This is a genomic window from Sessilibacter sp. MAH1, from assembly GCF_054658315.1.
The window spans coordinates 1-57,671 of record NZ_BAAGIC010000013.1 but is presented as its reverse complement, the minus strand read 5'-3'; the positions used below and the strand labels follow the sequence as shown (position 1 = coordinate 57,671).

Genomic DNA, 57,671 nt, shown 5'->3' with positions numbered 1-57,671 from the left:
GTGACGCTCTGCACCACTTGCATTTAAGCTGATCTGAAAAGTTCCTGTAGTTAACAAGGGCCCGTTAAAAGACCCATTAGACGGAGGAGCATAATCATAATCCACAGATACTCTACGATCCGCACTATCGCTGCTGCAGTATGTGCCATTGCAAGCGATAACATCATAGTACCAGTCACCTTCAGTTCTACCTGATTCTGAATAACTTAAGGCTGCACCAGAATAAATGGTTTGCCAGCTACCAGCCCCCAATTTACGTCTTAACTGATACAAAGTTGGTGCAGTACCTGAAGGCTTAACCCAAGAAACCGTAAAATAAGGAATGTTAGATGTGCTAGGCGCGGTTGGAGCAGCGGGTGTTCCCGGGCGAGGGTCAATAACCGTTACCAATGTATCAGCACTATAAGCACTGCACGCCGTGCCCGCACAAGCAGAAACACTGTAATACCAGCTACCAGGTGCTCTACCAGAATCGTCAAAATATAAATTACTGCCAGAATAAATTTGTGACCAAGAACCGCTACCTAATCGACGACGTAATTTATATGAGGTAGCAGAAGCACCGCCGGGTTTCGTCCAATTTATTCTGTAACTGGTATTTGTGGTACTGCCAACAGATGTTGGCTTAGCCGGAGTGTTCGGTGATTGAGGAACAATAGAAACGTTAACAGTATAAGAGCCTAATTTTTTAAAGATGTAACTCGGTTCTAGCTTACTAAAATCTAAGGCGTATCCCCAAATATCATATCTATAAGTACCGTTTCCCTTACCAGTAACATTGTATTCACTAGCAGATAATCGATCAGCTTTGATAACTCCATTCTCATAAACCCTGTATGTACCTTTTTCGCCACTGGAAGGAGTCCAAGCAACCTTATAGATTCCGTCAGTATCTGGATTGGTCGCAGTAGAACCAGAAAAGCTTATCGCATGCGCTTTGAGAGCAACAGAAAAAACTAGAAAAAGAAATATTTTTAAGAAACGGTAGTTTTTCATAAAGGCTTATAAACGGTATATTTACGGGAGAATAACCGCTCAATGCTAAATAAAAATGTGACGCTCTGTAAAACGCTATTTAACCGAATAAGCAAAACTTTACATAAAAACTAAAATAGTATTAATTAAAATAAACTAAAGCATTAGCCTACTAAAAAGAAAATTATTAAAAGTTTCCGATAAACTCATTACGTAAAATATTTTATAAAAACTAGCTACACCTTTAACACTCTAAAAAACACCAATCAAAATCATTTAGAAAACTTCAAAACAACGCAAGCTCCACCCTCTTCTCTATTTTGCACTAAGATTTCTCCTCCATGCGCTTCTATGATTTCGCGTACTAGAGCTAAACCCAAGCCATTGCCAGTTCTTTTGGTGGAGTAAAACGGCAGTTGTATTTGGTTGATTATTGTTTCGTCGATACCATCACCTTGGTCACATACTGTTAATGACCAATTTTTTTCGTTATTAATGTAAGATATTTTTATATTCTCTAAAGTCGAATTAGCCTCTAGCGAATTTTTTACTAGGTTAATCAACACCTGTTCTATTTGGATTGGATCAAATTCTACTGTGTTTTTTTCGCTCAACAATTCATAATTGCATCCCAAAGCGTCGCTAATATTTTCTAGGTATTTTTCAATATCCATTGATTTTTTGTTAGGCTCTGGCAACTTTGCAAAACGGGCATAATTACGAATAAATTCGTTTAGGTGTTTAGCGCGATCTTCTATGGTATTAAAAACTTTGTTCAAAGCATTTAAGTATTGTTCTTGAACATCAACACGGTCTAAAACCTGCTTGCCAGAATGTGCCAGTGATGAGATGGGAGCCAATGAATTGTTAATTTCATGGCTCATTATGCGAATGATTTTTTTCCACACGAAAACTTCTTGCCGATTAAGTTCTTTTGTAATTTGACGAATCATCAGTAAATCGTGTTTTTGCCCATTTAATACAAACTGTGACTTAGATACATGATAGGACTCTTTAATAACTTCTTTTAGAGATTTACCAACATTAAGCTCTAAATCAATAACAACCTCTTGTTCTATTGTGCATATCGAATCACCAATTTTCTGCATAGATTCTTGCAGTTTAATAGGCAAATTTTTAATGACATCCGAAAACAGTAAACCATCTAACTTGGCACCTTGTGCAAACCATTGGCTAGCGGCAACATTTGCTAAAATAATATGACCCGATGAATCCGATAAAACAACAGCAATTGGGCTATTTTGAATAACGGTCTGTAATAATAATTCGCGCTGAACTAACGACTGCCTTTCTTGGCGAAGTAAATTGCCTACCTGATTTAGTTCTTCGGTTAAATCAGCCAGCTCTTGCACATTGGGTTTATGAATAGAAATACCAAACTCGTTATCTCGCCAACTTGCTACCATACTAGAAAGCGCACGTACCTGCTGCCTAAACGGGCTCTTAGTAATAAAGCCGAAGATAACATTAACAATCAAAAGCCAAATAAACGACAAACACCAAAAAATAATGCCACTTGTATTCGCCTGAATAATGTAAAAGCCCAAGGTTGTAACAACAAGTAAAATAAATCTAATAGTAAAATAATGCATTTACTTTTTCCGCAAACCAAAGCGATCCATTCTTCGGTATAAAGATTGACGAGACAAACCTAATTGTTCCGCTGCGTTAGCAACCACACCGTGATTCGCTTTCAACGCAGATTCTATATCTTCTTTTGAAGGTTCATATTTCGGCGTATACGAGTTTTTAACAACAGAATTTTCTTGAACTTCAATCTGAGAATCAGAAGCAACTTTTATTTTCTTTTCCTCATTGAGATCAACATTATTTTTAGTGCTTTGTGGACTAGTTATTTTTAAGGCTAAATCTTCTATTCGAATGGTTTCGTTTTTACACAGTAATTCTGCGCGTTTTATAGTATTTCTTAGTTCGCGCACGTTTCCTGGCCACGCATATTCCAACAAGTATTTTTGCGCATCAGAAGAGATTGTTTTTTCTTCCGATAAAAAGAAATAAGCTAATGGTAAAATATCTTGTGGGCGATCTATTAACGCAGGTAAATTTAATTCAATAACGTTTAAACGATAATACAAGTCCTCGCGAAACTCACCTGCTGCAACCATTGCCGATAAATCGGCATTGGTAGCCGAAACAACTCGAACATTCACTTTTATGGTTTTAGTAGAACCTAATCGTTCGAATTGCTGTGTTTCTAAAACACGTAACAGTTTTACTTGACCTTCAAGTGGCAGATTGCCAATTTCGTCTAAAAATAAGGTGCCACCATCGGCCGCTTCAAAACGGCCTACCCGCAATTTGTTGGCACCCGTGTAGGCCCCAGCCTGAGCGCCAAACAATTCTGCTTCAATTAAATCTTTAGGTAATGCCCCGCAATTAACGGCAACAAAAGAGCTTTCTGGATTAGTTGAGTTTGCATGAATTAACTCTGCAATTCGTTCTTTACCAGATCCATTAGGGCCGGAAATAAGAACGGGAATATCGGATTTTGCCACTTGGCAAGCTAGATGAATAACATTTTCTGTTGCCGGATCATGACAGACGATATTATTAAGTTGGTATTGAGAAAATAATGCACTACGGCTACGCTGATGCTGCTCTTTTATTTTTTTGAGCTGTTTGTGGGTTCCACCAAGTTCCAATAAATTACGCACAGTTGTAAGCAGTTTTTTATCATCCCATGGCTTTGCTAGATAATCTGCCGCACCGCCGCGAACGAGCTCTACAGCGGTTTCTAAATGAGTCCAGGCGGTGAGTAGAATAATCGGTAAATCTGGGTATAAATCACGAATGTTGTAAAAGAGTTCAATGCCTTCTTCGCCAGATGTTTTATCTGCCTTGAAGTTCATATCTTGTACAACAAGATCAACTTCGTGATTACTTAATTCAGTAAGGGCCGCTTTCACTGAATTGGCAATTACAACAGACCAGCCTTCTAGTTCGAGAAGTAGCTCTAACGCCGTTATCACGGCGTCGTTGTCGTCTACCACTAAAATCGTTTTATCGCCCATTTTATTGCGTGTCTTTTATATATTTTTAAAATTAACGGTTTCAACTCTATAAGAAACTCTGGTTTATAAGAAACTCCGATTAAATTCGAATTTCTTATACGCTGCGCGTAGCAATAGCAGGTGCAATGTTTGCAGCTCGAATAGCAGGACCAAAAACCGCAATAACACCCATAACCAGTACCAACAACGCACCCAATATTAGGTAAACGATGGGTAAACGTGCTAACTCAAACGCGGTAATTAACCAATTATTCAAAGCCATTGCTAAAATAAGACCAATTATAACACCAATGCTGCTAATGATTAGATTCTCGGTTATAAAATACCGTAGTATATCGACTTTGGTTGCACCTAATGCTCGACGAGTACCTATTTGTTTAGTTCGTTGCGTTACCCAAAAGCTGACTAAACCGATAATGCCCAACGCATTAATCACCAGTAATAAAACAATAACCGCAGAAAGCATGGTTGCCATGGCATTATCGTTACGGTAAAAATCTTTTCTGATTTCGGTAAAAGCCGTAGGTGATCGAACTACCCGTTGATTATCAAGTTCGAGTAGTTGATTTTGAATATTTTTGAATACATCATCAAAAAATCCGTCTTTTGTGCGAATAATATAATGAGATGAATTTCCAAAAATTGGATAATAAGGTACAAACAATACCTGTTCGAATTCGGAGGAAAATTGTTGCTTCCAGGGTGCTTTAATATCATCAACCAAGCCAATTACTTCTGCCGCCACAGGAATTTCTTCTCCGCGAAACCATACGTATTTACCCAAGGCTTGCTCTGGCTCTGTAATTTCTGGGTACAAAATTTTTGCAAGTGTTACTGAAATAATAACCACTTTGGGTTGTAAGACATCTTCTCGTATTGAATAGGTGCCAATCTCGTTTTGATTAAAAACTCGCCCAGTTACAAGGTTAATATCCATGGTTTCGGCTAAAGAGTCATCCGCAAAATACAGCGCCGCATTAGTATTAATACCATTTTCAGCATCGCTGTTATAAACCGTATTCGACCATCCTGAATTAGTCATAGGCAAGGCGTTGGTCGCCATAGCCGAATGAACACCAGATAAACTATTAATATATTCCAAATCGTTAAAAATTGCCGATTTAGTATCATAGTCGTCTAAATAACCAGAAACGGTAAGTGCTAGGGTATTTTTTTCATCCAAACCAGAATCTATACTCACGCTCTGCATACGTTGGTTAACTATAAATAAGGCGTTAACGACAATTGCCAAGGTTAGAGCCACCTGCAAACTGATTAACACCAAACCTACAGGATTACGAATTAATGTTTTTAAAATGGGTTTAATTTCCATGGCTACACCTCCTATTGTGTTTTTAATTGACGAGCCGGAGCGATTTGACAAACACGCCATGTTGGATAAATACCGGCCAATAAACTTGCGGTAATAGCCACCAAGAATGCAAATAAAGCAAGCTCAATATTAAGATGCGTTAACACGGCGATATCGGGTATAAAACTGCGTACCGCATATAAACCCAACCACGCAAGCATTAACCCCAACATAGCACCCACAATACCCAATAAAGCCGATTCAATTAAATGCTGATAAAAAATTTGCAACCGGCTGGCACCAAGCGCTCGCCTTACGCCTACGTCACCAGACTTCTTCAGGAACTTAGCCAATATTAAACCCACGGTATTTAATAAGCATACGCCAAAAAATGCCAACGACAACCACAGTTGAATTTGGGTATCGTCGCTCACAACTTTATTAATTACCAACCATTCTTTAACGTTAGAAATGCGATTATTAAGCGGACGCAGGAAACGACCAAAGGTTTTTTGCTCACGCACGTAGTTATCGATAAAACTATCAAACTCCTGCTTCTTTTCTAAAGAATTTAACTGCACCCAAGCACTTATCCACACACATTCAGAATTTAAATAACCTTCGTAACTGTTTTCAGGTAACGGCGCCCAACAACTATTATTACCACTAGGTGTCAGCTTTAAAATATCGTTTAATGTAAATGGCAAGTAAAAATCTTCGGAGTCAGAAAACGGATTTGAATTGATTAAATCGTAATATTTTGGGCTTGGTTTAAAATCATCTAAAACACCAATCACCGTGTATTGATTACCATTAAGCGTAATACTTTCACCTACGCTATTTTTGCCGCCAAAAATTCTATCATTTAACTCTCGGCTAATAACCGTTACGGTAGAATGGTTTGCATCGTCTTCTCGCGTCCAAGGCGCGCCGTATAAAAATGATGGCTCAAACATCGGAAAAAAATCGCTGTAGGTTAAACGCCCTAAATAACGCTGCGGTTTTATGTCAGGATTATCCGTGTAAACCGCCATTACCGATAAAAACATGGCTGTTTGATAGTCGGCCTGATTGGCCTCAGCAATAAAACGTGCATCTTTATAGGTAAGTTGTGGTGGTAAGCCGCCTTCTTCGCCATCCCAAGATTCTTCCTCAGCCCAGTTATCTAATTGCACCACAAATAACTGATCACTTTTATGAGGGACGGGATCACCTGACATATAATGAAATATGGTGTACGAAGTCATGAAAGCGCCGATACCAATCGCAATTGCAAGCACCATTAGCGCGCTCAACCACGGATAGCTTTTTAAGCTACGCAGTGCCAACCAAAAATAATAACGAATCATTTTTTATCCCTAAGTTTTTCGCATTATGCAGTATGGGTTTAAATAATTATTACTAATGCAAATTTAAGCGTTTAGCGCTGTAGTTTCGACAGTTTTTTGAGGATCGGTAAATACAGTTCGTAAATCGTTAACTTGCCCATCAATAACATGAACATTACGACGTGTTCGCGCTGCTAGTTCTGGGTCGTGAGTTACCATAATAATGGTAGTGCCCTTCTGATTAATGGCTTCTAATAATTCCATAACACCACGCGCCATTGTTGAATCTAAATTTCCGGTTGGTTCGTCGGCCAACAATAACCGTGGTTCACCCGCCAAAGCTCGTGCAATCGCAACACGCTGTTGCTGACCACCAGAGAGCTCCGACGGGAAATGCTTTATTCGTGAAGAAAGACCAACCTGCTCTAACGCAGATTCAATACGTTGCTTACGGTCGTTTGCAGAAAATCCGCGATAACGTAATGGCACATCAACATTATCGAACAAATTTAAATCGGGAATTAAATTAAACCCTTGAAAAATAAAACCCAGTTTTTCGTTACGAATTTGCGAGCGTTTACGATCTGACAATCCCGTAAGCTCAACACCATCTAATTCATAACTGCCGTTGGTATGTTCTTCTAACAAGCCGGCAATGTTCAAAAACGTAGTTTTGCCAGAACCCGAAGGCCCGGTTACGGCAACAAACTCACCTTCAGCTACCTCAATACTAAATTCACGTAATGCGTGAGTTTCTACCAAATGAGTACGATAAACCTTACTTAAATTGTTCATTTTTAACATAAGAACACCTATTAAAATCTTTGACGAAATATGACTGAATACTTTTCAACGTTATTAATGTTATTTTAGTACGATTTGTATTTTTGATGACTAATTTAAGCGTACGCGATCTGCGTTGTTAAATTGATCTAAACTCGAAATTACTACCTGATCACCCGCTTTTAACCCTTCTAGAATTTCTACTTCGTTTATGCTTGCAATACCGGTTTTGATGGTAATTCGCTCGGCTACATCGTCACGTACTAAATAGGCAATTTTACCAGCACCGTCATCCATAAAGGGACCTTTCGCCAATACCAAAGTATTTTCGCGCTCATCTAATAAAACACGGGTTTGCAAGCGTTGATTTTGACGTAAAGGCTGAGGTAATTCTTCATCAAAACGGATGCGTGCAGAAACCGAACCTTCGTTAACCTCTGGCGAAATCGATGCTAAGCGCGCCACTACGCGATAATCACCCATTCTTACCTCGGCACTTAATCCGGGGCTTAGAGCATCCGCATACAATTCTGGTATTTGTGCTTCAATTTCTAATTGCGATAAATCGACAACATTTAACACACTGGCGTTTTCTGTCACCACGGTTTTCTCTTCAACCATTAAATTGCCGACCATCCCATCAATTGGTGAACGTATTTCTAAGGCATCTATAACGCGTTTTAACTCAGCCACCAATAATTCTTGTTGTTTTAACTCTAGCTCTTTTACTTCTTGTTCGAATTTCCATGCAGCTAAGTCTAAATCTGCGGCCTCTTGTGCATGAGCGTAGATAATTTTGGCACTGGTGTATTCGTCTTTGGCTTTTTGCAAATCAACTTCGTTGACAACACCTTTACTCCAAGCGGATTCGTTACGTTGTAATTCTCGTTTTGCGCCCGTTAATTTAATACGCGCTTCTTCTAACTCTTTACGTGCCTGTAGATTCTTTTTTTGCGTTTCTATGGTCTGGCGTTTTACACCAATATCTAAGCGCTCTAGTATGGCTTGCTCTTGCATTAATTGATTATTTAATTCAGGGCTGTGAATGGTTGCCAAAATTTGGTTTTGCGATACCTCATCACCAGCACGAACATGAAAACTCACCGTACCACTGGCCGGTGCGTATAACATTGGGCTAAAACCCGCAACCACACGACCAGTAATCGCAACATCGCGCGTTAAGTTACCGGTTTTTACCTCAGCAATACGCAAACGGCTGCTATTAATACTGGGCGTGGTATCGCCAAATTGAAAAATCACCCAGGTAATTGCCAACACACCAGCCAGCACAGAGCCCATTAAAACTCCTAATCGCCAAGGCGATTTTTTAAGTACTGAAACCAATTGATCTTGAGCAGAAGTATCTTTAATCATAATGACTGCCTTATTTGCGATAGCCGATTAACAGCATCACGGTTATTAATTACAGGAAACTCTGATTAACCCAGAGTTTCCAGCGACACATGGATGTATTGCCAATTTCAAGAACGGTAAGTGATTGAAATTGTGAAGAAATTGGAAATCGCATTTTCAACTTCTGCCGTCTGATTAAATCAGGGATGAGTTAATCAGAAATTCCTATAAATAATGAAGGAAAGATATTTCTAGTAGAGCAGCCAACGTGCCAGTTAAAACAATCAACCTAAAAATAAAAATAAATTTATTAAAATCAACAACTTACGATGTAAAAATTTATTTGAGAGGGGTTTTATACCAAGAAAATACAAAAGAACAGCAGCGGACAAAAGCGGACGGACACAAGAACAAAAGATAGCGGACAGAATCGGACACTTACGGACACAGCATCGAGTGAATCACAAATATTATTCTTAGCTGTATTACCCAACCTGAAAACATTTATTCAAAGTAGAGAGAACGAATAAATAAGAGACATTTTGGATGGAGGGGAAAAATACGAAAAAAAAAAATGAAAAAAAGAAATACTAAAAAGAAAAATAAAGAACTTACGGAGAATAGTCGGAAATCTCTGACAAAGCCTAAATAAACCAGACTGAGATTACTTTAGGAACCTCTGATTAACTCATCCATGATTTAATCAGAGGACAGAAATTGAAAATGCGATTTCCAATTTCTTCACAATTTCAATCACTTACCGTTCTTGAAATTGGCGACACATCCTTGTGTCGCGAGAAACTCTTAGTTAATCAGAGTTTCCTTTATTAAGTTAACAACAAAAATCAGTTATAGATTTTCGCCAGCTCATCAAGACCTGCTTGATAAATACCGCTAACAATATTTTGTGCTTCGGCATCGGTTACGCCATTGGCGTGAAAGCGTGAACGCCAGATAAATTCGCTTTTATTGCCTTGTGGTTTTACTTCTACCACACCTTCGTAGTCGGTTAACGGTAAAGGTGCGCTGATGACAATGTATTTGTATTGGTGTTCGGCTTCGTTGGTTTCTACTAGTTGATCAACAATAACACCACCATCGCCTAAAAATAGTGAGCGTACATTGCCGAGTTGGCGACTTTCTTTAACCCCTGGGTGCCAGCGCTCAACGGCGTTAAATGATCCAACCAACGCCCATACGGCGCTAGGTTTTGCATCTAACACAACGGATTTTTTTACTTCTACCCACTCGCCTGCATATACAGAAGAAGCCATTGATAAAGCGGCAGCCGCCAAAACACTGCGAATTTTCATTGTTTCACCTTTGTTATTGTTTTGATAAAACTGAGCTGATTTAACGTTAAAAACTCTTATCACATCATGAAGAAATTATTCAAAGAACTTTAACAGATAACCATTATTAATATTTTTTAATGGTTACTATTCTATAAATAATAACCAGCCTGTCTATCAGACAATAGTTTTGCCACTAAAGAATGAACATACCAAAATCGACTAAGACGATGCTTGAAATATAAGACCGGGCGATAACGTTAAAATGCATACCCGTTCAACAATTAAAACATTCATTAAATATTGATAAATTAGATTTTATAAAATTATAGGAAACTCTGATTAACCTAGAGTTTCCAGCGACACAAGAACGTGTCGCCAATTTCAAGAACGGTAAGTGATTGAAATTGTGAAGAAATTGGAAATCGCATTTTCAATTTCTGTGCTCTGATTAAATCATGGATGAGTTAATCAGAGTCTCTTATAGGAACCTCTGATTAACAATTTAAACCCAACAAAAAAGTCGGGATTGAATATGCCAACCAATAAAGATTTCACGCCGTTTTATTTAAAAGACAAGGTTGACCGAGAAATTGACCGTTTTGCCGCCAAAGCATCACCCACCCAACACGATTTAAATCAAATAACCACCGCAGCCAAGGTTCAAAAAGGTATTGATAACTATCGCGCCAAAGCCAAGAATATGACTTACGATGAGTTTATCAACGAAAAACACCGTTCTAGAAGATTAGCAAAAATGCTCGCGCGCGATGGCGAACCGCGGCCAAGCAAACGCTGCGATGCGCATGCTATTGTCAGTGGAGGGCATCGATTTGCAGACGCGACGCGGGGTATTATGGCAAGGTTTGGAATGAGGATTGACGACCCAGACAACGGTTGTTGGTTACCACGTGGTGAAGAGGATAAAATATATATGCCACCACACCTTAGAAACGCGGTTGCACATAACCGAATACACAGAGAAGCTTATTACGGTTGGTTACAAACGTTAATTAACCGCGTTTTAATACACGATATAACCGACCTAACTCGAACGTTAAAGATGATTAAATTGCGACTTCAAAGCTCTGCCTTACCTTCACGAATCATTCCGCCAGTTAAAAAGGTTTAACATGCTGTATTCTATGTATGCAGATACCAAAAAATACTTATACATTGGTTATGACGCTAAGCAGATCATGTCGCAACTGGGTGACGACTATCGTTTTGATATTGATCGTAGCGTAAAACCTTATTCAAATATTTGGCAATCGCCAATAAATGTAAATTTTGGCAGTGAAGGAATAAAAGGCACAAAAATTCCCGATATTTCGGTTGACCAAGGCCGTTTATTTTTAAACACCAAAGCCTACGATGCTTTATACAACTTGTTAAAAAACGACGGTGAGTTTTTACCGGTGATTTATGAGTTGGGTGAAGGCTTTATGTTTAACCCGCTGAGTTTGGCGAATTCGGAATCGGATTTAGATTTAAAGCTGTGTGTTAAAAATGAATGGGGTGATGTAGAAAATATTGCATTTAATGAAGATAGCGTTAAACGATTTACAATATTTAAAACCGAATACGATCGTTACTACAGTGTGTATTGCCAAGATTGCGTTAAAACTGCCGTTGAAAAATCTAGCTTAAAGGGTGTGATTTTCACACCCGATTTAGGTAATTATTTAGGTACCGAGAATATTAATGCCAATTAAAACTAAAATCGTAGCTCGCGGTGCTGCACCCAGCCCGCTGGGTGCAAACTTACCGCTCGCCGGCAACCGACCGTTGCCCCTGCTGGCCAGTGGTGGAACAGGGACGCACGCCAATGATGCTGCGGCGGAGGTCACGCTCGGAAGCGAAGCGGTTAGCCGACCGGCAGTAGCGGGCGTTGATGAACCAGCTACCACCGCGCAGCGCTGCGTGTTCGTGCTCCGATAGCCCCATTGGGTCTGTTTGTAAATTATTAGAATTGTTGGGGTAATCACGACGATAATCCAAACACCATTCCCACACATTGCCATGCATTTGATACAATCCCCAAGTGTTGGCTTGAAAGCTTTTTACTGGAACGGTGCGGCCAATACTCTCGCCTTTGCTCTCTCCATTAGAAAAGTCTGCGTAAGGATCAGTACCATCAAAATTTGCTTGCTCGGTGGTGATATTTTCACCGGTATTAAACGGCGTAACGCTGCCTGCCCGGCAAGCGTATTCCCATTGGGCCTCGGTAGGAAAGGTTAGGTGTAATTCGGGTATTAATTGGTTTAATTGCTTAAAAAATTGTTGGCAATCATTCCAGCTCACCCTATCTACGGGTAATTCCTCTTCGGTAATGCCTTTAACCTTCTCGTTTGTTTTCGGGTTAAAATAGCTGGGGTTATCACCCATTACCACTCGCCACAGAGCTTGGGTTATCGTGGATTCTGCGAGCCAAAAACCCTGCGTGATTTCTACCGGGTGTTGATGTTCGTTATTCTCCCTTTCTGGCTCATTTTCTGGCGCGCCCATTAAAAATTGCCCTGGCGGAATGTAACGCATTTTTAGCGGAATACCTTTTACCGCAAAGGTTTGCCATAAACCGAATTCGTCTGTGCCCCATTCTACCGCCCAAGGTGCGGGAAATTGTGGTGGTGGCCGTAATTGCCAACGCTTTCGGGTATCGAAGGTGGTTAGGTCTAATGGGTTTTGTTGGAATTCGTATTGGTTTACAGTCATGGATGATATTCTGGTTATTCCACTATTTTGTATTTAATCAGTTTCTCTAGCGGCAATAGGTTTGAGTTAATTTTACGCTGCTCATTGTATTTTTTTGCCAATTGATTCAGTGCTAGCTCGTAACGGTAATTTATTTCTTCGTAATCGTCTTTATCGACGGTTTCTGATTGCGATAAAAACTCGTTATATTCAATGGCACGTTCTAATGCTTGCAAACATAACGTTAGATGACCGTTATCAATTGTGACCATTTTTTCTCTCCTTTATTTTTATTCCCGCATTGCGAGCTAAAACATCTAAAGCATGTAAATATTGCTTCTCTGGCATATCGTAGTTTGGTGAGATTGAATAGTGCCAACACTTTTTTCTCTGCATAAAGTGGTCTTTTGTAATTATGATCTCTTTAGGAATTACCGTTCCGGCAGGAATTACAACATACTCCCATTTTTTGTAACCAAATATACCTTCTTTATCAACAAGAGAAGTACCTTTACTAAGCTCAGATTTAACGTACCAAACTCCGTTTATTTGCTCACGATTAATATCTGGGTCACGTATAGAGCCAGAAGGTAAAATACGTTGCTCCAAATCGGGGTATAGCGGATTCTTTCTAATTTCACCCAAATTTAATCCACGCCAAAAATGTAAAGTTGTTGATCCACGAAATATTTTTTCAATCTCACCTCTTTTAATTAATATATCTTCTAAAGTAACCATGCTCGATCTCTTAGTCTAATAAAAGAACAATCGTAATGTAGGAGTTGTTGAACTTAGGTGTTCCAGTTCAAAATAGGCACAAAATTTGGCGTGTTAATTCTCATATTTGACCCTTGAACAACAAATTATGTCTTTAGTTATATCTCTTACTGGTCAATGGTGGAACAGGGGCGCACGCCAAAGCGGTTGTAGCGGCGGCCCCGGACGCCGGCGTTGCGGGAAGCCGACCGGCAGGACCAGGCGTAGAAGAGCCAGCCACCACCGCGCAGCGCAGCGCCTGAACCGCTTTTCGGGCCGAGAGGATTTTCCAACACATTCTCCACTTGTTTGGGGTATTCCCTTATCTCGTCTAAACACCATTCCCAAAGATTCCCATGCATTTGGTACAAGCCCCAAGCATTGGGCTGAAAGCTCACCACAGGTAGAGTTTTTTCTAAAGAATTTCCTTTTGGGTTATTGTTGTAGGGATAACTGCCATCGTAATTAGCTTGATGGGTGGTTAGATTGTTACCGGTGTTAAACGGTGTTTGTGTACCGGCACGGCAGGCGTATTCCCATTGGGCCTCGGTAGGAAAAGTTAACTGTAAACCTGGTACGTGTTGTTCGAGCTTATTAAAAAACGCTTTACAGTCATCCCAAGATACGGAATCTACCGGTAATTCGGCTTCGGTATTATTTTTAACCTTGTCGTTATTTTTCGGATTAAAGTCTGACGGATTATTACCCACCGCCCTCCACAAGGCTTGGGTGACGGTGGTTTCTGCTAACCAAAAACCATGAGTTAACTTAACAGGATGTTGAGTTTCTCTAAATTCTTCGTTCTTTTCATTACGTTCCGGTTCATCTTCCGGCGAGCCCATTAAAAAACTGCCCGGTGGGATATAACGCATTTTAAAGGGGATATTTTCGACGGTTATTTCGCTAAAAATTCCGTAGTTATCTAGTTGTGGCGGAAAATCGTGTAACCATTGAGGTGCGTTGTCGTAAACAATCACTTCGAATAGATTTTGCAACCATAAAACATCAGGAGGGTTTGGATTTCGCCAGTGTATTTCAAACTGTTCTGCGGTTACTTTTACACCTTGTGGTGTTTGTTGTATCGATTTTGCCCAGTAAAAGTCATTAGAGTTATAGGCTTTAAGCGTAAGCGTTTCTTTTAGGGTTTTTAGGGTAAGTGTTGCGCCTTGCTTTAATAGAAACTGTTTTGTGCTGTTAATTGTAGGCGTAGTTGAAAATAGCTCTGCACTTTGTAAGTTTTCAATAACTTTTTTATTATAATCATGTTGACCACGATGCTTCTGAAAATTCAACTGTTCTTGGGTTAATAATTCTAACTCAACTAACGTGTTGCTATTGTCGGTTTGATTTTCTGAGTGGGTACTAGATTGGACTTGGGATAATACCAACACCCCAGGGTTGTGTTTATTGAGTTTTTCTTTATTCAATTCGCGATAACAGTCGTCATCCAGTACCGGAATTTCAGGAATATCCTGTTGTGTCGATTGTTGAAAATGGTGCTTGGCGCTGGTTACGGTTTCTCTAAGTTCTTTAGGAATAATCTCTAGTGGTAACTCGGGCAAATTTAACCGTAACGCTTGGCCTAACCAAAATTGGGTTTCGTCGATAATATTGGCGCTTGAATGGTTTTCGGTCGCCTGCTTTATGGATTGCATGGCTTGCTGATAATAGGTTGATACTTCGGATTCTAACGATTGTTTATGTGACGGCAACAGTAAAAACGATGCGTGTAAAAGTGTTAATACTTTAAATTCGATAATAAACGATGTTAACTGCGGTGGAATATGGTTTTTTATGCAGTTAAATACGTCGTTAAATAAATCTTGAGTGCTGCTGTAAGTTGAATTTTTACTGGTAAACGCTTCAAAAATAGTTGTTATTTTTTGATGATAGGTTTCGGTGTTTTTATACCAATGGCCACATTGTTGGCTGTGCCACCAGTTGATATTCGAATCGTTAATTACTGTTTGTTCAAACTCTGGCTCTAAATTTGTAAACTGTAAGCGTATAGCACGTATTAATGCCAAACTGATGCGATGCGGAATTAAACTTAATACCGCCCACATAAATTCTTCTTGTTCTTTTAAGTGTTTTTTTAGTTGATTATTTTTATTGTTAAAACTAGCTGGGTTGGTATTCGCTTGAGAAAAATCTAGGGGTACAAATAATACCGTTACCCGCTGTTGTTTTAGTTGTTCGGCAAAGGTTAACCAAACACTATTTTTTTTTGTTGTTAATGCGTCCGCTGTTAGCGCAGTTTTGGGTGCACAAATAATGACACAACTGCCTGTCTCGGGTACGGGTAGCGGATTGGTTTCGGTATTGTATTCATAATATTGGTCAAACTTGGCCGATTGCCGCCAATGGCAGTGATGATGATTACCGCCAAAGTGATTAGGTTTTGCTTCTAACAATTCCACAGTTTGGGCAATACCTAAAGGGCCAACATGGGTTTGCAAACTGTAATAAAGCGCTAAGTAATCGTCGTGAAAACAGTGAGCACCTTGGGTTTTATCAATATATAACCAAAATTCCGCCGGTAATTTATGGGTTTGTAAAAACGGTAATTCGTTTAACGGCTTTTTTTGTGCCATTTGCACGGCAAGCTTAGGAATATCCAATTGTTGATGGTTTTGCACATGTTCTAAAAATTGGTGTAAACCATTTTTCACTGTCTGTTTTGGCCACAAACTTGACCTGTTATCGTTATCAAAGGCGATTAATTCATCGGTTGAAATTTTAATACCTGATAAGGGTTTGATATCTTCGGGCGGTTTATTTTGTGTCTCTCTGTTGGTTGCATCGTGTAACTCGTAGGATTCCACCACCACAATCGGGAAACTCCAAAGTGGCTTTTCTGCTATCGGAGGAGGATCGTATTGCGTTAATTCACCGGATATACTCACTATGCCAACGCTTAAAGCATCTCCCAAACTGTCGCTTTTGGGTTGCTTTAACTTATTCAACAGGTGTTCTGGCTCATCAACCCCTAACGCTTTTAACATAAACGGTAGTTGCGGGTGTTCTTCACCTACCGTATTAATTAGCTCTAAAACCGCAGCGTAATCCGTCATTGCATTACCTTAATTACGCTGCTGATTTTTAACAATTAAATGCTGTTGCAAGGTTGTAAGTTTTGCTTCGCGTTCACCTTCATCAAACTGGCTTAATGCCCGTAACATATCTAAAAATTCCGAGGTACCCGGTTTGTAATCTTTATCGTTCTTGCCGCGCTGCTCAAAAATAAAATCCGCCACCTGCTCTGCCAGCTCTTCCGATAATTTATTTAATTTTTCATCACGGGTTTTATGGGCTTCAAAAATAGCCATCAATTGGCTTTTATCATCGAGAGTTAAATCTAAAATAGCGCAACGGCGAATAAACGCCATGGGTAATAGTCGTTCTTCATTTGAAGTTACCACCACCATGTACGGATGTTTTTCTTGACTGGCTTTAATCGCAAAGTTCACATACGGGCAACTGATTTCACCAGTATCAAGCACATCTAACAAAGCATTGGGTAGTGAGGAATCCGCCTTGTCAATTTCATCAATTAATAATACCGTGCCTTCTTTATCGTGCGGCTTTTTGTGCTTGTTATTTTCTGGTAGATTTAATTCACTGGATAAATCATCGAATGAATTCGGTGCAATAGCCTGCCAGATTTTACCGGGTTTTAAAAACCGAATAACGGATAAATCTTGATTGCTTTGTGTTTGTAAATTCGCAAAATGCAAACGCTCAATATGATCAACGTCGTACAACAAACTTTCTACTGTGGTGTTGTATTGCACCACTGCTTTTACTACCCCCCAATTGAGAATAGAGGCAATGGCATAAGCGAGCTGGCTTTTACCAAGGCCAGGGTCGCCACGAACTAGGAGTGGACGGTTAGAAAGGAACGCAGCTTGGATGGCGCCTGCTTGACTCGGCGATAATAAATAAGCAGAAGGAACAGTAGATAAATCTAAGTTGATATTTACCGTATGATTACCCGTAATTGAGAGTATTTTTTGTAGATACTTGGAATACATTAGTTTTCTGCCATAGTTAAAAGATCTGTTATCACTTTATAAATTGTACGTATTGCAGCACCTATACTTACAAATTGTATCGCATTACCATCGTCTCTATTACTTACAAAAACCATTCCTATCTCTATTTTTTGATCTTTTTCTAACCCTACGTTAATAACGTTTTTTATTTCTGCTGCGACCGATTCCCAATGATATTTAGAATGACCGGAAAAACCCGAAGCAGTCACATCAGCCACAAACCGCATGGATAACAATTCGTTTTTCTCATTAATAAGCACTCTGCGTTCAAGCTCAGAATAGATATCTTCAGAAAAATTTACCGCATCGTTTTTAATTTTATCTACAATTATTTTTCTGTCCGAACAAAAGCCAGGGAGAAGCTGCATAATAAAATCCGCTACTTGGTTATTTATTGCTTCCTGACCTTGCTCACTTTGTTCGTAAGCAACCGGCAAACTCTTAACTTCAAATGCACTGGGAATATCTAATTTTTTAGAAGTGTTCATTTGCAGCTCAGGTTCTGCAAGATGGATTACCTGCGCCGCGAGCTTTCTCCCGAACGTTACGGGAATCCGCTCGCGACTCGTTGAGCTTGATAGCCAAAGTCTTAATCCATCCTTCGAGGACAGCCTCATATCGGCAGCCCACAACGGATTAATTATTAACACTGATAAGTAGGTGGCTAATGTTCTCAGACTTTTTTCTTTATCATCAGGAAAAGGATCTACGTAACTCTTTTCGCTTATCGCTTTAACGAATTCCGAAATCTTTTTCGAGTTAAGATCTTTTATAAATTGGCCGCCATCAAACCCTGGATACTTTTCAGAATATTCTCTAGCTAATTTGGTGGACATCCATTTGGTAAATATACTTTCACTAAAACTTCTTGATTCATCTATTAATTTTCCTTTTACTTTACTATCAATATCTACAACATAATCTGCTATATTTTCTATTAAAACATCACTAACTTCATCTGGGCATTCAAAAATATAATCCCTTAATATATTCAGCTTTCTATGAAAATACTGCTGTGGAGATTCTTTAGATTCATCTATGTGAAAATTTGCTGACATAGTAGACTTTAGCTTTTTATTGTAAATTTCAGCTAGAATCTCTGATAGAGTTGCTTCTATTTTTAGTGTTTCATCTTTTCCATCAACGGTTGTTATTTCTATTTCAACATATTGTTTTTTCGAAAATACATCATTATTAATTTTGTGTAATACAATCGCCAATTTAAGATTGTTTTCGTTTATTAAACAACAAGCCAACTCCATTAAACAATTCTGACGAGTAATATACGTTGGAGAAATAATGAGTAGCCGCCTTGGGCTAGATGCGATTAAATCTACTAGATCGTGAATTGAATCACCCAAGCGTAAGTGATATCTGATCTCAGGATAGTTTTTTCTGCGTTCATCAATGTTGTCGTCAACAACTTGAAGATAGGCTTTGGGATCTATTTTAAGTTGATCTGGTTTGTTAAAGTTTTTTAGCGCCCGAATAAGACTAATAACGAATTCTTTATCAGCCCCAGCAAAACTAATCCATAGTGGCCGTGGGTATTCCTCGTGAATTTCCAAAATAGCTCTCCCTAACCCGAATTCTGATTCTTGAACCTTTAGCCCATTTTTATCAGTTTGATCGTTCAAGAACAACCAACTTTAGGGAGTGCTTTATAACTTTTTGGTTATGGGTTGTTTTATATCTATGTCTTTGTGGAGGTCTACAAGACCTTTAGGCAGATATTAAAAAATGGTAGGCACAAAAAAACCCGCTAGTGCGGGTTTTTTATTGCGAATGGCTTTAGCTTAGTTGCCGTAGCTCATTAGGCGTTGGTAGCGTTTTTCAAGCAGTTCGTCGATGGGCAGTTCGCAAAGGTTTTGCAGTTGGGCGCTTAGGCGTTCTTTGATGCGATTGGCCATGGCGTCCATGTTGCGGTGGGCGCCACCGAGTGGCTCTGGGATGGTTTCGTCAATAATGCCGAGTTCTTCAAGCACTTTTGAGGTTACACCCATGGCTTCTGCGGCTTGAGGAGCTTTTTCGACGGTTTTCCAAATGATGTTGGCGCAACCTTCTGGGGAGATTACAAAGTAGGTGGAGTATTGCAGCATGTTGAGCTGGTCACCTACGCCAATGGCCAAGGCGCCGCCGGATGAGCCTTCGCCAATTACTGTACAGATAATTTGGGTTTTTAGGCGCGACATTACCGCTAGGTTTTGGGCGATGGATTCTGAGATGCCGCGTTCTTCTGAATCGATACCGGGATAGGCTCCGGGGGTATCAATAAAGGTAAGAATGGGCATTTTGAAGCGTTCGGCCATTTCCATTAGGCGCAACGCCTTGCGGTAGCCTTCTGGCTTTGGCATACCAAAGTTACGGCTGACTTTTTCGTTAACGCTGCGGCCTTTTTCTTCGCCAATGACCATTACTGGGCGGCCATCTAAGCGACCAACACCGCCGATGATGGCTTTGTCGTCACCAAAGTGGCGGTCACCGTGGAGTTCGTCCCAGTCGGTGAAGATACGCTTGATGTAGTCACTGCTGTAGGGGCGCTGTGGGTGGCGAGCTACTTTGACGATTTGCCATGGGCTTAGGTCTGAGTAGATGTTCTCGGTAAGCTTTTCGCTTTTGTCGCGCAGTTTTGCAATTTCTTCGGTGATGTTCAGGTCGTTGTCTTTGCCAACGAGCTGTAGTTCTTCGATTTTAGCTTCCAGTTCTGCGATGGGCTGTTCAAAATCGAGATAATTTGGATTCATGTTTACCTTGTCTTCGTTTTGTTATGAGCTGCCTTGGGCAGATTCTTAAATCGAGCGCGATGCTTGGTGTCATCGGTAAAAAAGGGCTCGATTTTAGAGGTTTTTACGAGTGATTCAAATGTTTATGTGAATTTTGCGACGGATAGTTTGTTCGAATGAAGGTTCTTTTTGAATTATCACAATATATTTGGGTGTATTTGGGCTTTTTTTGAATTTAATGGTGTGTGGATTTACCCGCAGGTTTGCTACTCACACTTATTTAAAGATTAGTTGCTAGTTTTAGAAAACATTAGTGTTTGAACACAACTCTAAACAGGAAACAAATCCTAAAAAGAACTCTTTTTGAGTCTGCAACAACTTGAATCTTTACAAAAAATTTCAGGCTTTCATGGTACCGGCTCTGAAAGCATCTTCAAGTTCTTCGGGAGTTTTATAATATTCTTTGTTTTTCACCACTGCTTCGCATGCTAGAAGAAGATCAGCTTCGGACGCAGACCGTTTTGATAGTAATTCTGCAATAACGCAACCCGCCATTGCTTTATCTGGATCGGCTATAGCCGCATGAATTAGCATCGATATTTGGTCGGCTTCTAAGTCGCCGCGAATAAGGTGTAAAAACGCCCCATAGCGCCAATGTTCTTTACCATCATCTGGCACTATATCGCCATACTCTTTAATAAACTCTTTAGCTGCGGCTTGGAAATACTCATCAGAAAGCAAGTGATTGGTTGACCAAATCTCTGGAAAATCCAACATTTTTAGGAAGACTGCTTTGTTCATATACCTATAAAAATCACTAATAAGCTTTTATAAATGCTCAAGCGTTAATTCCAAACTCTCGCCCACGGCGATGGGTTGCCACAGTTGGGTGAGTTGTAGAATGTTTTGTCGAACGGCTTCTATGTCGTGTTCTTGTAGGTTTAGGGGTTCACAGCGGCGGGCGTTGCAGGTGACTTGGTAGAGGTCAAGCAAGGTTGCAGGTTCGCTGCTCCAGCCAGACCAGCCGTCGGCTTGAAAGACTTCAACAAGGCGTTCAACGCCGTTGCTTTCGTCGTCGTACTCGGTTAACGAGTCGGGAAGTTCGTTTTCTATCGCCTGCACGACAAACCCCCGTTTATTTAGGGTGTTTTCTACAGCGTAGTGCACCATATCGTGAGGAATAATGCCTTGTTTGGGGCAGTCGATGATTTGTGGTGATGTGTCGTCGCGGTGTATGACCAGCTGGTCGTATTTGTCGGCGCCTTTGGTGAAGATCAATTTCATAAGTTTAGAAATGTGTACCGTTTGGAGTCGATGATTTCAGGAATTCATCTAAATCACTGCACGGAAATTAAATCGATGATTTCCCATTTTTTGTGATTTCAACAACAGCACTGTAATCACTGAATTTCTACAGCCTAGTCACAAAGACGCAAATTAAAGAACATTCCCTCAAAAAATAAACCTAAATGTTGACGAAAGGTAACCGTGAAGTCATTACGGTGTTAATTAATTCGGTCTCGTTTTTGTGATTTTATTCAAAAAGAAAACAGGCTTAGAACTTCTCGATTATGTTTTGATTTCAATAAGTTATCATGATTGGCGTTGAAGGCTCGGCCGGCATTGGAGAAAGTTCTGGATAGAAAAATTTCTTGTCGTTATAGCAACCGAGTAACAGCGTAAATAGCTCCAGCAAGTATGCCAATACCGGTGAATTCGATGAGCAAAGCTTTTGGCCAGCTGCATTTGTCTTGTTCGCGCCACCCTTCCACTGGGAAATAACCCAACGTAATAAGCCGATAAAATACCCAGCCGATAATCCAACCAATGGTTTCTACCCCAAGCTCCCAGGCTAAACAGTAAAAAAACCGCAAAATATTGAGTATTAACCGCAGAGGTGCATCGAATAGATCTTCCATAACCGCTCGATTCTTTTTAAATAAAATTTCAATCAAGCCATCAGCTTTCAATCAAACCATCAGTGATAGAGCAATTCTACGTTTGCACGCCCAAGGGTTTGCACCAAATCGTTAACAAGCTGATCTTCGGGCAATATGCACCAATCGCGGCCCAAACGCATAGAGGCCTTCGCTTCTGGCCGCTGATATTCAATGTACACAGGACAAGTACCTTGGCGATAGGGCTGCAAGCTTTGTTTTAGTAAGTCGGCAAAGTTTGCAGGCAGCTTTTCGGCATCGAGCTTTAAGCGCAAACCACTCACGCCTTCAAGTCGCGCCTGCGCAAGGCTCATCACCTTGTCGGCGCGCATTTTTAGGCTGCCGGAATAGTCGTCGTGACTGACTTGGCCTTCAATGACCAGCAGTGCGTCTTTATCGAGAATTTCGTAGCAGTTTTTGTAAGCATCGGCAAAAACGGCAACCTCAATACGGCCCGAGCGATCATCCAAAGCGACAAACGCCATGGTATCGCCGCGCTTGGTTTTCATGGTTCTGAAGGCAACCACAAGACCAGCGATTTTTTGCGGTTTTTTGTCGGGCTGAAGGTCGTTGATTCGCGCAGACACCAACTGTTTTACCTCGCTGGCAAACTCATCAATGGGATGGCCGGTAAGATACAGGCCGAGAGTGTCCTTTTCGCCTTCTAAGCGCTGTTTGATGGTCCAAGGTGCTGTGTTGCGATAATCGGCGTAGACATCGCCGCCATTATCAGAGCTTGGTACCAAGTCGCCGAATAAGTCCATCATGCCGGAATTGGCATTGGCGGAATTTTGCTCGGCGGTTTGTACGGCATCACCAAGGGCGGCAAACATAATCGCGCGGTCGTGATCGAGATCGACGCCGGGACCGATGGAATCTAGCGCACCCGACCGTACCAAGGCTTCTAAAGCACGCTTGTTCACTTTGCGGGGATCGATACGCGAACAGAAGTCGAACAAATCGGTAAACGGCCCTTCTTTGCGCGCCTTAATGATGCTTTCGATGGGGCCTTCACCCAACCCTTTAATCGCCCCCAAACCGTAAATAATTTGGTCTTGTTCGTTTACCGTAAATTGAAAATCACCGCTGTTTACATCGGGCGGTAATGGCGCGCGCCCCATTTCACGGCTGGCTTCAATAAAGGTTACCACCTTGTCGGTTTTGTCCATGTCTGAAGACATGGTCGCGGCCATAAACTGACTAGGATAATGGGCCTTAAGCCAAGCAGTTTGGTAAGAAACCACGGCATAGGCCGCCGAGTGCGATTTGTTGAAGCCGTAACCGGCGAACTTTTCTACCAGGTCGAAAATCTTCATGGCCAGCTCTGGGTCAACGCCCTGAGCCTTGGCGCCGTCGGCGAAGGTCGAACGCTGTTTAGCCATTTCTTCGGGTTTTTTCTTACCCATGGCGCGACGCAGCATGTCTGCGCCACCGAGTGTATAACCGGCCAACTCCTGAGCGATCTGCATGACCTGCTCTTGGTAAACAATAACGCCGTAGGTGGGCTTTAGAATGGGTTCGAGCTTTTCGTGCTGATATTTTGCGTCTGGATAGGCCACCTGAGCGCGACCGTGTTTACGGTTTACGAAGTCGTCCACCATGCCGGAATCGAGCGGGCCAGGACGAAACAACGCCACCAATGCGATCATGTCTTCGAGGTTATCGGGCTGAAGACGTTTGATCAGGTCTTTCATACCGCGGGATTCTAGCTGGAACACGGCGGTGGTATCGGCGGCTTTGAGCAGCTTAAAAGTCTTCTCATCGTCGAGAGGAATGTGGTTGATGTCGAGATGTGGCTCGCCTTTTTTGGCGCGCTGCACATTGATCATTTTCACCGCCCAATCGATGATGGTGAGCGTACGCAAACCCAAGAAGTCGAACTTCACCAAACCCGCAGATTCAACGTCGTTCTTGTCGTATTGAGTCACCAAGCTGCGACCGTCTTCATCGCAATACAACGGCGCGAAATCGGTCAGTTTGGTTGGCGCGATAACCACACCACCGGCGTGTTTACCTACGTTTCGGGTGATGCCTTCTAACTTTAAGGCCATGTCCCAAATTTCTTGGGCTTGCTCGTCGTTTTCTAAAAACTCACGTAAGACTTCTTCTTGATCAAACGCTTTTTGCAGCTTCATGCCCGGGTCAGCGGGAATCATTTTCGAAAGCTTATCGGCAAGACCGTATGACTTGCCCTGCACTCGCGCCACATCGCGCACCACCGCTTTTGCGGCCATGGTACCGAAGGTAATAATCTGCGAAACCGCATCGCGACCGTAGTTGTCGGCCACGTACGAAATCACCTGATCACGGTTTTCCATACAAAAATCGACGTCGAAGTCGGGCATGGATACACGCTCAGGGTTTAGAAAGCGTTCAAACAGTAGATCGTATTGCAGTGGATCAAGGTCGGTAATTTTTTGCGAATAGGCCACCAGCGATCCCGCACCAGAACCCCGCCCCGGCCCGACCGGAATCTCGTGATCTTTGGCCCATTGAATAAAGTCCATAACGATCAAGAAATAACCCGGAAAACCCATTTGCATAATGATGTCGAGCTCGAACTGCAAACGGTCAGTGTAGATTTTCAAACGGTTGGCGTAATCGTGGGCGTGCTTGTCGGGCAGAATGGTTTCTAGGCGCTCGTACAAGCCTTCGTAGGAAATCTTTTGGAAGAAGATATTGGTTTTCACCATGGCGCGATAGGCGTCGGTGTCTTCCTTGCCAGTCCAGTTTTGGATCATGGCTTTTTCAGCCCGATGCGACAAATCTTGATAGGTAATGTGCTGGCTGAAAAACGGATCTTGCTCGAAGTTATCGGGAATTGGGTAGTCGGGCAGATAGTAGTTGCCCAGCTCAATATCTAGGTTGCAACGCTTGGCGATTTCGACCGAGTTTTGCAGCGCTTCTGGGATGTCGGAAAACAGCTCGGCCATTTCTTCCGGGCTTTTTAGGTACTGTTCTTCCGAGTAACGACGTTCACGTTTGGGGTCATCCAGTGTGCGACCTTCACCAATGCAAACACGCGCTTCGTGATATTCAAACTCTTCACGCTCCAAAAAGCGTACGTCGTTGGTGGCAACCACTGGCACCTGATGTTTTGACGCCAACTCAACGGCCGCGTGCAAATAGTCTTCGTCGCCTTCGCGGTGGGTGCGCTGAATTTCTAGATAAAAACGATCGGGAAAATCCTGCTGCCAACCTTGCAATAACTCATCGGCTAGGGCGAACTTGTCGGACAAGAGCGCGCGGCCAATATCACCAAACTTAGCGCCCGAAAGCGCAATCACGTCTTCGGTGTGTTCCCTAATCCATTCGCGCTGAACATAGGCAACGCCTAAGTGTTGGCCATGCTGATACGCCTTTGAAATCAATTCAATGATGTTTTTGTAGCCCTTGCGAGACATGGCCAAAAGCGTGATTAAGGTAGGTTTACCATCGCCCTGATGAACCCAAAAATCGGCACCACCAATGGGTTTTAAACCTTCTGCCCTTGCTGCGGAATAGAACTTGATCAAACCATAGAAGTTGCAAACATCGGTAACCGCCACCGCGGGCATACCCAACTTTGCCACCTTGGGCATTAGGTTTTTGATACGAACGATACTGTCAACGAGGGAAAATTCGGTGTGTAAACGTAAATGGACGAATTCTGCGGTCATGTTTTGGGTTCCGACACCCTTGCGAGGCGCTGGGTGTCTTGTCTGTGCGTGTCAATTTGAGGGCGTTATTTCCAGCGACTTTGCCAGGCATCCATCACCTTGATGGAGTAACGATAACTACCGTAGCTACCGTTGTAACGGGCCAGCGCTTCGGGCCAGCGACCGTTTTCACGATCTAAATAGTGTTTAAGTATGGTCACACCATAGGTGATATTGGTTTCTATGTCGGTAAGATTGTCTTCGGGGCGGCCAATTTCGTTTTTCCAAAACGGCATTACCTGCATAACACCTTGCGCACCCACGCGCGAAACCGCAAAGCGGTCAAAGTGGCTCTCGACCTCCATCACCGCCAACACTAGAGACGGTTGGATTTCGTGAGCGCTGGCCAGTCGGTGCACCTGTCTGAGAATTTGCAAACGCTCTTTGGGATTGGTCACGAATCGCTCAAGGCGGCCAGACATATCCACCAGCCACACTTCGGCGTCGTATTTATCCAGAAAGCTGTCAGCTTGGGCGATGGTTTGCGTGAGCAGATTGCGCGCTTCGGCATCCACGTCGGAGACGCGCTGCTCAGCCAAGCCTGGCGTTGCCAGTACGGCAAAGCCAATGCTTAAAAGATAAGATTTCCAACGAATGGTATCGAGCATAATCGAAAGAAGTTGTGGGGTTATAAACCCAGTTCAATGTTTGCGAATACGTCGAAGTTTAGCGGATTTAAGCCACCAATAAGCCGAAGCCTTTCAAAGATTAGCTTCGGCTACAGAATCACTTAATCCAGTGACTTTAAAAACTCTACCACACCCTTGGCAGGGATCTCTTGCTTTTCACCGGTACGGCGGTTTTTGTACTCAACCACACCCGATTCTAGACCGCGATCACCCACGATGATTACGTTTGGAATACCCATTAACTCAGTGTCGGCCAACATAACACCCAAACGCGCCTTGGCTTCATCCATAAATAATGGATCAAAACCACTGCCAACCAATTGCTCGTACAAGGTTTCACATTGGTTGGTTACGGCTTCGGATTTGTGCATATTGATTGGCACAATGGCAACATCAAATGGTGCTAAACCGTTCGGCCAAATAATGCCGTTGTCGTCGTGGTTTTGCTCAATGGCAGCGGCGACAATACGAGTCACCCCTATACCGTAACACCCCATTAGCATGATGGTTTGCTTGCCATTTTCATCCAGCACCGTGGCATTCATCGATTTTGAGTATTTATCGCCCAATTGGAAGATATGACCCACTTCAATACCGCGTTTGATTTCTAAAACGCCATCACCGGCAGGACTTGGATCACCGGCAACCACGTTGCGAATGTCTTCAACGCGACCAATTTCGATGTCACGCTCCCAGTTGGCGCCACTAAAGTGGAAGCCATCTTTATTAGCGCCACACAAGAAATCGGCGCTGGCCGCAGCGGCGCGGTCAACAATCACCGGCATGGTCAAACCTTTAGGGCCAATAGAACCTGGGCTTGCACCAACTGCGGCTTTTACTTCTTCTTCAGAGGCAAACTGCAAGGGCTCGGCGATAATATCAAGCTTCTCGGCTTTAATTTCGTTCAATTCGTGATCGCCACGTAGAACCAAGGCAACCAGAATGTCTTCGTCAGTTTCGAGGTTTTTGCCTCTGACAATCAAGGTTTTTAACACCTTGCTGTTGTCTACACCAAACAATTGCGCTACGTCTTCAACGGTTTTAGCGCCCGGCGTAGCCACTTCGGTAAAGGTTTCGGTGGCAACACCACGCTCACCCGGTGACACCGCTTCGGCCAGCTCTACGTTTGCGGTGTATTGGCCACCGGTACTGAAGGCGATATCGTCTTCACCGCTGTCGGCTAGTACGTGGAATTCATGGGAACCCGAACCACCAATAGAACCGTTATCGGCTGCAACTGGACGGTAATCTAAGCCAAGGCGATCAAAAATACGGCAATACGCGATGTGCATATCGTCGTAGGTTTGCTGCAAGCTTTCTTGATTAATATGGAACGAATAGGCGTCTTTCATAATGAATTCACGCGAGCGCATTACGCCAAAACGTGGACGGGTTTCGTCGCGGAATTTGGTTTGAATCTGGTAGAAGTTTGCGGGCAAATTTTTGTAGCTTTTGATTTCAACGCGCGCGAGATCGGTAATAACTTCTTCGTGAGTTGGGCCAAGACAGAACTCATTGGTGTGACGATCTTTAAAGCGCAACAACTCGCCGCCGTATTCTTGCCAGCGACCGGTTTCTTGCCACAATTCCGCAGGCTGCACCATAGGCATTAACAGCTCCTGAGAGCCCGCGCGGTTCATTTCTTCACGAACAATGTGTTCGACTTTACGCAATACTTTTAGGCCCAATGGCAACCAGTTGTATAGGCCCGCGGCCATTTTGCGGATAAGTCCGGCACGTAGCATCAGCTGGTGGCTAACTACAACGGCATCGGCTGGAGTTTCTTTTTGGGTAGCAATTAGAAATCGGCTGGCACGCATGTCTGGAGAAAAACCTTTATAAAAGAGTCTGTTAATAACTGCCGCTAGCAACTAACAACCCTAATATTGGCTGATAATTCGGCGAGTGATTTATATAAAAACCGCGTATTCTATTGGTCATGTGCGAAACTGCCTAGAGGTTATTTTGGAAATAAAAACTTCTCAGTAATTACCGGCAGTTACTGGGGACACCAATCCCATCGTCTGGTAAGTTAGAAACAGTAAAAGCCGCAAGGGCATGAACACAAAACAAGCAAAGCTCTGGGACCAAAAACGCAAAGATGGTCCGTCGACTTTGTTGATTTAGGCCCATACTGATACAGTTGGGCAGACAATAATAAGGATTCGCTATGTTTAAACTCGACCCCATTTTAGAAAGTGATACCGTACTCATTGGCCACTTTTCCTTAAGCTTGGTGTTACTGAACAAAGATGCAAACTACCCTTGGTGCATTTTGGTTCCACAAAAATCCAACGTTCGCGAGATTTACCAACTCGATGAAAAAGACCGCGCTCAGCTTGTTAACGAGTCGTGCACACTTTCAGAAGCTATGGTTGCCTTATTTGCACCAGATAAAATGAACGTGGCCGCACTTGGCAACATGGTGCCGCAACTACACTTGCACCACATTGCTCGCTATAAAAAAGACGCCGCCTGGCCTTCGCCAATTTGGGGTGCGGTTTCAGCCAAACCTTATGAAGAAGACAAGCTCGCAGAAGTTGTCTCGAAACTGCGCAGCGCTCTTTCTGGCGATGACTTTATCATCAGCGATGAAGTTCCAGAGCCTACCTCTACCTTTAGCCAAACCATCGAGACCTGAGTTCTTTCTCGTCGGTTCCGGCAAATAAAAAGGGGAATTCCAAACTGGAACTCCCCTTTTTGCTAATGAGCCTTGTTTACTGATAAGCCTTGTAACACATCGAGCACATCATTGATGAATTAGAACTTATGATGAATTAGAACCTCTGTCAGTCGGCTCTATAACTACTCATTACATTCTCAGAATTCCGGCCTTGGAACTAGGATTGAGTCCAGCGTGGTCAAGAAACTTTTCCAAATCTCAAAGGTGCGTTGCTGGGTGAGCTCTTTTTTGCAATTTACCGCCATCACGCCGCGAATAGTGCCTTCACGCCACTGGTTGTAGACCGATTCACAATGGGCTTGCTGATAAGCCAACCATTGTTGTTGCGCGATCTTTATACCCTCAACAACGACCGGATCTCGCTTCTGAAGTATCAGCGCTTTCTCTAAATAAAATTCCATTTGCTGCTCAGCCGCTGACAACTCAATTTGCGCACAACGATTTAAATCCACCGTGGTTATCGCGTTTTGGCAATCAAGCTCGGCGTTGTTTTGTGCTAATACCAACGGTGCTGTGCTTGGTGCCTTCGCTGGGGATACTTGTGCAGATTCTTCAGAAACCGCTGCGCAGGCTTGTAGCCCCAAACCCATCGATAAAAATACCAGTGCCGGGAAAAATCTGAATGAAAATTTCTTGAATGTGGAATGCTGCATCTTTTCTCCTAGTAAAACCGCTAATAAAAAAGCCGAGCAAGTGCCCGGCTTTTTGACGTTGAATGTGCCTTTTGGTTTAGGCCATTGCCGATTTTTGAGATTTCTCTACCGAAAAATTCAACATACGCGTTAGCGGTTTCATGGCACGCTCACCTAATTCGGGATCAACAAAAATCTCGTTATTGCCGGTTTCTAGAACCTGCACAATGCTTTCTAACGAGTTCATCGCCATCCACGGGCAATTAGCGCAGCTACGGCAGGTCGCACCGCTACCAGCGGTAGGCGCAATGATAAACTCCTTATCTGGGCACAACTGCTGCATTTTATAGAAAATGCCTTGATCGGTGGCCACAATAAACTGCTGCTTGTCCATGGTTTGCGCGGCCTTAATAAGCTGCGAGGTAGAACCGGCAACATCGGCCAAATCAATCACCGCCGCTGGCGATTCAGGATGCACAAGCACAGCAGCATCTGGGTAAAGCTTTTTAAGGTCTTCAACACCCTTTGCTTTAAACTCTTCGTGAACAATACAAGCACCGTCCCACAGCAATACATCTGCACCGGTTTTACGTGTCACGTAATCACCAAGGTGCTTATCGGGTGCCCAAATGATTTTCTCACCGCAAGAGTCTAGATAATCGATAACATCTACGGCAATGCTTGAAGTCACAACCCAATCGGCACGGGCTTTAACCGCCGCCGATGTGTTTGCGTAAACCACAACGGTACGATCTGGGTGCTGATCACAAAACGCCGAGAACTCATCCACCGGGCAACCAATGTCCAAAGAACAGGTCGCCTCAAGCGTTGGCATAAGAACTTTTTTGTGCGGCGTTAAAATCTTAGCGGTTTCACCCATAAATTTAACACCGGCAACAATCAAAGTTTCTGCGGGATGTTCTTTACCAAAACGCGCCATTTCTAACGAATCAGATACACAACCACCGGTTTGCTCAGCCAGCGCCTGAATGAGAGGATCGGTGTAGTAGTGTGCCACCAAAACCGCGTTTTTATCGGCCAAAAGTTGCTTGATCTTTGCAGTGTATTGATCAATTTGCGCTTGATCGAGAGACTCTGGCTTAGATTGAGCCAAAAAATCCTGCACAAAGGCGCGCGATTCTTGGTTCGCAGCATTGTTCTCAGGCTTAGAGTTCAAGATTGTTACCTCCGAGCGTCATCCAGTGTGACGAAATGAACATGACTCCCGATTATACCTCACTTCGGTTTTTTTGGCCTAGCATGTCGGGATGAGCGCGTAAAACCTATGCTGAAGCCTGGTTTCACCCAGAGTTTATGGTGATATTCATCATTAGCTTTAAAACTTATTAGCATCAGTAACCTAACCATACGCTGCTCTAAATTCACCCGCCAGACCAAGCATATGACCCGGCAAAAAGCAGAATAAATAGCCAATATCAGCAACAAAAACAGCGTTTTGCGCAGTAAGACACAGTTCAAGTATCGAAAAACCCATATACTGTACATATATACAGTTTTAATGTAAAACGATACTAAACACACTTAATATGCTCAAATTGCGCCCTAAGTGAGTTAAATATAAACTGATTTTTAATAATTATGGATTTTAACCGCCAAACTTAGTACAAAAAACATTCTTAAATACAAAAACCTTTTACGGGTAATCCGGCGATACCGCCCAAAGTTCGAAAAAGGTCTAAAACATATTTTACCTTTTCGATCTTTCGTAAAATCATCCATGAGTTACCCTAAAAACCTGAGCAAATACATTCACAACAACTCTAAAAAAGGTGAAAAATGTCTGAAGCATTCATTGGCCCTGATAAAAAACCACGTTGCGCATGGTGTGGCTCTGCACCAGACATTTTTATTGATTATCACGATAACGAATGGGGCTTTCCCGTTGACGATGATCAACGGTTATTCGAGAAAATCTGCCTTGAAGGATTTCAATCGGGCTTAAGCTGGCGAACCATTTTGGTAAAGCGCGAAAACTTTCGCGAAGCTTTTAAACAATTCGACTTTAATAAAGTCGCTAAATTTACTGAAAAAGACATCGAAAAATTACTGCAAAACGAAGGTATAGTTCGCCACAAAGGCAAAATAGAAGCGGTAATTAACAACGCCAAATGCGCACAAGAAATGGTAAAAACCGAAGGCTCACTGGCAAAATTCTTCTGGCAGTTTGAACCCGATCCAAACACCTTACCCGACCCACAAACTCAATCGGTATCGGATGGCTCAAAAGAATTGTCAAAAATATTAAAAAAACGCGGCTGGAAATTTGTAGGCCCAACAACCGTATACTCGTTTTTTCAAGCCATGGGCTTAATCAACGACCACAGCGAAGAATGCATAACTCGCAAAAAAATCGACCAAGCTAAAAAGAAATTTAAAAGACCTTAAGTGTGATGAATTTTTAATAGGCACACTAGGTAATTTTTTTAATGGAGAAATTATTAGGGAGTTTTGGTTATTTTTGTGAATAGAATTTGATGGTAATAATTAAAACACGTTGCGCAATCTTTTATAAGGCTAACTGCTGATTCGGTTTGATAGTTGCAATACCCAGCAACAATAACTAGTAACAATACCAAGTAAAAATACCTATCAATAACACCTAATATTATCCAGTAGCAACACATCCTTGTGTTGTTTGTCACTCGGGTGGTACGGAGTTTTATTAGGTAATATTAATTGCCGGTACGAGTGTGGGTTCTTTCCCAAAATTTTGGGATTTCATTTCTACCGGTGTTTCTGGTGGTAGACGTGGAATTAAGTACACTTGATTGGCATTTTGGTTTAGTTCCATTTTTTCGTGGAGTTCTGCTAGGTTTTTACGCATTTCTACCAGCGCTTGTGGATTTACCACTTCCGAAGGCACTGCAAAAATTCGATGTTTTTGTAAAAACAAGCCTAGTTCATTACTGCTGGAATAACGAATAATGGCGGGTGCTAAAACTAAGCCGAGTAATACAGGTAATAACCACCAGAAAAATACCGGTGTGTAGTAGGCAGTAACGCTACCCCAAATAAGCGCAACGGTTAAACCCAAACCTGTTCTGCGAAATGCTTCTCGCCAAGCCACAACTCGACCTTCGCGTGATTGCGCATCCCAGCTGATTTTAAATCCACAAAAGGTTGCAACCACAAAGCTTGCATGAAAGACCATCATTATTGGCGCGATTAGAATAGCAAAAACAATTTCTAAACCTGCACTTAAAAATAATTTAAGGTGACCGCCAAAGCTTTTGTGATTATCCATGCTGGTAATAATTAGGGCCATAAATTTAGGCAACAGCAACATGCACGTGGTTAAAAACAACAATGAGAAAATCAACTCGGTTTTTGCGACTGGCCAGTTGGGAAATAATTGATAACTGGCGGTAAAAAATTGAGTTTCGGTAACCGATCGAACAATGGCATCAACACTACTTAGGGCAAGCATTACCAACCATATTAATGAACTGATATAGGCAAGCGCGCCAAACAGAAAATGACACTTGCTCATCAAAGTTGAGCGATGCATTCCTAATAAAGCAAGATGCTGTAAATTACCTTGAATCCAACGTCTGTCGCGGGTGGCGTAATCTAAAATATTGCTAGGAACTTCTTCGAAGCTGCCTTTTAGATCTGGCAATAAAATTACGTCCCAACCAGCGCGGCGCAATAACGCCGCTTCAACAAAGTCGTGACTTAAAATGTCGCCACCAAAGGGAGCTTTTCCTGGCAATCTCGGTAATCCGCAACAATCGATGAATGCATTGACACGAATGATTGCGTTGTGTCCCCAATAGTTGGCGTTATCGGTCTGCCAAAAAGCCAAGCCGCTGGCCAACATAGGGCTGCAAAGCTCTGCGGCGAACTGCAAAAAACGACCAAAAAAAGTGGTTTGGCGCACAGGCATAGGAACGGTTTGAATTAAGCCAACGCCGGTATTTTTCTCTAATTCTGCGGCCATGCGAACCATACAGTCACCGGTCATAATGCTGTCGGCGTCCAGTACAATCATAGCCTCGTATTGGGTGCCCCAACGCTCGCAAAAGTCCTTTAAATTACCTACTTTCTTTTCGGTATTTTTAACGCGATTACGATAAAAAATATGTTTTGAAAGCGCACCTAAACGTTTGGTTAAAATTTTCCAAGCTTGCAGCTCGGCAACTCGAATTTTCGGGTCTTGGGTGTCACTTAATAAAAAGAAATCAAACTTACCGAGTTGCCCCGTTGTTTCGAGCGAACGCAGGGTTGTCTCAAATCCGGCAAGAACTCGTACGGTATCTTCATTATAAACCGGCATCACAACTGCGGTTCTGAAGTTCTCAGAAGGCAATAGCTTTGCACGATTGTCGTCGTAAAAATTCGACTCTAAGCTTGTTGCAGAACTGCTATCACTAAAAATGGCCTGCTTTTTAAGAGTAAGCGGATCAATTTTAAAGAGTTTTACAAGAAAACCCGCAAAACCACTCCAAAATGCTGTTGTAATCCAAATAAAAGAAAAACTGAATAAAACCAGCAAACATAATTCGAGTGCTGTTGTGCCGTTTGCCCGCAAGATGTCGAACATCATGCCAACACCTGCAATTGAAGTTAAGATCACGGCAATAAAAAACCCCAACATGCGCGTGCGCTTAAAAGGCAAACTGTAGGTTGTTCGCGTAGGAGCGTCTTGATCGGCTACCGAGGAATTTTTAAGTGCATATTCGATGGTATTTTTACTGTATTGCATTTGGACTCCAGACATAGTTCCAAACTTCACTGACGCGCTTACCATGAAGTGTTAAATTTAATCGCATATCAATAGCGTCTTGATTTTGAGGACTGACTTTAAACATTACCCGCCAGCGATTTTCGTTAGGGAGTTTTTTAACGCTAACATCTTTCGCACTTCCGCCATTTAATTCCAGATTAACATTAACCGGCCAATCGGCATTGAGGTGGTTGGTTTCTGGGAAAACAAAGTCCACCAAAAATTGACGATGTGCCTTAGGCGGTGGATTATCTTGTCCTGGAATTGCCGCCCAACCGATACGCGTTTTTTCGACGTAAGCACTTTGAAAGTTTTTGGGAAATTCATTAAAGGTTGATAACCGATAAGAAAATTCCATCGATTCGCCCGCTTTAACCGGTTGCTTAGGCACCCAATAAGCAACAATATTATCGTTGGTTTCGCTGTTGGTGGGAATTTCCACCAACTCCACACGGCCTTCGCCCCAATCGCCTTTGGGCTCAATCCATAAACTCGGTCTGTATTCGTAATGAGCTTCTGTGTCTAAATAATTTTCACTGTCGCGATCACGTTGTGCCAAACCAAATCCGCGAACGTTATTTAAACCCGAAGAGGTTATTCCTAATTGCTTAGGGTTTCTGAGCGGACGCCAAATCCATTCACCGTTTTGAGTTAAAATTTGTAAGCCGTCAGAATCGTGAACTTCAGGTCGAAAATCATCGTAAAAACGCGTTTTATTCTCGCCAAACAAAAACATACTGGTTAAAGGCGCAACACCTAGTTTTTTTATGTCTGATCGAAAAAATAAAGTCGAGCGCACGTCAATAATGGTATTCACTTCGGGATGGATCGTGAATTTATAGGCGCCTGTAACCGATGGGCTATCTAGCAAAGCCACTACTTGCAGTTGGTTCGACGGAGTACCTGAGTTATCCGAATTTTCTGTCTTTGGTTTTTTCAGCCAAAATTCTTTAAACGTTGGAAATTCTTCACCGCTCAACTCGCCCGTATCAACAGCTAAACCTCTAGCAGAAATGCCGTAATTTTGTCCGGGGCCTACTGGACGAAAATAAGAAGCGCCTTGAAACACAATAATTTCGTCTTTGTATTGTTTAGAGTTCAATGGGTAATGAATTCTAAAACCTGCAAAACCTACATCGTTATTAGAATCTAAGGTCAGATTTTCAGCTTCGCGCTCGTACAAAAAATATTGTGGATCAAAATTTAAATGCTGATGAACGGAATATTCATCAACTAAATTGATGCCAACAGGATGTTTGTATAAAAAGCCGGGATGAAATAACTGTATTTCAAAGTCGGATTCATTTTTCCATATGGATTTTTCTGGGTTATAGCGAATAGATCGATATTGCTGGTAATTTAATTGATCTAAGCTCGCCGGTAAGGTATTGGCGTCGGCCACATAACTCTTACTGGCGAGATCACGTGCGCGATTCACCACGAGATCGTATAAAACTTGATGGCTGTCTGGACGATCGCCGTTTTTTAGTTCTTTAATTTTTTGATCTTGTGCAGACACAGGTCCCGGCAGCACAGCAGACTCAGCGGAAGTACTGACAGGAGCGGAACCAGACTCCACAGCCGGAATATCATTCGCTTCATTAATGGGCTTAGTAGAAGCCTCCGCATTGCTCGTTGGCTCATTGGTTTGCGGCGACACACTAACTTCAATGCGAGCTTTCTGCTCGGCTACTTTAACAGTTTGCTCGTTCGCTGCGTCTTGCGCATATACCGAAGTAAATCCAACCGTTGAAACTGCAAGCGCCAACCATGAGCGCTTGTTACACAAACACTGTTTGTTCATACCTTGTGTTCACTTAATTAATTGATAGCTAGGAGTGCCGTATCGAAATGTTTTTTTGCAACAACGAAGGTGCTTCTTCTTTAAGTACATTTTCGATAACAAGAGCCTTGTTAAAATTACAAATCACTTTGTAAGTGAGCTCTTGAAACTCTGCCAAACCTATTTTTTGTTAGGAATTTTTATGAATGAGTGTGATCTAGTCACCAATTTTGCCCACCAGTGGAACACTCGTATATTCTAGAGCAAAAGATCTGCCAACTAAAATGAAGTAACCCGGGGTGATAGTGTGATTTGAAAAACAATTCTAGAAAAAATCCTTAAGAATACTGTTAATTTTTATTAATCAGACAACTAATAAAAAGTTCAGCCAAACGGAAGCCGCGTTAACTCGTTACCATTAAATAACATTCCGTTTTTGGATACAGCCAACAGTAAACACATAGAATGAAGCAGCAATAGTCTAAGGAAAAAACTGCTATAAAAAGGTACATACCGATCTCAAGAACAGAAAAAAATCGATGTTTTACAGGTATAGCAGACGCAAGAAGTTGCGGGCGCCTTATTATCATAGTGCAAGTTATAAAGCTATAGAGCGCATATATAAACTACTAAAATTTACAAATTAGCAATGCGGTCTGGGTAAGAACTCATCACCCAGAGCGGGTATTTGATTATCGCCTAATTTGAGCATAGGCGAAGAGCTTGCAGAAAATCAGAGGCGCCATCAAACCCATTAACGAATGGGTATTTTATGCAGACCGCATCAATTTAAACTCAAACACATAGAGCTCAACAAAAAAGAACAAATATTCAAAAAGACTTACGTCCGTTAACCATCGAATCACTTTATAACGGCGTAAGCAAAAGGGTTACCGTTGATCTTTAGTTAAACATCAAAGAACTTGCTTAAGCAGTAAAAACCTGCCTAATAAGGTGAGGCTTTTACTAAATTTTAAAGAAATACCAACCAGCTCGGAGGCGCACAATCAATGAATCCGAAGTAGCATTAATCCGAAATATCTAAAGGTTAAAAAGTCGAAGCGTCAATAACCAACCGGTAATGTACAAATCATGCAGTCAAGCTGTGCGTGATATTTTTGCAAAAGACTTTTCATCTTCAACGACAGCCACACCTTTGGCGCCAAACGACAAAATATCTTCAACTTTATCTTGGCTTGTGGAGAACGCCACAGCATCGATGCCTTTGGATACTGCCAATGTAACCGCCAAATGACCCAAGCCGCCTATTCCGGCCACACCGACTTACGCACTGGGTTTTGCGTCAAGTTTTAAAAGCGGTGAACGGGTTGTTACATTGGCACACAATAATGGTGCAGCCTCTTCAAAACTGATAGCTTCTGGAATGTGTGCCGCGAAATGATCATCCACAACAATGTTGTTAGAATAAACAACTTAAGAAATTACCGCGCTGAATACACCATTCGATCACTGATACTTATCTCTTGCGCAAGTCCCGCAATGGCAAGTAGAACTGCACTGCTCAAGCGTGGTTGGCTAGACATAAATAACGCTTTAACTGGATTAATTAGAATTTTTTGAATAAACGATTCGCATAATTACCTATTTATTAAAGTGTTTAAACTTAAAGAGTCGATAGAATAATTATCCTGAATTATTGCCTATTTTTACCAAATACTAAAAAATATCTGCAACACTAATATTTAATATCAGTTCAACATTAAAACCAATTGCCTAATACTACTTTTTTATTGTCATTTTCTACGTAAATTATTAGAAGCCTGATCCATTGTTATAATTTAGTGATAGCATCGCTTGATATGGATAGTTTAGTACGGAAGGGTTAGCACGGAAAAGTTGGCGAGTTTAATGAATACAGAATCAAGCAGTATAGAGATTTTACCGAATACAATTCAAACAAACTCTCTAGCAAAACATATTAGTGAATTAATTGGCTTAAATAAACGTTTAGACACCCCTATTAAAGGTTTAAGCCTGCATCGTTGGGAAACACCAACAGACCCTACCAGCTATATGCTTGCACCCAGCATTTGTTTAATTGGTCAAGGCAGAAAACGCTTATTTTTAGGCGATGACAATTTTGTTTGTGATCCACACACATTCTTATTAACATCCATTGAATTACCTGTTGTGACTCAAATTGCAGAGGCAAAACCGGAGACGCCGTATTTGGGTATCACCATGGAATTAAATCTAAGAATGATCTCGCAATTAATGCTCGATGATCCTTCTAAGCAAGCACGTAATTCTAATGATCGATTGGGTGTTTCGGTCAGTGATTTATCAGAAGATTTAATCGATGCCTTCGCTCGATTATTAAATTTATTAAAAACCCCCGAAGACTTACCAGTATTAGGCCCATTAATTCAGCAAGAAATTTATTATCGCTTATTAAAAAGTGATCAAGGTCCGCGACTTAGAAATATCGTGACCGGCGGGAACCATAGCCATCAAATAGCTCAGGTGATTGAGTCATTAAAAGCTAATTTTTGTAAACCCGTTAAAATCGAAGCATTAGCCAATGATGCGGGATTAAGTATTTCGGCATTTCACAATCATTTTCGAGCGATGACCGCAATGACACCGTTGCAATTTTTAAAGAAAATGCGTTTGAATGAAGCTCGCCGCTTAATGCTTGCAGAACATCTAGACGCATCTAAGGCGGCTTACGAGGTTGGTTATGAAAGCCCTTCGCAATTTAGTCGCGAGTACAACCGCATGTTTGGCGCACCGCCAATGAGAGACATAAAACAACTTGCTTCTAAATTGTAATATTGGAACCTCTGATTAACTCACCCATGATTTAATCAGAGGTTCCCATTGTTGATACCAAGCAATTTAACTTTTTTACCGGATACGATCGAAACAACTTTTGCTTTGCTTAACTTCGCCTTGTTTTATTCAAAACAGGCAGCTCGCGCTGTACAGTTGTACACACTACATTTATTGGCATTTATTTTTAATACCCCTGTGTAGCGATAAAAGGAAGTATCGCTTTTTTTTATACTCCTTTACTTACAATTAAAATGTTCCAAAAAAATTAATCATTGTTATAACACGGCTTAGAAAATTTAAAACATTAAACATTAAACCCAATTTACCTCGCAGGCCAACATATAGCCCGCTCCGTACACGGTTTTTATTAATACGGGATTTTGCGGATCGGATTCAATTTTTTTTCTGAGACGCGACATTCTTACATCAATGCTTCGATCGTAAGGTGCACTGTTTTCTCCAAGCAGCTGATCACGAGACAATATTTGGAATGGGTGCTTTAAAAGTGCCAACAAAATTTCGCCTTCAGCACGACTGAGAGTTTCATCGCTATCGTTCATGGTTTTTAAACTGAGTGATTCGGGTTTAAATACGCAATTAGCAAACTGAGCTTGTTTGTAACGAGTAATTGTTTTTGGTTTTTTCTTGCGTAACCTGCGCAGTAAACTTTGCACACGGGCGACCAATTCGCGAGGTTCAAAAGGCTTGGTAATATAGTCGTCGGCGCCAAACTCTAAACCAACAACTCTATCGGTTAAGGCATCACGCCCAGAGACAATAATTACTCCGGTTTCTTTATCTTCTAATTTTTTCACCAGTTCCATACCGTCGATATCGGGTAGATTTAAATCCACAATACAAATATCGGGTAATTGTTTGTCAAATTCCGCCAAGGCTTTTTCACCGCGCGAAAAATGACTGACATGATAACGGTAGTTTGTCAGAGAGTTGCATATTAATTCTGCCAAATCTTGCTCGTCTTCTATTAAAAAAATAGAAGGCTTTTCAAATTCACTCATATTGCAACCTCGTTATTATTGTTTTTAGGTCGACTTGGGAAAGCATGTACCAGCGTACCTGGATCAAAGGGTTTATACAGCAGAAAAGCTTTAAAATCATCGGGTGGATCGGATTCGGTGTAACCGGTCATTAAAACAATCACAGCATTGGGATGGCAAATTTTAACGGTAGTGGCAACCGTATAACCGTCGGCAGTACCTGGCATAACAACATCGCTTATAACACCGGCTATTTGATCGATTCCCAATAAAATATTCAAGGCCTCATCGCCGTTGGTAGCTTCAATAACGGAATACCCCAAACGAATAAGTTGCTGGCGAATTAACTCCCGTAAATCGGCGTTGTCTTCGACAAGCAATACCAAATCGGATTCGGGTATTTTTGGTGACTGCCTAGGAAGTGAAGCGGGAGCTTGTGTTATCGCCGAATTAATTCCGTGATTAACCGGTAATAAAATATCAACCCGTGCACCGCTGCTAATATCTTCACGATTTTTAATGCGAAGATATCCTTTCGATTGTTTAACAAAACCGTACACCATACTTAAACCCAAACCAGAACCTGCGCCAATGGTTTTTGTGGTAAAAAATGGCTCATAGGCTTTTTTCAATGCCTCATCTGAAAAGCCCGTGCCATCATCGAGCACGCTTATCATTACATAATTACCGGGTTCTACTTGTTCATCAAAACCATCGCTCACAAACTGGTCTTGATCATAATTTACTGAGGTAACCAATAACTTTAATTCGCCGCCATTAGGCATGGCATCGGCGGAATTTAACACCAAATTTACCAAGGCGTCTTCCAATTGCGCGGCATCCACATACACATCGGGAACGTGGGAGTGAATTTGTGTACGCAAACGAATATTTTCGGAAAGCGGCGCTACCAATAGATCAATAAGTTCGCCGATCATTTTTTCTGGTGTGACGCGCGTTGGTGACAAGGGCTGTTTGCGGGCAAAGGCCAAAAGACGTTTGGTCATATCAGCGCCGCGACGTGTTGCACGAATAGCCGGAGCCAAATTCGCTTGTTGTTCTGGGGTCATTTCTTGATTATTTTGCAACTGTATGAGATTACCTAAAATAATGCTCAACAAATTATTAAAGTCGTGGGCCAAACCACCTGACATTTGCCCAACCGCTTTCATCTTACTTACTTCAGCCATTCTACGTTCGGCTTCACGTTCGTGGGTAATATCAATAGATAAGGTTAAAAACCCGTTAACCTTGTTTTGATCGTCTAAAAAGGGAATTAAAGTACGACGCGTGATAATTTCCTTGCCCTTGTATTGCAAGCGATACTCGTAAATAGGATGCTCACCGTTTCGAGCCTGCTCAATGTACGGACCAAGGGTTTCATACATGTCTTCGCCAATGACGTTAATCAGCGCCTTGCCTTGAATGTCAGATTCCTGCTGATTAAAAATTTCGCGGTATTTTTCGTTGGCAAAAACAATATTCAATTGCGGATCAATATAAGCAATTTGCGCGGGTAATTCGTCCAGTATCATGCGCTGGCGACGCTCAACGATTTTTAACTCGGTCTGAGTTTGCTTTAATGAATCAACGGCCTCTAATAATTGTACGTTCGACTCAGACAGTTCTCGGGTACGCGATTTCACTCTTGAATTTAAATTTTCGATATTTTCTTTTAAGCGATCGACCATTAAATCAAACGATTCTGCCAACGATCCTATTTCGTCTTGGCGATTAATACCGGTTTTGGCCGATAAATTTCCGCGACTGATTTTAAAAGCTGTCATCGATAATTTTTTAATAGGCGTTGTTAGCCATTCGGCAAATAAAAACGCAGCGCCAATGGTGGCAATCAATCCCAACAAACCCATGGCCATGATTCGTTGACTGAGCTGTACCGAGCTTGCTTTCAGATCGTCTAAATACACCGATGAGCTGATGTACCAATCAAAACCGGAAAGGTGTCTTACCAAGGATAATTTTTCATACACGTAACGCCCTTGGTCATCGGGTCGATCCCACTTGTAATACAACTCTTCGCCAGAATCAGCTGCCTCTATTAAGTCAACATAAATTGGATTTTGAGTAACCGGATTAAGCAGTTTTTTAAAATTAAGACCGTGAATGTTCGAGTTGGGATGAAATAACATGTTGCCTTCGGAATCGAACACATACACGTAACCATTTTGGGCAATTTTTACGTTTTCTAAGGCTTTATTAATTTCTAAAATGGCTTGGTGTTTTTGTGCCTCTACTTCTTGTTCGATGTCTTCAATATAAACCCCGGCACCAATCACAAAATTCCATTGCGGGTAGTCTCGTACGTAAGAATATTTATCGATAACATCAGCGCTGCCCAAACGATTCCATTTGTATTTATAAAAGCCAGAACCCTGCTCTCTAACAGATTTCACGATATCGGGAATAATTAATGTGCCGCCAGGCTCAGAGTAGCTGGACATGTCTCTCTGATGAAAGCGCTCCGACGGATGGGAAATAAGCGTTGCGTTGTAATCGGCAATCCACAGGTAGTCGTTGTTACCAAAATTAAATTCGCGAATTTCAGAAAAAATTTCAGCCCAAATCTGCTCTTCTGATTCGCCCCTTTGCAAACCTTTTTTTAAACTGGTTTCTATATAGTTTTCGGTAACGTTTAAAATTGAACTTAGGCGCTGTTCGTGAGATTTGAGTGTGGTATCAACATAGTTTTCGGTATTGGCGTACATACGATTTGCCAGATCGTAAACAATATTGAGCACCTGCCGATTGGTGTTAAGTTCTAAACTAAAGACGTTGTCTTTGATGAGCGGAACGGTAAACCAATAAATAGACCCAAAAATACTACCAATTAACAGCAGTAGCATTAAAAACAGGCGCGTTGTAATGGGAGAGCGACGAAACATCGTTGTTATTCTTATCGTTATAGAGCCGGTTTATCCACGTAATTTAATACGAATGTATCATAAATTTTGCAAATCGAGCAGACTTGTTACATTTCGTTACATTTCGAAATCTTAGGTTAGATTTGCCAAATACTCTGGCAATGATTGTGTTTTATCGTGAGCTAATAACAACAAAACAGAAGTGATCTGAGTGGCTGTGTGTTCACTTCAAAATAATAAGAGCTACGACACAATGACCCATTCCAACCCCGATGTCATTCTTCAAACCCAAGATTTAACCAAGTCTTTTAAAGGCTTTACCGCTGTAAGCGGCGTTAATTTGAGTATTCAACGCGGTCACATTCATGCCCTGATTGGCCCAAACGGCGCGGGTAAAACCACCGTATTTAACCTGTTAACCAAGTTTTTAAAACCCACCTCTGGGAAAATACTATTCAACAGTGAAGATATTACCAAATTAGAGCCTGCGGCTATTGCCCGAAAAGGCGTAATTCGGTCATTTCAGATTTCTGCGGTCTTCCCTCATTTAACGGTTTTAGAAAATGTTCGCATTGCTCTGCAACGTAAAGAAGGAACCAGCTTTCATTTCTGGAAACACGAATCTACTTTGAATCGACTCAACGACAAAGCCGTTGATTTATTAGACTCTGTGGGTTTATCCGATTTTGCCAGCACCGTAACCGTTGATCTTTCTTATGGCCGCAAGCGCGCGCTGGAAATCGCCACAACGCTGGCCGTTGAGCCTGAACTGATGTTGCTAGATGAGCCTACCCAAGGCATGGGTCACGAAGATGTGGGATTGGTGACGGAGCTTATCAAAACCGTATCGAAAAACCGTACCATTTTAATGGTTGAACACAATCTGCAAGTAGTTTCTCGTTTGGCCGATCGCATTACCGTATTGCAACGCGGCTCCATTCTCACCGAAGGTAACTATCAAGAAGTTTCGAATAACCCAGAGGTAAGAGAAGCCTACCTCGGCTCAGAAATAGAAACAGAGCACAAACATTCGGCGGAGGTGGCATCATGAATCAGCAAGTTGATATTAAAAGCCACGCGCACATCCAAGACGGCAACCACCGCGAAAAAATTCGCATCAGTAATCTCCATGCCTTTTACGGTGAATCGCACATTCTTCACGGCATTGATATGACCGTGTACCAAGGCGAACTGGTGACACTAATCGGTCGCAATGGTGCGGGTCGCTCTACCACTTTAAAAGCCATTATGAACATGGTGGGTAAACGCACCGGACAAATCGTTATCAACGGCCAAGAAACCTTAAACATGGCCGCGCATAAAATTGCCCATTTAGGTTTGGGTTTTTGTCCAGAAGAACGCGGCATATTTGCGAGCTTAAACGTAGAAGAAAATTTAATGCTGCCGCCTAAAGTACGTTCCGACGGCATGAGCGTTGATGAAATCTACGCAATGTTTCCGAATTTATACGAGCGCCGCACCAGCCAAGGCAATAAGCTTTCTGGAGGCGAACAACAAATGTTGGCGTTAGCCAGAATTTTAAGAACCGGCGCGAACATTTTATTGCTGGATGAAATTACCGAAGGCCTAGCACCGGTGATTGTGCAAAAACTGGGAGAAGTTTTAAAACAATTAAAAGACCGAGGTTTAACCATTTTATTGGTTGAACAAAATTTCCGATTTGCCGCCCACATTGCCGACCGACACTACGTTATGGAACACGGACATATTGTTGAAGAAGTAAAAGCCAATGAATTGGTGGAAAAATCTGAACTGTTAAATGCATATCTTGGCGTTTAGTCGCAACGACTTACAAGAATAATAAAAATCAACTGGAGTCAAACCATGAAAACAATAAAAACATCACTACTTACTAAAATTGCCTACGGTGTTATGTCTACATCACTATCGTTAAATGTATTAGCGGCGAGCGACGGTAAAGTCAAAATTGGAGTTCTAGCCGATATGGGCGGCACCTATGCCGACATATGCGGTAAAGGCTGTGTAACGGCTACAGAAATGGCCATCGAAGATTTTGGTGGCGAAGTACTTGGCAAAAAAATCGAATTAGTTTCGGCAGATTCACAATTAAAACCCGACATTGCATCATCGATTGCGCGTAAATGGGTAGAAAGTGAAGACGTTGATACCATTGGTGGCTTAGTTTCATCAGCGGTTTCTGGCGCGGTATCAAAAGTTAACTTAGACAACAAAAAAATTACTCTAATTTCAGGCTCGGCATCTAACTCTTTTACCACCGATGCGTGCAACGCCTACAACGTACATTGGACCTACAACGTTGAGGCCATGGCAAACGGCACCGTAAAACCCATGGTTGAATCTGGTAAAAAGAATTGGTTTTTTATCACCGCAGACTACAGCTTTGGTCACTCACTTGAATCTGTAGCAACAACGGTAATTACCGAAAAAGGCGGAAAAGTGGTTGGCGGTGTTCGCGCACCTTTAGGTACTACAGATTTCTCATCTTACGTATTGCAAGCGCAAGCATCGGGTGCTGATGTGGTCGCGCTAGCCAACGCCGGTAACGATACCGTAAACGCATTAAAAGCAGCCAGCGAATTTGGCCTAACCGATCAAATGGATATTGCCGGATTATTAGTGTTCACCCAAAACTCACAGGCCATGGACCCATCGGTTGCGGCGGGTATGCGCTTAACCACCGGTTTTTATTGGGACATGGATGATCAAGCTCGCCAATGGAGTGCGCGTTTTGAAGAGCGTCACGGCGGTATTCCAAGCATGATTCACGCGGGTATTTATTCGGCCACCATGCATTATTTAAATTCGGTAAAAGCCGTCGGTACCGATGAATCCGAAGCGGTTATCAAACACATGAAACAAAACAAACCGAACGACTTTTTTGCCAGAAACGCAGAACTTCGCGGCGATGGTCGCATGGTGCACGACATGCTTTACGTAGAAATTAAAAAAGCGTCAGAGCGTAAAAACAAAAACGACATTTACACAATATTAAAAACAATTCCAGCGAACGAAGCCTACGCACCCATGTTGCCACAGTGCGATTTTTCGTAAATAAAGCAAGATAAAATTTACCACCATAGCCGCACCCACAATCACCTGAAATTTAGGTGCGGCTTTTTTTGGTAAGCGCGGTAGAATATTGATGAAACATAAGAGTTTCAAAACCTTTACCCGCCTGCCCTTTTTGGTTTAAGAGATTTCTTATGACTACCATTTTCGGCATTAATTTATTTGCGCTATTTGGGCAATTGTTAGTTGGATTAATCAATGGTTCTTTTTACGCATTACTTAGCCTTGGGCTCGCGATTATTTTTGGTTTATTAAAAATCATTAACTTTGCCCAAGGCGCGCTTTATATGCTTGGTGCTTTTTGCGCACTCTTAGCGTTGAAATATTTAGGCATTAATTATTGGTACGCACTTATTCTAGTGCCTATTGCCGTAGGTATTGTTGGCATTCTTATGGAACGTTTTTTAATTCGTCCTATTGCCAACGAAGATCACTTGTACAGTTTATTATTAACCTTTGGTCTAGCATTGATTATTCAGGGTGCATTTACTCACGCCTTTGGCTCTTCGGGTTTATCCTATTCTATTCCAGATGAGTTAAAAGGCGGTATTCGTCTACCTTTTATGTATTTACCCAATTATAGAGCCTGGATTATTGTGGCATCGATAATTACCTGTGTAGGTACCTGGTGGATGATCGAAAAAACTCGCCTAGGCGCTTATTTACGCGCTGGTACCGAAAATCCAAAATTGATGCAAGCGTTTGGTATTAATGTTCCGTTATTAGTGACACTGACCTTTGGCTTTGGTGTTGCATTGGCCGGATTTGCCGGAGTGATGGCCGCACCCGTGTATTCGGTATCGCCAGACATGGGCTCTAATATTCTGATTGTGGTATTCGCTATAGTTGTCATTGGTGGCATGGGCTCAATTGGTGGCGCCATTATTACGGGTCTTGGCATGGGAATTATCGAAGGCCTTACTAAATATTTTTATCCCGAAGCATCCAATACCATTATCTTTTTAGTCATGGTTGTGGTTCTGCTATTAAAGCCAGCTGGCCTATTCGGTAAAGAGGCATAATAATGAATAATTTAAAATTAAATATATTGCTACTGATTATTGCAGTAATTGCACCCGCAGTTTTTTATCCAGTTTTTTTGGCAAAAATTTTGTGTTTTGCGCTCTTTGCCTGTGCGTTTAATTTACTGTTAGGCTACGCAGGCTTATTGTCGTTTGGACACGCAGCGTTTTTAGGTACCGGCGGCTACGTCACCGGTTATTTAATGATTAATACAGGGTTATCACCAGAAATCGCTATTATTTTAGGAATGGTTGCCGGTGGCATCTTAGGGGCAATTTTTGGTAAATTAGCCGTAAAGCGCGAAGGCATTTATTTTGCGATGGTTACACTTGCACTCGCACAGTTGGTCTTTTTCTTTTATTTACAAGCGCCATTTACCAACGGTGAAGATGGCCTGCAAGGTGTACCACGCGGCGCGATTTTTGGATTAATTGATTTATCCAACAATTACACGATGTATTATTTTGTGCTTGCCATATTTATTCTTGGCTACTGGATAATTAACCGCACAGTACACTCGCCATTTGGGCAAGTATTAAAAGCCATTCGTGAAAATGAAGACCGCGCAATTTCATTAGGTTACGAAGTTAATCGCTACAAATGGGTTGCCTTTATTATTTCGGCTGCGCTGGCTTCATTAGCAGGTTCTACCAAGGCGTTGGTCTTTAACTTGGCGTCTTTAACCGATGTTCACTGGCACATGTCTGGTGAAGTTATTCTGATGACGCTGGTTGGTGGTGTTGGCACCATTCTAGGGCCAATTCTGGGAGCCGGTATTGTGGTCAGCATGCAGAACTATTTATCAGGTGGCGAACTTGGCAATTACATTCACATAATAATGGGCTTTGTATTTGTTGTTTGCGTATTGAGTTTCAGAAGTGGCATTGTTGGTCAACTGCTTAAATTCAAACGCAATAATTTTTAACAATTCAGCAATGCATCAAATCAGGTTTAAAAACTTCTGATTAACTCATTCAGAATTAATCAGAAGTAATCAGAAGTAATAATCAAGATTCGGAATTAACATCAAAGCAAATCAGAGCTTCACTTAATATTATTAACGAATAAGAGCACAGCCATGAGTATTAAAAATATTGGAGTCGTTGGCGCAGGACAAATGGGCCTAGGAATTGCGCAAGTTTTAGCAACGTCCGGTTTTGTGGTTTCTCTGGTTGATGTCAATCAGGAAGCACTCGACAAAGCCGTGCAAACGGTTCGGTCAAGTCTTTTAAAGTTAATCGAAAAAGGTAAAGTCAAAGATTCTCTTGAAAGTATTATCGAAAGAATAAGTTGCTTTACCAACTTACAAGATCTAAGTAATTGCGACCTTGTTATAGAAGCAGCAACCGAAAACGAAAATATAAAATTATCCATATTTGAACAGCTCGATAAAATCTGTCAACCTTCGGCAATATTGGCCACCAATACTTCGTCGTTATCCGTAACCAAGCTCGCGTCTAAAACATCCAGACCCGAAAAAGTTATTGGCATGCATTTTATGAATCCGGTCCCACTGTTGAAATTAGTAGAAGTGATCAACGGTTTGCGCACCAGTGAGACAACCACAAAAGCTGTTATTGAAGTTGCAAAAAAAGCCGAAAAAATTGCCATTCCCGTCAAAGACAAACCCGCGTTTGTGTTAAATCGCATTCTTTTGCCAATGATCAACGAAGCCATTTTTATTTTAGATGAAAATTGTGCAAGCGCAGAAGATATTGACGAGATCATGAAGCTCGGTGCATCACAGCCAATTGGGCCGCTGGCTTTGGCGGATTTAATTGGTTTAGATACCTGTTTAAGTATTATGAATGTACTTTACGAAAAATTTGCAGATACCAAATATCGCCCGGCGCCGCTGTTACGGCAAATGGTTGAAGCAGGTTATTTAGGCAGAAAAACCAAGCGCGGATTTTATGATTATTCCGCCTAACGGCAAATAAAAATAAATTGGATCAAAAGAACTACTCCAGAATATACCCTTTAGCGAGGCAAATAAAGTGAACACTTTAATTAACAATGACAATAAAAACGCCTTTAATACTGACCTAGACCAAAATCAAGCTAACTTTACAGCATTATCGCCCATAACCTTTTTAGAGCGTGCCGCCACCGTATACCCAAATCGCACAGCAACGGTTTACGGAAATATCAAAAGAACTTGGCAAGAGACCTATCAACGCTGCTTAAAATTGGCAAGTGCTCTAAAAAAACGCGCAGTAAATACGGGCGATACGGTTTCAATTATCGCTGCAAACTTACCAGAACATTTCGAAGCGCACTTTGCCATTCCTATGTGCGGCGCGGTATTAAACTCAATTAATATCCGTCTAGACGCCCCAGCTATCGCATTTATTTTAAAACACGCCGATGCCAAAGCACTGATTGTTGACAAAGAATTTAGCCAAGTCACAAAGGCTGCGTTAGAGCTACTCGATACCAAACCTTTAATTATTGATATCGATGATCCGACGTATGAAGCTGGCGAATTAATTGGCGATCTTGACTACGAAGCACTACTTAACGAAGGCGATCCAGAAGGTACTGGTTTTAAAGTGTCTGATGAGTGGGACGCAATTACCCTAAACTACACTTCCGGCACTACTGGTAATCCCAAAGGTGTTGTTTATCATCATCGCGGCGCCTACCTAAACGCAATTAGCAATGCAATCTCTTGGGCCATGAATCCGCACCCGGTCTATTTATGGACATTACCCATGTTCCACTGTAATGGTTGGTGTTTTCCTTGGACCATTGCCGCAATGACAGGGGTTAGTGTTTGTTTACGACACGTAAGAGCCGATGACATTTTCAATTTAATTAAGTCCGAAAAAGTTGGTTATTTCTGCGCAGCGCCAATTGTATTAAATATGCTGAACTCATCGGACGATACCTTAAAAGCCGATATTAATCACAAAGTAAATGTCATGACAGCTGGCGCCGCGCCACCGGCGTCGGTTATTGAAGGCATGGAAAAATTAGGATTTTCAGTCACCCACGTATACGGTTTAACCGAAACCTACGGACCATCGGTTGTTTGCTCTTGGCATGAAGAGTGGGACGATAAATCACTGGAAGAAAAAGCTAAATTAAAAGCTCGCCAAGGCGTACGAGCCCCCATGCTTGATGGCTTAATGGTCGCCAATCCAGAAACTTTGGAGCCAGTTCCAAAAGACGGTAAAACCATGGGCGAGATTTTTATGCAAGGTAACCTTGTCATGAAAGGTTATTTGAAAAATCCCGAAACCACAAAAGAAGCGTTTGCGGGTGGTTGGTTTCACTCGGGCGATTTAGCCGTATGGCATCCCGATGGTTATGCTGAAATTAAAGATCGTTCCAAAGATATTATTATTTCTGGTGGTGAAAATATTTCATCCATTGAAGTTGAAGATATTTTATATCGCCATCCATTAATTCAAGAAGCCGCCGTTGTCGCCAAAAAAGATCCAAAATGGGGTGAAACTCCATGTGCCTTTGTTATGCTCAAAAACGACACCAGCGGCATTACCGATAAAGATATTATCAGTTATTGCCGCGAACATATGGCGCATTTTAAAGCACCTAAAAATGTGGTATTTGGGCCACTACCCAAAACATCCACCGGTAAAGTTCAAAAGTTTTTACTGCGTGAACAAGCCGACAAGCTTTAATTACGTGCCGTAACTTATAGGAAACTCTGATTAACCTAGAGTTTCTCGCGACACAAGCATGTGTTGCCAATTTCAAGAACGGTAAGTGATTGAAATTGTGAAGAAATTGGAAATCGTATTGTCAATTTCTTCCCTCTGATTAAATCATGGATGTGTTAATCAGAGGTTCTTATAGATTAAAAGCCTCAATATTCGAGTTACCTTAAAGATAGGACAACTCGAATCTATTTAGAAGCAAATGTTGAGAACGGGAAACCAAGATGAAAATACTTGTTGCAGTTAAACGCGTCATTGATTACAACGCCAAAGTTCGAGTTAAATCCGATCAAACCGATGTTGATTTGGCTAACATTAAGATGGCGATAAATCCGTTCTGTGAAATTGCCGTTGAAGAAGCCGTACGTTTAAAAGAAGCCGGTATCGCTACAGAAATTATCGCTGTATCGGTTGGGCCTAAAGCTTGTCAGGAGCAAATACGCTCGGCGTTGGCCTTGGGTGCGGACAAGGGTATTCAAATCGAAACCGATCATATTTCTGACTCACTCAACATTGCGAAATTATTGGCCGAAGTTGTTAAATCAGAAAATATTGATCTGGTAATCATGGGTAAACAAGCCATCGATTCCGACAATAACCAAACCGGACAAATGTTGGCGGCATTATTAAATTGCGGCCAAGGTACCTTTGCCTCAAAGTTAGAAATAAAAGATCAAAAAGTTTTGGTAACTCGCGAAATAGACGGTGGGTTACAAACACTTTCGCTAAACCTTCCTGCGGTGATCACTACCGATCTTAGATTAAACGAACCACGTTACGCTGCTCTACCCAATATTATGAAGGCGAAACGTAAACCTCTAGAGGTTAAAACCCCACAAGATCTGGGCGTAGAATTAAAACAGCATACCAAACTGCTGAAAGTTGCCGAACCGAGTAAACGTCAAGGTGGCACTATGCTTAACTCGGTAGACGAACTTATCGAAAAACTAAAATCAGAAATTCAAGGGATTTAAGAGGCATTTATGGCTATTTTAGTAATTGCAGAACACGATAACCAAACGTTAAAAAATGTCACACTGAATACCATCGCCGCGGCAACACAAATTGCTGGCGATATTCATGTATTAATTGCTGGTTTTAATTGTGGCAATGTTGCCGAACAAGCGGCAAAAATATCGGGAATCAGCAAAGTAATATGCGTTGACAACGAACTTTACCAACATCAACTTGCAGAAAACGCGTCCGAATTAATCGCATCATTAAGCAGTGATTATCAACACATTTTTGCACCGGCGACATCCAATTATAAAAACATAATGCCACGAGTGGCTGCAAAATTAGACGTTGCGCAAATATCCGATATCACCAAAGTTCTTTCTGAAGATACCTTTGAACGCCCTATTTACGCTGGCAATGCCATCGCTACCGTACAATCGCTAGACAGCGTAAAAATTATTACCGTACGAACTTCTGCTTTTTCAGAAGCAGAAAGCAAAGACGGTAACGCAGAAGTGATCACCATTGCTGCGTTATCCGACTCTGGATTGTCTCAATTTGTTTCCGAGCACGTAGAAAAGTCGGATCGACCAGACCTAAGCTCCGCAAAAATAATTATCTCCGGTGGTAGAGGCTTAGGCAGCAGTGAAAATTTTGTGCTGTTAGAAAAACTTGCCGATAAAATTGGTGCAGCCGTGGGTGCTTCCAGAGCAGCCGTAGATGCCGGTTATGTTCCAAACGATAAACAAGTTGGACAAACCGGAAAAATCGTTGCGCCACAATTGTATATTGCTGTTGGTATTTCTGGCGCAATTCAGCATTTGGCAGGTATGAAAGACTCTAAAAAAATTGTCGCCATTAATAAAGACGAAGAGGCACCTATTTTTTCTGTGGCGGACTACGGCCTTGTCGCTGATTTATTTGAAGTGCTACCAAAATTGCAAGAACAACTCTAGAAGCTTGTGGAAACTCTGGTTAACACCTCCAGGATTAATTCAGAGTTTCCTTTTTTATAAAAATTTTTGATATCAGAGCAAAAACCGAAAGAGTTCATGACCAGGTACGGTGTACGCCATGCGCACTGAACCGTCGATTTTTACGCTTTTTTTTCGGATATTTCGGTGTGAGTAAATCTACCCAAACACACCTAATCAGTTCCACTTTATCATTGCAACTTAACGTGATTGCAGCCGTTCATATTCTCAATAGTGATCCTGAGAATAATTTAACTTTAGGAACCTCTGATTAACTCATCCTTGATTTAATCAGAGGGCAGAAATTGAAAATGTGATTTCCAATTTCTTCACAATTTCAATCACTTACAGTTCTTGAAATTGGCGACACATCCTTGTGTCGCGAAAAACTCTAGGTTAATCAGAGTTTCCTTTACTTACAAATAATTTTCGGAATTTCGGAGATATCCAATGACCACTTACACCGCACCACTCCAAGATTCTACCTTTGTGTTAGAACACATAGTTGGCCTAAACGATTTAAGCCAAGCATTAAATCAAGAAGACATTAACGTAGATTTGGTAAGAACCATTATCGACGAAGCGGGTAAACTTGCCAGCGATGTAATTGCACCCATGAATGCTCAGGGTGATAAAAATCATCCAACCGTTGTTGATGGCCAAGTTCAACAAAGCCAAGGCTTCTCCGATATCTACCAACAATTTGTTGACAACGGCTGGCCAACACTTACTGCGCCCGAAGAATTTGGCGGTCAAGCACTACCCAACGTGTTAGGTACGGCTGTTAATGAACTCTGGCACTCAGCCAATATGGCTTTTGCACTTTGTCCAATGCTGAGCCAAGGCGCTATAGAAGCGTTAATTGCACACGGTAGCGATTTGTTAAAACAAACATTTTTGCCGCAATTAATCAGTGGTGAATGGACTGGCACTATGAACCTAACCGAGCCAAATGCGGGTTCTGATTTATCGGCGATTGCGTCCCGAGCAATTCCAGACGGCGACGCCTTTAAAATTATCGGCCAGAAAATTTTTATTACCTGGGGCGATCATCAAATGACATCGAACATTGTGCATTTGGTGCTAGCGCGCCTGCCAGATGCACCCGTCGGTGTAAAAGGTATCTCTTTGTTTGTGGTTCCCAAATACTTAGTGAATGAGCACGGTGAAATCGGCGAGCTCAACGACGTTAATTGTTCGTCGTTGGAACACAAATTAGGGATTCATGGCAGCCCAACTTGCGTGATGAATTTTGGCGATAACGGCGGCGCTATTGGTTATTTAGTTGGTGAAGCCAATAAAGGGCTTAGCTACATGTTTACCATGATGAATCACGCACGCCAATCCGTAGGTTTACAAGGTTTATCCATATCCGAGCGCGCCTACCAACAAAGCGTGCAATACAGTCAAGAACGTATTCAAGGTGTAGACGCTGACGGTAATAAAACCGCCATTATTAATCATGCCGATATTCGTCGTATGCTTATGGCTATGAAAAGTGGCACACAAGCCATGCGCGCCTTGGCCTTAGTTGCAGCGGCAGATATCGATTTTGCGCACGCGGGTAATTCAGAAAAACAAAAACGTGTTGAGTTACTCACGCCTATTGTAAAAGGTTGGATGACTGAACTCGCGCAAGAGTTAACGTCACTGAATATTCAAGTTCACGGCGGTATGGGTTTTGTTGAAGAAACAGGCGCGGCTCAGTTTTATCGCGACGCACGAATACTGCCCATTTATGAGGGCACAACCGGCATTCAAGCACTCGACCTTATTAACCGAAAAACGCGTTTAGACAAAGGCGCAGCCATTCAACAACTCTTTGCCGATATTCAAGATACCGCCGAAAATATTATTCAAAGCGACAATGCTGTTTTACAAAAAATCGGCGAGAAGTTGCAAACCTATTTAAGTAAAGCACAAACAGCAACTCGCTGGATTCTTGATAATGCCGAATCCCATAAAACCTTAGCAGCAAGCGTAAGTTACGATAATTTAATGCTGATGGGTTATTTAACCGGTGGTTGGTTAATGGCGAAAGGCGCACACCAAGCTCAGCAACTTTTCGATACAGACAACGAATACGGCAATGATTTTTTACAGGCAAAAATCAGTACCGCCGCTTTTTATTGTGATTATTACCTACCGCGAATTACGCAACATGTAGAAACAATCTACAGTGGCTTAGACACTCTTTTCGATTTAAATCCAGAGCAGTTTTAAGGAGACATTCGTGGAAAGAGAACAAATGGAGTTTGATGTGCTGATTGTAGGAGCTGGCCCAGCCGGTTTAGCAACGGCCTGTCGACTCAAACAATTAAATGCAGAACTGGCTATTGCCGTTGTAGAGAAAGGCTCCGAAGTTGGAGCCCATATTTTATCGGGCGCGGTGATTGATCCTATTGCACTCAACGAGTTATTTCCCGATTGGAAACAACAAGGCGCACCGCTTGAAACGCAGGTGCAAAAAGATGAAATCTATCTGCTAACAAGCGATCAGACATCTACAAAAATTCCCGAATGGATGGCTCCAAAATCACTACACAACCAAGGTAATTATATTATTAGCTTGGGTAATTTAACCCGTTGGCTTGCGACCCAAGCAGAAGAGTTAGGCGTTGATATTTTTCCGGGTTTTACCGGTGCCGAAATAACCTACGATACCGATGGTAAGGTAACCGGAGTTTGCACCGGCGACATGGGCATTGGCCGCGATAAAATGCCGAAAGATTCGTACATGCAAGGCATGGCACTAACGGCAAAATACACCGTATTTAGTGAAGGCTGTCGAGGGCATTTGGGTAAAGAATTAATTCGACACTTTAATTTGGATAAAGACCAAGACCCACAACATTATGCCATCGGTTTAAAAGAATTATGGCAAATTGATCCCGAACACCATCAACCGGGTTTAGTCATTCATGGCTCTGGTTGGCCTTTGGACAAAAGCACCAACGGTGGATTTTTCTTATACCACGGCGACAACCATCAAATATCCGTAGGCTTAATTGTTGATTTAAATTACAGCAACCCGTGGTTAAATCCCTATGAAGAATTTCAACGTTTAAAACATCATCCCGTTTTAGCGCAATATTTGCGAAATGGCAGTCGAGTTTCTTACGGCGCACGAGCCATTGCCAAAGGCGGATTTAATTCATTGCCAAAAATGTTTTTTCCGGGTGGTTTATTAATTGGTTGTGATGCAGGAACACTGAATGTGTCTCGAATTAAAGGGTCACACACGGCCATGAAATCGGGAATGCTCGCCGCGGAAGCCATTCATTCTGCACTGCTTAACAACCACAAAGAACTTAGCGAATACGACGAACTCTTTAAAAACAGCTGGCTATACGATGAACTCTATGGCTCCAGAAATTTCGGCCCAGCATTGCACAAATACGGTAATTGGTTTGGTGGCGCTTTTAACACACTAGACCAGAACTTTTTAGGCGGCAAACTACCAGTAACACTGCACGACCGGCTCGAAGACAACGCTCAACTTAAAGAAGTATCACAGGTAGAAAAAATTAACTATCCAAGCCCGGACGGCGTTTTATCCTTCGATAAATTATCGTCCGTGTATTTATCAAATACCAACCACGAAGAAGATCAGCCATGCCACTTACAGCTGAGCAAAGAAGAAATTCCCACCAAAATTAATATTCCGCTCTACAGCGAACCAGCGCAACGATACTGCCCGGCGGGAGTGTATGAGTTAGTCGAAAAAAACAACGAACTACAATTGCAAATTAATGCCCAAAACTGTTTACACTGCAAAACCTGCGATATAAAAGACCCCTGCCAAAATATTCAATGGACACCACCGGAAGGCGGCGGCGGACCAAACTATCCCAATATGTGATCAAACCATCCCAACATGTAATATCGAAAACCCTCACACCAAGAAATCTTAGTAACACAAGGAAGTGTTACCAAGCTAACTTCGAAAATACCCAGTAAGTCTTAGAGCACCTTTAATATATGCAAAAAAAATTGTTAAGGTCTTATCTTGGGTAAGGATCATTCGTTTTAACTGAGATAGTTAAACCTTTTGTAATATAAGAAATAATCTCGCTCTGCTTGTTAAAATCAACGCCACTCGAAGACTTATCAAAGTTATAAACATAACCATCTTTAAACTTAATGGCATAGTATGATCGATGTACAATATTACCATTAGGTGCCTTGAATGATTTCGTTAGCTCAATCGATTCAATTTCGTTAAAATTGTGTTCAATCTCACCTAAGCTCAATATATCATTGGAAACGAAAGTATCTTCCGTAACACGGGTGTAAGAATCTAAGGCCAGCCCCGAAAATACGACGCAAACAGGAATACATAAATACGCCATATACTTTAGAACTTTCCATGAATCCAGTCCAAGTTTTAAGTTCACGTATTCTGTATATTCATCATATCTTTGCTTTCCAAGTAAACCCAAATATAGATAATGCATAGGAATTGCCGCTAAAAAGAGTGACAGAAATAACGCTGGCAACGCCCAGATAATCCTCGTTGGTGGAAGAAAGAAAATATTCTCACCGGATCTCGACATAACACTATCGGATGCCAAGTCCAAAAAATACCATATTAAAAAACCGGCTCCAGGAATAAAAATCAAGAAAGGAACTAATGCAAACCTCTCCCATTTCGAATACTCTTTAGCTAGCTGATCGATATCTTTCTCTGTTTTTATAACAGGTTGAAGTGACTTAACTGTAGTGGTCAATTATTTTCATACCACCCTGTAGGAGGTTTTTATCATTTAAATGCTATCTCAACTTCAGCTGGTGTTGCGTAGTTGTTGTAGCTGTGTCCGCGTATAAAATTGTAGTATCGTATAAATGCAAAT

The 57,671-nt window shown here is 41.9% G+C and carries 46 protein-coding genes (1 of these 46 running past the window's edge); 16 read left to right on the top strand and 30 right to left on the bottom strand.

Translation table 11 applies throughout. From position 1 onward, the window contains the following. From ACYQ28_RS13425 to ACYQ28_RS13390, 8 genes are all read right to left on the bottom strand, one after another. Positions 1-996, bottom strand: partial view of a SpvB/TcaC N-terminal domain-containing protein gene (locus ACYQ28_RS13425; RefSeq protein ID WP_460050893.1) — the 5' portion only. It extends 7,896 nt beyond the left edge of the window; 996 of the gene's 8,892 nt are visible here — the first part of the coding sequence; it begins with the start codon at positions 994-996; the stop codon falls past the left edge of the window. A 251-nt stretch (positions 997-1,247) separates the two neighbouring features. Beyond that, positions 1,248-2,588 carry a sensor histidine kinase gene (locus ACYQ28_RS13420; protein ID WP_460050895.1) on the bottom strand — a complete coding sequence of 447 codons (1,341 nt, stop codon included), beginning with the start codon at positions 2,586-2,588 and terminating at the stop codon, positions 1,248-1,250. Further along, positions 2,589-4,028 (bottom strand): sigma-54-dependent transcriptional regulator, encoded by a 1,440-nt coding sequence (locus ACYQ28_RS13415; RefSeq protein WP_460050897.1) that lies wholly within the window; start codon positions 4,026-4,028, stop codon positions 2,589-2,591. A gap of 94 nt (positions 4,029-4,122) precedes the next feature. Then, complete coding sequence (locus ACYQ28_RS13410; protein ID WP_460050899.1) at positions 4,123-5,361, bottom strand: ABC transporter permease; 1,239 nt, start codon at positions 5,359-5,361, stop codon at positions 4,123-4,125. A gap of 11 nt (positions 5,362-5,372) precedes the next feature. Next, positions 5,373-6,689: an ABC transporter permease gene (locus ACYQ28_RS13405; protein ID WP_460050901.1), complete on the bottom strand. Its 1,317-nt coding sequence runs from the start codon at positions 6,687-6,689 to the stop codon at positions 5,373-5,375. A gap of 63 nt (positions 6,690-6,752) precedes the next feature. Next, complete coding sequence (locus ACYQ28_RS13400) at positions 6,753-7,472, bottom strand: ABC transporter ATP-binding protein (RefSeq protein ID WP_460050903.1); 720 nt, start codon at positions 7,470-7,472, stop codon at positions 6,753-6,755. Positions 7,473-7,562: 90 nt separating this feature from the next. Further along, positions 7,563-8,825, bottom strand: coding sequence for an efflux RND transporter periplasmic adaptor subunit (locus tag ACYQ28_RS13395; protein ID WP_460050905.1), 1,263 nt, complete (start codon positions 8,823-8,825; stop codon positions 7,563-7,565). Between the two features lie 824 nt (positions 8,826-9,649). Continuing rightward, positions 9,650-10,117, bottom strand: coding sequence for an SRPBCC family protein (locus tag ACYQ28_RS13390; protein WP_460050907.1), 468 nt, complete (start codon positions 10,115-10,117; stop codon positions 9,650-9,652). A gap of 514 nt (positions 10,118-10,631) precedes the next feature. Here ACYQ28_RS13390 and ACYQ28_RS13385 point away from each other — a divergent pair. Beyond that, on the top strand, positions 10,632-11,228 hold the full coding sequence (locus ACYQ28_RS13385) for an AHH domain-containing protein (protein ID WP_460050909.1): 597 nt from the start codon (positions 10,632-10,634) through the stop codon (positions 11,226-11,228). Position 11,229: 1 nt separating this feature from the next. Next, a complete protein-coding gene (locus tag ACYQ28_RS13380; protein WP_460050910.1) occupies positions 11,230-11,811 on the top strand; it encodes a hypothetical protein in 582 nt (193 codons plus the stop codon). A 49-nt stretch (positions 11,812-11,860) separates the two neighbouring features. Here the strand turns inward: ACYQ28_RS13380 and ACYQ28_RS13375 are convergent, their stop codons facing one another. From ACYQ28_RS13375 to ACYQ28_RS13315, 13 genes are all read right to left on the bottom strand, one after another. Continuing rightward, positions 11,861-12,811, bottom strand: coding sequence for a formylglycine-generating enzyme family protein (locus ACYQ28_RS13375; protein ID WP_460050912.1), 951 nt, complete (start codon positions 12,809-12,811; stop codon positions 11,861-11,863). A 14-nt stretch (positions 12,812-12,825) separates the two neighbouring features. Then, positions 12,826-13,062, bottom strand: a complete 237-nt coding sequence (locus ACYQ28_RS13370) for a hypothetical protein (RefSeq protein ID WP_460050914.1) — start codon at positions 13,060-13,062, stop codon at positions 12,826-12,828. Next, positions 13,049-13,528 carry a Tse2 family ADP-ribosyltransferase toxin gene (locus tag ACYQ28_RS13365; RefSeq protein ID WP_460050916.1) on the bottom strand — a complete coding sequence of 160 codons (480 nt, stop codon included), beginning with the start codon at positions 13,526-13,528 and terminating at the stop codon, positions 13,049-13,051. The genes ACYQ28_RS13370 and ACYQ28_RS13365 overlap by 14 nt, the downstream gene beginning before the upstream one ends. Positions 13,529-13,674: 146 nt before the next feature. Then, positions 13,675-16,620, bottom strand: coding sequence for a formylglycine-generating enzyme family protein (locus ACYQ28_RS13360; RefSeq protein WP_460050918.1), 2,946 nt, complete (start codon positions 16,618-16,620; stop codon positions 13,675-13,677). Positions 16,621-16,629: 9 nt separating this feature from the next. Beyond that, positions 16,630-17,580, bottom strand: a complete 951-nt coding sequence (locus ACYQ28_RS13355) for an AAA family ATPase (protein WP_460050920.1) — start codon at positions 17,578-17,580, stop codon at positions 16,630-16,632. Then, entirely contained in the window at positions 17,580-19,238 is a 1,659-nt protein-coding gene (locus ACYQ28_RS13350) for a hypothetical protein (protein ID WP_460050922.1), read from the bottom strand. The genes ACYQ28_RS13355 and ACYQ28_RS13350 overlap by 1 nt, the downstream gene beginning before the upstream one ends. 159 nt (positions 19,239-19,397) lie before the next feature. After that, a complete protein-coding gene (gene accA / locus ACYQ28_RS13345; RefSeq protein WP_460050924.1) occupies positions 19,398-20,345 on the bottom strand; it encodes an acetyl-CoA carboxylase carboxyl transferase subunit alpha in 948 nt (315 codons plus the stop codon). Positions 20,346-20,723: 378 nt separating this feature from the next. Continuing rightward, positions 20,724-21,125 carry a hypothetical protein gene (locus tag ACYQ28_RS13340; RefSeq protein WP_460050926.1) on the bottom strand — a complete coding sequence of 134 codons (402 nt, stop codon included), beginning with the start codon at positions 21,123-21,125 and terminating at the stop codon, positions 20,724-20,726. Between the two features lie 27 nt (positions 21,126-21,152). Next, positions 21,153-21,608, bottom strand: coding sequence for a hypothetical protein (locus ACYQ28_RS13335; protein ID WP_460050928.1), 456 nt, complete (start codon positions 21,606-21,608; stop codon positions 21,153-21,155). A 374-nt stretch (positions 21,609-21,982) separates the two neighbouring features. Continuing rightward, the gene (locus tag ACYQ28_RS13330; protein WP_460050930.1) at positions 21,983-22,243 is read right to left on the bottom strand and encodes a hypothetical protein; all 261 of its coding nucleotides are present in this window, start codon (positions 22,241-22,243) and stop codon (positions 21,983-21,985) included. A 59-nt stretch (positions 22,244-22,302) separates the two neighbouring features. Next, positions 22,303-25,920, bottom strand: coding sequence for a DNA polymerase III subunit alpha (dnaE, locus tag ACYQ28_RS13325; protein WP_460050931.1), 3,618 nt, complete (start codon positions 25,918-25,920; stop codon positions 22,303-22,305). Between the two features lie 65 nt (positions 25,921-25,985). Beyond that, positions 25,986-26,567 carry a lytic transglycosylase domain-containing protein gene (locus tag ACYQ28_RS13320; protein WP_460050933.1) on the bottom strand — a complete coding sequence of 194 codons (582 nt, stop codon included), beginning with the start codon at positions 26,565-26,567 and terminating at the stop codon, positions 25,986-25,988. 122 nt (positions 26,568-26,689) lie between these two features. Further along, positions 26,690-28,408 carry a proline--tRNA ligase gene (locus tag ACYQ28_RS13315; RefSeq protein WP_460050991.1) on the bottom strand — a complete coding sequence of 573 codons (1,719 nt, stop codon included), beginning with the start codon at positions 28,406-28,408 and terminating at the stop codon, positions 26,690-26,692. 350 nt (positions 28,409-28,758) lie between these two features. On the opposite strand from ACYQ28_RS13315, the gene ACYQ28_RS13310 reads away from it, so the two are divergent. Beyond that, the gene (locus ACYQ28_RS13310) at positions 28,759-29,229 is read left to right on the top strand and encodes an HIT domain-containing protein (RefSeq protein WP_460050935.1); all 471 of its coding nucleotides are present in this window, start codon (positions 28,759-28,761) and stop codon (positions 29,227-29,229) included. A gap of 179 nt (positions 29,230-29,408) precedes the next feature. On the opposite strand, the gene ACYQ28_RS13305 is transcribed toward ACYQ28_RS13310, so the two are convergent. Both ACYQ28_RS13305 and nadA read right to left on the bottom strand, forming a co-directional pair. Further along, on the bottom strand, positions 29,409-29,924 hold the full coding sequence (locus ACYQ28_RS13305; protein WP_460050937.1) for a lysozyme inhibitor LprI family protein: 516 nt from the start codon (positions 29,922-29,924) through the stop codon (positions 29,409-29,411). A 76-nt stretch (positions 29,925-30,000) separates the two neighbouring features. Next, positions 30,001-31,080: a quinolinate synthase NadA gene (gene nadA / locus ACYQ28_RS13300; RefSeq protein WP_460050939.1), complete on the bottom strand. Its 1,080-nt coding sequence runs from the start codon at positions 31,078-31,080 to the stop codon at positions 30,001-30,003. A 620-nt stretch (positions 31,081-31,700) separates the two neighbouring features. On the opposite strand from nadA, the gene ACYQ28_RS13295 reads away from it, so the two are divergent. Then, positions 31,701-32,309 carry a DNA-3-methyladenine glycosylase I gene (locus ACYQ28_RS13295; RefSeq protein ID WP_460050941.1) on the top strand — a complete coding sequence of 203 codons (609 nt, stop codon included), beginning with the start codon at positions 31,701-31,703 and terminating at the stop codon, positions 32,307-32,309. Positions 32,310-32,586: 277 nt separating this feature from the next. Here ACYQ28_RS13295 and mdoH read toward each other — a convergent pair whose 3' ends face one another. The 4 genes from mdoH to ACYQ28_RS13275 all read right to left on the bottom strand — a co-directional run bounded on the left by mdoH (position 32,587) and on the right by ACYQ28_RS13275 (position 37,843). Next, positions 32,587-34,629: a glucans biosynthesis glucosyltransferase MdoH gene (gene mdoH, locus ACYQ28_RS13290; protein ID WP_460050943.1), complete on the bottom strand. Its 2,043-nt coding sequence runs from the start codon at positions 34,627-34,629 to the stop codon at positions 32,587-32,589. Then, positions 34,616-36,454 carry an OpgD/OpgG family glucan biosynthesis protein gene (locus ACYQ28_RS13285; protein WP_460050945.1) on the bottom strand — a complete coding sequence of 613 codons (1,839 nt, stop codon included), beginning with the start codon at positions 36,452-36,454 and terminating at the stop codon, positions 34,616-34,618. Before ACYQ28_RS13285 ends, mdoH begins: the two co-directional genes overlap by 14 nt. Before the next feature lie 1,077 nt (positions 36,455-37,531). Next, complete coding sequence (locus tag ACYQ28_RS13280; RefSeq protein ID WP_460050947.1) at positions 37,532-37,711, bottom strand: hypothetical protein; 180 nt, start codon at positions 37,709-37,711, stop codon at positions 37,532-37,534. A 6-nt stretch (positions 37,712-37,717) separates the two neighbouring features. Then, entirely contained in the window at positions 37,718-37,843 is a 126-nt protein-coding gene (locus tag ACYQ28_RS13275) for a hypothetical protein (protein ID WP_460050949.1), read from the bottom strand. A gap of 459 nt (positions 37,844-38,302) precedes the next feature. Here ACYQ28_RS13275 and ACYQ28_RS13270 point away from each other — a divergent pair, with 459 nt between their 5' ends. Further along, complete coding sequence (locus ACYQ28_RS13270; protein WP_460050951.1) at positions 38,303-39,226, top strand: AraC family transcriptional regulator; 924 nt, start codon at positions 38,303-38,305, stop codon at positions 39,224-39,226. A gap of 314 nt (positions 39,227-39,540) precedes the next feature. Here the strand turns inward: ACYQ28_RS13270 and ACYQ28_RS13265 are convergent, their stop codons facing one another. Both ACYQ28_RS13265 and ACYQ28_RS13260 read right to left on the bottom strand, forming a co-directional pair. Beyond that, a complete protein-coding gene (locus ACYQ28_RS13265; RefSeq protein WP_460050953.1) occupies positions 39,541-40,248 on the bottom strand; it encodes a response regulator transcription factor in 708 nt (235 codons plus the stop codon). Beyond that, complete coding sequence (locus ACYQ28_RS13260) at positions 40,245-43,130, bottom strand: cache domain-containing protein (RefSeq protein ID WP_460050955.1); 2,886 nt, start codon at positions 43,128-43,130, stop codon at positions 40,245-40,247. Before ACYQ28_RS13260 ends, ACYQ28_RS13265 begins: the two co-directional genes overlap by 4 nt. Before the next feature lie 232 nt (positions 43,131-43,362). On the opposite strand from ACYQ28_RS13260, the gene ACYQ28_RS13255 reads away from it, so the two are divergent. The 11 genes from ACYQ28_RS13255 to ACYQ28_RS13205 all read left to right on the top strand — a co-directional run bounded on the left by ACYQ28_RS13255 (position 43,363) and on the right by ACYQ28_RS13205 (position 56,680). Next, positions 43,363-44,160, top strand: a complete 798-nt coding sequence (locus ACYQ28_RS13255) for an ABC transporter ATP-binding protein (RefSeq protein WP_460050957.1) — start codon at positions 43,363-43,365, stop codon at positions 44,158-44,160. Beyond that, a complete protein-coding gene (locus ACYQ28_RS13250; protein WP_460050959.1) occupies positions 44,157-44,909 on the top strand; it encodes an ABC transporter ATP-binding protein in 753 nt (250 codons plus the stop codon). Before ACYQ28_RS13255 ends, ACYQ28_RS13250 begins: the two co-directional genes overlap by 4 nt. 45 nt (positions 44,910-44,954) lie before the next feature. Next, on the top strand, positions 44,955-46,163 hold the full coding sequence (locus ACYQ28_RS13245) for an ABC transporter substrate-binding protein (protein WP_460050961.1): 1,209 nt from the start codon (positions 44,955-44,957) through the stop codon (positions 46,161-46,163). A gap of 152 nt (positions 46,164-46,315) precedes the next feature. Continuing rightward, on the top strand, positions 46,316-47,203 hold the full coding sequence (locus ACYQ28_RS13240) for a branched-chain amino acid ABC transporter permease (protein ID WP_460050963.1): 888 nt from the start codon (positions 46,316-46,318) through the stop codon (positions 47,201-47,203). A gap of 2 nt (positions 47,204-47,205) precedes the next feature. Next, entirely contained in the window at positions 47,206-48,129 is a 924-nt protein-coding gene (locus tag ACYQ28_RS13235) for a branched-chain amino acid ABC transporter permease (protein ID WP_460050965.1), read from the top strand. A gap of 153 nt (positions 48,130-48,282) precedes the next feature. Continuing rightward, on the top strand, positions 48,283-49,134 hold the full coding sequence (locus ACYQ28_RS13230; protein ID WP_460050967.1) for a 3-hydroxybutyryl-CoA dehydrogenase: 852 nt from the start codon (positions 48,283-48,285) through the stop codon (positions 49,132-49,134). 67 nt (positions 49,135-49,201) lie between these two features. Further along, entirely contained in the window at positions 49,202-50,851 is a 1,650-nt protein-coding gene (locus ACYQ28_RS13225; protein WP_460050969.1) for an acyl-CoA synthetase, read from the top strand. A 260-nt stretch (positions 50,852-51,111) separates the two neighbouring features. Next, positions 51,112-51,861, top strand: a complete 750-nt coding sequence (locus ACYQ28_RS13220) for an electron transfer flavoprotein subunit beta/FixA family protein (RefSeq protein ID WP_460050971.1) — start codon at positions 51,112-51,114, stop codon at positions 51,859-51,861. 9 nt (positions 51,862-51,870) lie between these two features. Further along, complete coding sequence (locus tag ACYQ28_RS13215) at positions 51,871-52,800, top strand: electron transfer flavoprotein subunit alpha/FixB family protein (RefSeq protein ID WP_460050973.1); 930 nt, start codon at positions 51,871-51,873, stop codon at positions 52,798-52,800. Between the two features lie 468 nt (positions 52,801-53,268). Continuing rightward, positions 53,269-55,041 carry an acyl-CoA dehydrogenase gene (locus tag ACYQ28_RS13210; protein ID WP_460050975.1) on the top strand — a complete coding sequence of 591 codons (1,773 nt, stop codon included), beginning with the start codon at positions 53,269-53,271 and terminating at the stop codon, positions 55,039-55,041. Between the two features lie 10 nt (positions 55,042-55,051). After that, a complete protein-coding gene (locus ACYQ28_RS13205; protein ID WP_460050977.1) occupies positions 55,052-56,680 on the top strand; it encodes an electron transfer flavoprotein-ubiquinone oxidoreductase in 1,629 nt (542 codons plus the stop codon). A gap of 142 nt (positions 56,681-56,822) precedes the next feature. Here the strand turns inward: ACYQ28_RS13205 and ACYQ28_RS13200 are convergent, their stop codons facing one another. Continuing rightward, entirely contained in the window at positions 56,823-57,548 is a 726-nt protein-coding gene (locus tag ACYQ28_RS13200) for a hypothetical protein (protein ID WP_460050979.1), read from the bottom strand. Positions 57,549-57,671: the final 123 nt, after the last annotated feature.

Excerpts from the sequence above, each read along its gene's own strand:
- ACYQ28_RS13420 (WP_460050895.1), bottom strand. The coding sequence starts at position 2,588 with ATGCATTATTTTACTATTAGATTTATTTTACTTGTTGTTACAACCTTG.
- ACYQ28_RS13415 (WP_460050897.1), bottom strand. The coding sequence starts at position 4,028 with ATGGGCGATAAAACGATTTTAGTGGTAGACGACAACGACGCCGTGATA.
- ACYQ28_RS13410 (WP_460050899.1), bottom strand. The coding sequence starts at position 5,361 with ATGGAAATTAAACCCATTTTAAAAACATTAATTCGTAATCCTGTAGGT.
- ACYQ28_RS13405 (WP_460050901.1), bottom strand. The coding sequence starts at position 6,689 with ATGATTCGTTATTATTTTTGGTTGGCACTGCGTAGCTTAAAAAGCTAT.
- ACYQ28_RS13400 (WP_460050903.1), bottom strand. The coding sequence starts at position 7,472 with ATGTTAAAAATGAACAATTTAAGTAAGGTTTATCGTACTCATTTGGTA.
- ACYQ28_RS13395 (WP_460050905.1), bottom strand. The coding sequence starts at position 8,825 with ATGATTAAAGATACTTCTGCTCAAGATCAATTGGTTTCAGTACTTAAA.
- ACYQ28_RS13390 (WP_460050907.1), bottom strand. The coding sequence starts at position 10,117 with ATGAAAATTCGCAGTGTTTTGGCGGCTGCCGCTTTATCAATGGCTTCT.
- ACYQ28_RS13385 (WP_460050909.1), top strand. The coding sequence starts at position 10,632 with ATGCCAACCAATAAAGATTTCACGCCGTTTTATTTAAAAGACAAGGTT.
- ACYQ28_RS13380 (WP_460050910.1), top strand. The coding sequence starts at position 11,230 with ATGCTGTATTCTATGTATGCAGATACCAAAAAATACTTATACATTGGT.
- ACYQ28_RS13375 (WP_460050912.1), bottom strand. The coding sequence starts at position 12,811 with ATGACTGTAAACCAATACGAATTCCAACAAAACCCATTAGACCTAACC.
- ACYQ28_RS13370 (WP_460050914.1), bottom strand. The coding sequence starts at position 13,062 with ATGGTCACAATTGATAACGGTCATCTAACGTTATGTTTGCAAGCATTA.
- ACYQ28_RS13365 (WP_460050916.1), bottom strand. The coding sequence starts at position 13,528 with ATGGTTACTTTAGAAGATATATTAATTAAAAGAGGTGAGATTGAAAAA.
- ACYQ28_RS13360 (WP_460050918.1), bottom strand. The coding sequence starts at position 16,620 with ATGACGGATTACGCTGCGGTTTTAGAGCTAATTAATACGGTAGGTGAA.
- ACYQ28_RS13355 (WP_460050920.1), bottom strand. The coding sequence starts at position 17,580 with ATGTATTCCAAGTATCTACAAAAAATACTCTCAATTACGGGTAATCAT.
- accA (WP_460050924.1), bottom strand. The coding sequence starts at position 20,345 with ATGAATCCAAATTATCTCGATTTTGAACAGCCCATCGCAGAACTGGAA.
- ACYQ28_RS13340 (WP_460050926.1), bottom strand. The coding sequence starts at position 21,125 with ATGAACAAAGCAGTCTTCCTAAAAATGTTGGATTTTCCAGAGATTTGG.
- ACYQ28_RS13335 (WP_460050928.1), bottom strand. The coding sequence starts at position 21,608 with ATGAAATTGATCTTCACCAAAGGCGCCGACAAATACGACCAGCTGGTC.
- ACYQ28_RS13330 (WP_460050930.1), bottom strand. The coding sequence starts at position 22,243 with ATGGAAGATCTATTCGATGCACCTCTGCGGTTAATACTCAATATTTTG.
- dnaE (WP_460050931.1), bottom strand. The coding sequence starts at position 25,920 with ATGACCGCAGAATTCGTCCATTTACGTTTACACACCGAATTTTCCCTC.
- ACYQ28_RS13320 (WP_460050933.1), bottom strand. The coding sequence starts at position 26,567 with ATGCTCGATACCATTCGTTGGAAATCTTATCTTTTAAGCATTGGCTTT.
- ACYQ28_RS13315 (WP_460050991.1), bottom strand. The coding sequence starts at position 28,408 with ATGCGTGCCAGCCGATTTCTAATTGCTACCCAAAAAGAAACTCCAGCC.
- ACYQ28_RS13310 (WP_460050935.1), top strand. The coding sequence starts at position 28,759 with ATGTTTAAACTCGACCCCATTTTAGAAAGTGATACCGTACTCATTGGC.
- ACYQ28_RS13305 (WP_460050937.1), bottom strand. The coding sequence starts at position 29,924 with ATGCAGCATTCCACATTCAAGAAATTTTCATTCAGATTTTTCCCGGCA.
- ACYQ28_RS13295 (WP_460050941.1), top strand. The coding sequence starts at position 31,701 with ATGTCTGAAGCATTCATTGGCCCTGATAAAAAACCACGTTGCGCATGG.
- mdoH (WP_460050943.1), bottom strand. The coding sequence starts at position 34,629 with ATGCAATACAGTAAAAATACCATCGAATATGCACTTAAAAATTCCTCG.
- ACYQ28_RS13285 (WP_460050945.1), bottom strand. The coding sequence starts at position 36,454 with ATGAACAAACAGTGTTTGTGTAACAAGCGCTCATGGTTGGCGCTTGCA.
- ACYQ28_RS13270 (WP_460050951.1), top strand. The coding sequence starts at position 38,303 with ATGAATACAGAATCAAGCAGTATAGAGATTTTACCGAATACAATTCAA.
- ACYQ28_RS13265 (WP_460050953.1), bottom strand. The coding sequence starts at position 40,248 with ATGAGTGAATTTGAAAAGCCTTCTATTTTTTTAATAGAAGACGAGCAA.
- ACYQ28_RS13260 (WP_460050955.1), bottom strand. The coding sequence starts at position 43,130 with ATGTTTCGTCGCTCTCCCATTACAACGCGCCTGTTTTTAATGCTACTG.
- ACYQ28_RS13255 (WP_460050957.1), top strand. The coding sequence starts at position 43,363 with ATGACCCATTCCAACCCCGATGTCATTCTTCAAACCCAAGATTTAACC.
- ACYQ28_RS13250 (WP_460050959.1), top strand. The coding sequence starts at position 44,157 with ATGAATCAGCAAGTTGATATTAAAAGCCACGCGCACATCCAAGACGGC.
- ACYQ28_RS13245 (WP_460050961.1), top strand. The coding sequence starts at position 44,955 with ATGAAAACAATAAAAACATCACTACTTACTAAAATTGCCTACGGTGTT.
- ACYQ28_RS13240 (WP_460050963.1), top strand. The coding sequence starts at position 46,316 with ATGACTACCATTTTCGGCATTAATTTATTTGCGCTATTTGGGCAATTG.
- ACYQ28_RS13235 (WP_460050965.1), top strand. The coding sequence starts at position 47,206 with ATGAATAATTTAAAATTAAATATATTGCTACTGATTATTGCAGTAATT.
- ACYQ28_RS13230 (WP_460050967.1), top strand. The coding sequence starts at position 48,283 with ATGAGTATTAAAAATATTGGAGTCGTTGGCGCAGGACAAATGGGCCTA.
- ACYQ28_RS13220 (WP_460050971.1), top strand. The coding sequence starts at position 51,112 with ATGAAAATACTTGTTGCAGTTAAACGCGTCATTGATTACAACGCCAAA.
- ACYQ28_RS13215 (WP_460050973.1), top strand. The coding sequence starts at position 51,871 with ATGGCTATTTTAGTAATTGCAGAACACGATAACCAAACGTTAAAAAAT.
- ACYQ28_RS13210 (WP_460050975.1), top strand. The coding sequence starts at position 53,269 with ATGACCACTTACACCGCACCACTCCAAGATTCTACCTTTGTGTTAGAA.